49 protein-coding genes and 3 pseudogenes (1 of these 52 cut by a window edge) are annotated in these 56,380 nt (G+C 71.4%); 25 read left to right on the plus strand and 27 right to left on the minus strand.

The window, feature by feature from the left end; all coding sequences use genetic code 11:
* The first annotated feature begins 7 nt into the window (after nucleotides 1–7).
* Together AC5P09_RS06885 and AC5P09_RS06890 are read left to right on the plus strand one after the other, a co-directional pair.
* A complete protein-coding gene (locus tag AC5P09_RS06885) occupies nucleotides 8–1,057 on the plus strand; it encodes an ABC transporter permease (RefSeq protein WP_493873005.1) in 1,050 nt (349 codons plus the stop codon).
* 8 nt (nucleotides 1,058–1,065) lie between these two features.
* Complete coding sequence (locus AC5P09_RS06890; protein WP_493873006.1) at nucleotides 1,066–1,821, plus strand: ABC transporter ATP-binding protein; 756 nt, start codon at nucleotides 1,066–1,068, stop codon at nucleotides 1,819–1,821.
* Here AC5P09_RS06890 and AC5P09_RS06895 read toward each other — a convergent pair.
* Nucleotides 1,814–3,058 (minus strand): endonuclease/exonuclease/phosphatase family protein, encoded by a 1,245-nt coding sequence (locus AC5P09_RS06895; RefSeq protein WP_493872933.1) that lies wholly within the window; start codon nucleotides 3,056–3,058, stop codon nucleotides 1,814–1,816. The two genes, AC5P09_RS06890 and AC5P09_RS06895, sit on opposite strands and share 8 nt — an antisense overlap.
* 168 nt (nucleotides 3,059–3,226) lie before the next feature.
* Here AC5P09_RS06895 and cyc2 point away from each other — a divergent pair, with 168 nt between their 5' ends.
* Entirely contained in the window at nucleotides 3,227–5,383 is a 2,157-nt protein-coding gene (gene cyc2 / locus AC5P09_RS06900) for a germacradienol/geosmin synthase Cyc2 (RefSeq protein WP_493872934.1), read from the plus strand.
* A gap of 10 nt (nucleotides 5,384–5,393) precedes the next feature.
* Here the strand turns inward: cyc2 and AC5P09_RS06905 are convergent, their stop codons facing one another.
* The gene (locus AC5P09_RS06905) at nucleotides 5,394–6,119 is read right to left on the minus strand and encodes a CTP synthase C-terminal region-related (seleno)protein (RefSeq protein WP_493872935.1); all 726 of its coding nucleotides are present in this window, start codon (nucleotides 6,117–6,119) and stop codon (nucleotides 5,394–5,396) included.
* A gap of 94 nt (nucleotides 6,120–6,213) precedes the next feature.
* Here AC5P09_RS06905 and AC5P09_RS06910 point away from each other — a divergent pair, with 94 nt between their 5' ends.
* Nucleotides 6,214–7,080: a LysR family transcriptional regulator gene (locus AC5P09_RS06910; RefSeq protein ID WP_493872936.1), complete on the plus strand. Its 867-nt coding sequence runs from the start codon at nucleotides 6,214–6,216 to the stop codon at nucleotides 7,078–7,080.
* Nucleotides 7,081–7,213: 133 nt separating this feature from the next.
* Nucleotides 7,214–7,831, plus strand: a complete 618-nt coding sequence (locus AC5P09_RS06915; protein ID WP_493872937.1) for a PDZ domain-containing protein — start codon at nucleotides 7,214–7,216, stop codon at nucleotides 7,829–7,831.
* Nucleotides 7,832–7,866: 35 nt separating this feature from the next.
* On the opposite strand, the pseudogene AC5P09_RS06920 reads toward AC5P09_RS06915, so the two are convergent.
* A pseudogene (locus tag AC5P09_RS06920) lies at nucleotides 7,867–8,084 on the minus strand (phosphodiesterase); the annotation flags it as partial.
* A 255-nt stretch (nucleotides 8,085–8,339) separates the two neighbouring features.
* Between AC5P09_RS06920 and AC5P09_RS06925 the strand changes: the two are divergent.
* Nucleotides 8,340–9,466: pseudogene (locus tag AC5P09_RS06925) on the plus strand (aminopeptidase P family protein).
* 61 nt (nucleotides 9,467–9,527) lie between these two features.
* Nucleotides 9,528–10,466, plus strand: coding sequence for an aminoglycoside phosphotransferase family protein (locus tag AC5P09_RS06930; RefSeq protein ID WP_493872938.1), 939 nt, complete (start codon nucleotides 9,528–9,530; stop codon nucleotides 10,464–10,466).
* A 52-nt stretch (nucleotides 10,467–10,518) separates the two neighbouring features.
* On the opposite strand, the gene treZ is transcribed toward AC5P09_RS06930, so the two are convergent.
* Nucleotides 10,519–12,264 carry a malto-oligosyltrehalose trehalohydrolase gene (gene treZ, locus AC5P09_RS06935; RefSeq protein WP_493872939.1) on the minus strand — a complete coding sequence of 582 codons (1,746 nt, stop codon included), beginning with the start codon at nucleotides 12,262–12,264 and terminating at the stop codon, nucleotides 10,519–10,521.
* Nucleotides 12,265–12,437: 173 nt separating this feature from the next.
* On the opposite strand from treZ, the gene AC5P09_RS06940 reads away from it, so the two are divergent.
* From AC5P09_RS06940 to AC5P09_RS06950, 3 genes are all read left to right on the plus strand, one after another.
* Nucleotides 12,438–12,989, plus strand: coding sequence for an FHA domain-containing protein (locus AC5P09_RS06940; protein ID WP_493872940.1), 552 nt, complete (start codon nucleotides 12,438–12,440; stop codon nucleotides 12,987–12,989).
* A gap of 191 nt (nucleotides 12,990–13,180) precedes the next feature.
* Nucleotides 13,181–14,545, plus strand: coding sequence for a M14 family zinc carboxypeptidase (locus tag AC5P09_RS06945; RefSeq protein ID WP_493873007.1), 1,365 nt, complete (start codon nucleotides 13,181–13,183; stop codon nucleotides 14,543–14,545).
* A complete protein-coding gene (locus AC5P09_RS06950) occupies nucleotides 14,542–14,961 on the plus strand; it encodes an SSI family serine proteinase inhibitor (protein WP_493872941.1) in 420 nt (139 codons plus the stop codon). The genes AC5P09_RS06945 and AC5P09_RS06950 overlap by 4 nt, the downstream gene beginning before the upstream one ends.
* 95 nt (nucleotides 14,962–15,056) lie before the next feature.
* Here AC5P09_RS06950 and AC5P09_RS06955 read toward each other — a convergent pair whose 3' ends face one another.
* The 3 genes from AC5P09_RS06955 to glgX form a co-directional block, all read right to left on the minus strand.
* Nucleotides 15,057–16,307: a M14 family zinc carboxypeptidase gene (locus AC5P09_RS06955; protein ID WP_493872942.1), complete on the minus strand. Its 1,251-nt coding sequence runs from the start codon at nucleotides 16,305–16,307 to the stop codon at nucleotides 15,057–15,059.
* A 426-nt stretch (nucleotides 16,308–16,733) separates the two neighbouring features.
* Complete coding sequence (treY, locus tag AC5P09_RS06960; RefSeq protein ID WP_493872943.1) at nucleotides 16,734–19,082, minus strand: malto-oligosyltrehalose synthase; 2,349 nt, start codon at nucleotides 19,080–19,082, stop codon at nucleotides 16,734–16,736.
* Between the two features lie 98 nt (nucleotides 19,083–19,180).
* Nucleotides 19,181–21,298 carry a glycogen debranching protein GlgX gene (gene glgX / locus AC5P09_RS06965; protein WP_493872944.1) on the minus strand — a complete coding sequence of 706 codons (2,118 nt, stop codon included), beginning with the start codon at nucleotides 21,296–21,298 and terminating at the stop codon, nucleotides 19,181–19,183.
* 194 nt (nucleotides 21,299–21,492) lie between these two features.
* On the opposite strand from glgX, the gene AC5P09_RS06970 reads away from it, so the two are divergent.
* From AC5P09_RS06970 to AC5P09_RS06985, 4 genes are all read left to right on the plus strand, one after another.
* On the plus strand, nucleotides 21,493–22,317 hold the full coding sequence (locus tag AC5P09_RS06970) for a Tat pathway signal sequence domain protein (RefSeq protein ID WP_493872945.1): 825 nt from the start codon (nucleotides 21,493–21,495) through the stop codon (nucleotides 22,315–22,317).
* Nucleotides 22,318–22,416: 99 nt separating this feature from the next.
* Entirely contained in the window at nucleotides 22,417–23,730 is a 1,314-nt protein-coding gene (locus AC5P09_RS06975) for a copper amine oxidase (protein ID WP_493872946.1), read from the plus strand.
* A gap of 102 nt (nucleotides 23,731–23,832) precedes the next feature.
* Nucleotides 23,833–25,074, plus strand: a complete 1,242-nt coding sequence (locus tag AC5P09_RS06980) for a DUF5919 domain-containing protein (RefSeq protein WP_493873008.1) — start codon at nucleotides 23,833–23,835, stop codon at nucleotides 25,072–25,074.
* Between the two features lie 110 nt (nucleotides 25,075–25,184).
* Nucleotides 25,185–25,907: a 3'-5' exonuclease gene (locus AC5P09_RS06985; RefSeq protein ID WP_493872947.1), complete on the plus strand. Its 723-nt coding sequence runs from the start codon at nucleotides 25,185–25,187 to the stop codon at nucleotides 25,905–25,907.
* A gap of 126 nt (nucleotides 25,908–26,033) precedes the next feature.
* Here the strand turns inward: AC5P09_RS06985 and AC5P09_RS06990 are convergent, their stop codons facing one another.
* The 3 genes from AC5P09_RS06990 to tnpA form a co-directional block, all read right to left on the minus strand.
* A complete protein-coding gene (locus AC5P09_RS06990) occupies nucleotides 26,034–27,041 on the minus strand; it encodes a DMT family transporter (RefSeq protein ID WP_493872948.1) in 1,008 nt (335 codons plus the stop codon).
* Between the two features lie 147 nt (nucleotides 27,042–27,188).
* On the minus strand, nucleotides 27,189–28,742 hold the full coding sequence (locus AC5P09_RS06995) for an IS1182 family transposase (protein WP_493872949.1): 1,554 nt from the start codon (nucleotides 28,740–28,742) through the stop codon (nucleotides 27,189–27,191).
* 53 nt (nucleotides 28,743–28,795) lie between these two features.
* Nucleotides 28,796–29,224 carry an IS200/IS605 family transposase gene (gene tnpA / locus AC5P09_RS07000; RefSeq protein WP_493872950.1) on the minus strand — a complete coding sequence of 143 codons (429 nt, stop codon included), beginning with the start codon at nucleotides 29,222–29,224 and terminating at the stop codon, nucleotides 28,796–28,798.
* A 23-nt stretch (nucleotides 29,225–29,247) separates the two neighbouring features.
* On the opposite strand from tnpA, the gene AC5P09_RS07005 reads away from it, so the two are divergent.
* Nucleotides 29,248–30,573: an RNA-guided endonuclease InsQ/TnpB family protein gene (locus tag AC5P09_RS07005; RefSeq protein ID WP_493872951.1), complete on the plus strand. Its 1,326-nt coding sequence runs from the start codon at nucleotides 29,248–29,250 to the stop codon at nucleotides 30,571–30,573.
* A 55-nt stretch (nucleotides 30,574–30,628) separates the two neighbouring features.
* The gene (locus AC5P09_RS07010) at nucleotides 30,629–31,537 is read left to right on the plus strand and encodes a LysR family transcriptional regulator (RefSeq protein ID WP_493872952.1); all 909 of its coding nucleotides are present in this window, start codon (nucleotides 30,629–30,631) and stop codon (nucleotides 31,535–31,537) included.
* A 37-nt stretch (nucleotides 31,538–31,574) separates the two neighbouring features.
* Here AC5P09_RS07010 and AC5P09_RS07015 read toward each other — a convergent pair whose 3' ends face one another.
* The 4 genes from AC5P09_RS07015 to AC5P09_RS07030 all read right to left on the minus strand — a co-directional run bounded on the left by AC5P09_RS07015 (nucleotide 31,575) and on the right by AC5P09_RS07030 (nucleotide 35,031).
* Entirely contained in the window at nucleotides 31,575–32,750 is a 1,176-nt protein-coding gene (locus tag AC5P09_RS07015) for an acyltransferase family protein (RefSeq protein WP_493873009.1), read from the minus strand.
* Between the two features lie 100 nt (nucleotides 32,751–32,850).
* On the minus strand, nucleotides 32,851–33,411 hold the full coding sequence (locus AC5P09_RS07020; protein WP_493872953.1) for a hypothetical protein: 561 nt from the start codon (nucleotides 33,409–33,411) through the stop codon (nucleotides 32,851–32,853).
* Complete coding sequence (locus tag AC5P09_RS07025) at nucleotides 33,408–34,055, minus strand: RNA polymerase sigma factor (RefSeq protein ID WP_493872954.1); 648 nt, start codon at nucleotides 34,053–34,055, stop codon at nucleotides 33,408–33,410. The genes AC5P09_RS07020 and AC5P09_RS07025 overlap by 4 nt, the downstream gene beginning before the upstream one ends.
* A gap of 112 nt (nucleotides 34,056–34,167) precedes the next feature.
* On the minus strand, nucleotides 34,168–35,031 hold the full coding sequence (locus AC5P09_RS07030; RefSeq protein WP_493872955.1) for a phosphotransferase enzyme family protein: 864 nt from the start codon (nucleotides 35,029–35,031) through the stop codon (nucleotides 34,168–34,170).
* Between the two features lie 212 nt (nucleotides 35,032–35,243).
* Between AC5P09_RS07030 and AC5P09_RS07035 the strand changes: the two genes are divergently transcribed.
* Genes AC5P09_RS07035 through AC5P09_RS07045 form a run of 3 tightly spaced genes read left to right on the plus strand, consistent with a single transcriptional unit; the run spans nucleotide 35,244 to nucleotide 38,289 of the window.
* The gene (locus AC5P09_RS07035) at nucleotides 35,244–36,179 is read left to right on the plus strand and encodes a carbohydrate ABC transporter permease (RefSeq protein WP_493872956.1); all 936 of its coding nucleotides are present in this window, start codon (nucleotides 35,244–35,246) and stop codon (nucleotides 36,177–36,179) included.
* Nucleotides 36,176–37,009, plus strand: a complete 834-nt coding sequence (locus AC5P09_RS07040) for a carbohydrate ABC transporter permease (protein ID WP_493872957.1) — start codon at nucleotides 36,176–36,178, stop codon at nucleotides 37,007–37,009. Before AC5P09_RS07035 ends, AC5P09_RS07040 begins: the two co-directional genes overlap by 4 nt.
* Nucleotides 37,009–38,289, plus strand: coding sequence for an ABC transporter substrate-binding protein (locus AC5P09_RS07045; protein WP_493872958.1), 1,281 nt, complete (start codon nucleotides 37,009–37,011; stop codon nucleotides 38,287–38,289). The genes AC5P09_RS07040 and AC5P09_RS07045 overlap by 1 nt, the downstream gene beginning before the upstream one ends.
* A 9-nt stretch (nucleotides 38,290–38,298) precedes the next feature.
* Here AC5P09_RS07045 and AC5P09_RS07050 read toward each other — a convergent pair whose 3' ends face one another.
* Complete coding sequence (locus AC5P09_RS07050) at nucleotides 38,299–39,183, minus strand: DUF3152 domain-containing protein (protein WP_493872959.1); 885 nt, start codon at nucleotides 39,181–39,183, stop codon at nucleotides 38,299–38,301.
* 139 nt (nucleotides 39,184–39,322) lie between these two features.
* On the opposite strand from AC5P09_RS07050, the gene AC5P09_RS07055 reads away from it, so the two are divergent.
* The 4 genes and pseudogenes from AC5P09_RS07055 to mgt all read left to right on the plus strand — a co-directional run bounded on the left by AC5P09_RS07055 (nucleotide 39,323) and on the right by mgt (nucleotide 43,336).
* On the plus strand, nucleotides 39,323–40,015 hold the full coding sequence (locus tag AC5P09_RS07055) for a response regulator (protein WP_266449415.1): 693 nt from the start codon (nucleotides 39,323–39,325) through the stop codon (nucleotides 40,013–40,015).
* 50 nt (nucleotides 40,016–40,065) lie between these two features.
* On the plus strand, nucleotides 40,066–41,502 hold the full coding sequence (locus tag AC5P09_RS07060) for a sensor histidine kinase (protein WP_493872960.1): 1,437 nt from the start codon (nucleotides 40,066–40,068) through the stop codon (nucleotides 41,500–41,502).
* Complete coding sequence (locus AC5P09_RS07065; RefSeq protein ID WP_493872961.1) at nucleotides 41,499–42,068, plus strand: hypothetical protein; 570 nt, start codon at nucleotides 41,499–41,501, stop codon at nucleotides 42,066–42,068. The genes AC5P09_RS07060 and AC5P09_RS07065 overlap by 4 nt, the downstream gene beginning before the upstream one ends.
* Nucleotides 42,069–42,093: 25 nt before the next feature.
* Nucleotides 42,094–43,336, plus strand: a pseudogene (gene mgt, locus AC5P09_RS07070) (macrolide-inactivating glycosyltransferase).
* Between the two features lie 113 nt (nucleotides 43,337–43,449).
* Here the strand turns inward: mgt and AC5P09_RS07075 are convergent.
* Nucleotides 43,450–45,699: an MMPL family transporter gene (locus tag AC5P09_RS07075; RefSeq protein ID WP_493872962.1), complete on the minus strand. Its 2,250-nt coding sequence runs from the start codon at nucleotides 45,697–45,699 to the stop codon at nucleotides 43,450–43,452.
* A gap of 248 nt (nucleotides 45,700–45,947) precedes the next feature.
* Between AC5P09_RS07075 and AC5P09_RS07080 the strand changes: the two genes are divergently transcribed.
* Nucleotides 45,948–46,505, plus strand: coding sequence for a DUF1697 domain-containing protein (locus AC5P09_RS07080; protein ID WP_493872963.1), 558 nt, complete (start codon nucleotides 45,948–45,950; stop codon nucleotides 46,503–46,505).
* Here the strand turns inward: AC5P09_RS07080 and AC5P09_RS07085 are convergent.
* Nucleotides 46,468–47,349 (minus strand): transglutaminase-like domain-containing protein, encoded by an 882-nt coding sequence (locus AC5P09_RS07085; RefSeq protein ID WP_493872964.1) that lies wholly within the window; start codon nucleotides 47,347–47,349, stop codon nucleotides 46,468–46,470. The genes AC5P09_RS07080 and AC5P09_RS07085 overlap by 38 nt on opposite strands.
* Before the next feature lie 103 nt (nucleotides 47,350–47,452).
* Here AC5P09_RS07085 and AC5P09_RS07090 point away from each other — a divergent pair, with 103 nt between their 5' ends.
* The gene (locus AC5P09_RS07090) at nucleotides 47,453–48,085 is read left to right on the plus strand and encodes a TIGR03086 family metal-binding protein (RefSeq protein WP_493872965.1); all 633 of its coding nucleotides are present in this window, start codon (nucleotides 47,453–47,455) and stop codon (nucleotides 48,083–48,085) included.
* A gap of 167 nt (nucleotides 48,086–48,252) precedes the next feature.
* On the opposite strand, the gene AC5P09_RS07095 is transcribed toward AC5P09_RS07090, so the two are convergent.
* From AC5P09_RS07095 to AC5P09_RS07140, 10 genes are all read right to left on the minus strand, one after another.
* On the minus strand, nucleotides 48,253–49,005 hold the full coding sequence (locus tag AC5P09_RS07095) for a sirohydrochlorin chelatase (RefSeq protein ID WP_493873010.1): 753 nt from the start codon (nucleotides 49,003–49,005) through the stop codon (nucleotides 48,253–48,255).
* Nucleotides 49,006–49,019: 14 nt separating this feature from the next.
* On the minus strand, nucleotides 49,020–49,925 hold the full coding sequence (locus AC5P09_RS07100) for an ABC transporter permease (protein ID WP_307678039.1): 906 nt from the start codon (nucleotides 49,923–49,925) through the stop codon (nucleotides 49,020–49,022).
* On the minus strand, nucleotides 49,912–50,715 hold the full coding sequence (locus tag AC5P09_RS07105) for an ABC transporter ATP-binding protein (RefSeq protein WP_468647836.1): 804 nt from the start codon (nucleotides 50,713–50,715) through the stop codon (nucleotides 49,912–49,914). The genes AC5P09_RS07100 and AC5P09_RS07105 overlap by 14 nt, the downstream gene beginning before the upstream one ends.
* Nucleotides 50,716–50,726: 11 nt before the next feature.
* On the minus strand, nucleotides 50,727–51,836 hold the full coding sequence (locus AC5P09_RS07110; RefSeq protein WP_493872966.1) for an aliphatic sulfonate ABC transporter substrate-binding protein: 1,110 nt from the start codon (nucleotides 51,834–51,836) through the stop codon (nucleotides 50,727–50,729).
* Nucleotides 51,837–52,058: 222 nt separating this feature from the next.
* Nucleotides 52,059–53,393, minus strand: a complete 1,335-nt coding sequence (locus AC5P09_RS07115; RefSeq protein WP_266449447.1) for a sulfate adenylyltransferase subunit 1 — start codon at nucleotides 53,391–53,393, stop codon at nucleotides 52,059–52,061.
* A 2-nt stretch (nucleotides 53,394–53,395) separates the two neighbouring features.
* Nucleotides 53,396–54,340, minus strand: a complete 945-nt coding sequence (cysD, locus tag AC5P09_RS07120; protein ID WP_493872967.1) for a sulfate adenylyltransferase subunit CysD — start codon at nucleotides 54,338–54,340, stop codon at nucleotides 53,396–53,398.
* Complete coding sequence (gene cysC / locus AC5P09_RS07125) at nucleotides 54,337–54,909, minus strand: adenylyl-sulfate kinase (protein ID WP_493872968.1); 573 nt, start codon at nucleotides 54,907–54,909, stop codon at nucleotides 54,337–54,339. Before cysC ends, cysD begins: the two co-directional genes overlap by 4 nt.
* Nucleotides 54,909–55,616, minus strand: coding sequence for a phosphoadenylyl-sulfate reductase (locus AC5P09_RS07130; RefSeq protein ID WP_307678045.1), 708 nt, complete (start codon nucleotides 55,614–55,616; stop codon nucleotides 54,909–54,911). The genes cysC and AC5P09_RS07130 overlap by 1 nt, the downstream gene beginning before the upstream one ends.
* A complete protein-coding gene (locus AC5P09_RS07135) occupies nucleotides 55,613–55,801 on the minus strand; it encodes a hypothetical protein (protein WP_493872969.1) in 189 nt (62 codons plus the stop codon). Before AC5P09_RS07135 ends, AC5P09_RS07130 begins: the two co-directional genes overlap by 4 nt.
* Nucleotides 55,798–56,380: the 3' end of a nitrite/sulfite reductase gene (locus AC5P09_RS07140; RefSeq protein WP_493872970.1), read on the minus strand. 1,115 nt of this gene lie beyond the right edge of the window; 583 of the gene's 1,698 nt are visible here — the last part of the coding sequence; its start codon lies beyond the right edge, outside the window — the gene reads right to left on this strand; its stop codon occupies nucleotides 55,798–55,800. The genes AC5P09_RS07135 and AC5P09_RS07140 overlap by 4 nt, the downstream gene beginning before the upstream one ends.

The following is a 56,380-nucleotide window of genomic DNA, read 5'->3' on the forward strand; positions in this document are numbered from 1 at the left end:
GGGCGCCGTGTTGGACGGGACTGCCGTGTCGGAGGGCGCCGTGTTGGACGGGACTGCCGTGTCGGAGGGCGCCGTGTCGGACGGGACTGCCGTGTCGGAGGGCGCCGTGTTGGACGGGACTGCCGTGTTGGACGGGACCGTCGTGTCCGATGGCGCCGTGTCCGATGGCGCCGCCGTATCGGACGGGAGCGCCGCGTCAGACGGGATCTCCCCGACCTCCCCGCCTCGTATTGGGAGCTCCCCGCCTCTTACCGGCACCTCCCCGCCCCGTGCCCGCGTCGCGGCGCACCCCGCTCTCCTCCGTTGGTTCGTCCTCGTCCTCGCCGTGGGTGCCTGGGAGGTGGCCGCTCGAGCCCATGGCAGCGTCTACTTCCCGCCCCCGGCCCGTATCGCGCGCCATGCCCACGACCTGTGGTTCTCCGGGCCCGTCCGGCACGCGTTCCTCACCTCCGCCGCCGTGGACGACATCCTGCCCAGCCTCGGCCGGCTGACCGCGGGCTTCCTGCTCGCCGCCGTCGCCGGGATCGCGCTCGGCATCGCGATCGGCCGCTCGCGCCGGGCGTACGCGCTGTGCAACCCCGTCCTGCAGTTCGCGCGGGCCGTCCCGCCACCCGCCCTGGTGCCCGTCTTCGTCGTCGTCTTCGCGTTCGGTACGCCGATGCAGATCGCGTCGATCGCCTTCAGCGCCGTCTGGCCGGTGCTCATCAACACGGCGGCCGGGGCGCTCAACACCGACCCGCTGCGCCTCGACGTCGCCGCCGTCCTGCGGCTGAACGGTGCCGAACGCCTGTGGTTCCTCGTACTGCCCTCCGCGCTGCCCCGCATCTTCGCGGGCCTGAGGCTCAGCCTGTCGCTCTCCCTCATCCTCATGGTGTTCTCCGAACTGCTGCCGGGCACCGCGAACGGCATCGGCTTCGCCCTCACCGACGCCCAGTCCCGCTCCGACCTGCTCACCGTGTGGGCGGCCCTGGTCCTGCTCGGCGTCCTCGGGTATCTGCTCAACACCGCCCTCCTGGCGGTCGAGGGACGGCTGCTCAGCAGCGGGAAGGCCAGGTGACCGACCACATGCTCGACCTCTCGGCGGTGGGCCAGTACTACGGTGACCACCAGGTCCTGCACGACATCACCCTCACCGTCCCCGACAGCCAACTCCTGTGTGTCGTCGGCCCGTCGGGCTGCGGCAAGTCCACACTGCTGCGCACGATCGCCGGCCTGCTCCCCGCGCGCGAGGGCACCGTCACGATCGACGACACCCCCGTCACGGGCGTCCCCGACCGCCTGGCCGTCGTCTTCCAGGACTACGGCCGCTCCCTCCTGCCCTGGCTCACGGTCCGCGACAACGTCGCGCTCCCGCTGCGCCGGCGGGGCCTCGGCCGGGCCGAGCGGCGCGCGGAGGCCGACCGCATCCTCGACCGCGTCGGCCTCTCCGGCACCGCCCGACGCCACCCCTGGCAGCTCTCCGGCGGCATGCAGCAACGCGTCGCCATCGCCCGCGCCCTGGTCTGCCGCCCCACCCTCCTCCTCATGGACGAACCCTTCGGCTCCCTGGACGCCCAGACCCGCGAGGACCTGGAGGACCTCCTCCTGGAGGTCCACCGCACCGACGGCACGACCATCGTGTTCGTGACCCACGACATCGACGAGAGCGTCTACGTCGGCGACCGCGTCGTCGTCCTCACCCCGGGCCCCGCCTCGAAGATCGCCCTGGACCTGCCGGTCCGGCTCCCCGGTGACCGGGACCAGATCGCCACCAGGGGCCTGCCGGAGTTCGTGGCGCTGCGCGCTCAGGTGGGGCGGGCGGTACGCGGGCAGGTCAGGTGAGGCGGATGTCCTGCCACACCAGCCGGTGGTCCGACGTCGGCACAGTCGTGCCGTTCCCGACCAGCCGGTACAGCGGGTCGTCCGGCGTCGGCCAGAAGACGCCGTTCGCCGCCGGTATCAGCCCCCTGGACGGGATGACGTGGTCGACGCGCAGATTCCCGGGCGCGGTGTCCCCGAAGTCGGCCGTGTCGTACGCCGGATCACCGACGTGCGAGGCATTCGCCCCGCCCTGGAGCCTCGCCGCCTCGACACCCCCGGCACTCGCCGGCGGCGTCGACGGCAGGCGCACCGCCGGGTGGTCGAGGAGCAGCCGTACGGCATGGTCGTAACTGTCGCCGTCGTACGGATCCGCGTTCAGGTCGCCCGCGAGCACGAACCGGGCCCCGGGCCGCAGCCCGCCCCGGCCGCCCTTGTCGTCGTACAGATACGCGCTGCTCCGACGCCCGCCGATGTAGTCGGCCCACAGCCGGATCTCGTCGTGGTTGCGCCGGCCGTTGCGGTCCTCGGGCCCGTCGAAGGTGGGCGGCGTCGGATGCGACACCAGGAAGTGCACGGTGTCCGCCGCCGAGCGCCCGAGGCGCACCGGCACGTCCCAGTGGCTCTTGGAGGAGAGCCGCAGGACCGCCCGCGCGGCGTCGCTGTAGTAGCCCTCGGGCATGACGTTGTCCGGCATGTCCTTCCACAAGAAGCGCTGGAAGGTGCGCACCGCGCGCGTGTCGATCGGGAACTTGGAGAGCACGAGCATGCCGTACTGCCCGGGGAACCAGCCGTAGCCGAAGGCGTCCTGGCCGTACGCGTCCGAACCGGGCGTCGTCACCGCCCCGTTGCGCCCGTCGAGGTCCACCCCGGAGGCCACGCCCGTGTTCACCGGGCCGGTGAAGTGGTACGGGAAGCGGATCGGCCGCGCCCCGCTCTGGCCCACGGCGAGGTAGTTGCGCAGGAACAGCCGGGCCGCGGTGCCGTCCTTGTCGTAGTCGAACTCGTTGACCAGCAGGACGTCGGGGTCGACGCGCTGGATGGTCTCCGCCACGTTGCGCGCCTGGGTGTTGTCCGGCGTGGACAGGTCGGTGACCAGCGCGCCCTGGGTGCCGCGGTTCAGGGACGCGTTGAACGTGGCGAACCGGACGGTCCGCCGGCCGGTCGCCGACGCGGGGACCGCGGTGGTGCCGGCCAGGGTCGCACCGGCGAGTGCGGCGAGCGTGGCGCGGCGGGAGATGGTTCTGGGGTCGTGGTTCATCGGGGCTCCGGTGAGACGGCGGACACGTGAACTGTTGAAGTCTGCGCGCGTAGAGGTGAACGCCACAAGTGCCGCTCAGAACTCCCGGGTTCACCCCCGATTCACACGATGGTGTGATCATTCCCCGGCCTGTGGATGCCCCCACAGGGCCCCGGGTAGGGCCCGGCCATGACGCAGCAGCCCTTCGAACTCCCGCACTTCTACATGCCGTATCCCGCACGGCTCAATCCACATGTCGACGAGGCCCGCGCCCACTCGACCCAGTGGGCGCGCGACATGGGCATGTTGGAGGGATCCGGGATCTGGGAGCAGTCCGACCTCGACGCGCACGACTACGGCCTGCTCTGCGCCTACACCCACCCCGACTGCGACGGCCCGGCCCTGTCGCTGATCACCGACTGGTACGTGTGGGTCTTCTTCTTCGACGACCACTTCCTGGAGATCTTCAAGCGCACCCAGGACCGCGCCGGCGGCAAGGCCTATCTGGACCGGCTGCCGCTGTTCATGCCGATGGACCTCTCGACGCCGATGCCCGAACCGCAGAACCCGGTCGAGGCGGGCCTCGCCGACCTGTGGACGCGTACCGTGCCGTCGATGTCGGCGGACTGGCGCCGCCGTTTCGCCGTGGCCACGGAGCACTTGCTCAACGAGTCCCTGTGGGAGTTGTCCAACATCAACGAGGGGCGGATCGCCAACCCCGTCGAGTACATCGAGATGCGCCGCAAGGTGGGCGGCGCCCCCTGGTCGGCCGGTCTCGTGGAGTACGCGACCGCCGAAGTCCCCCCGTCCGTGGCCGGGTCCAGGCCGCTCAGGGTGCTGATGGAGACCTTCTCCGACGGCGTCCACCTGCGCAACGACCTGTTCTCCTACCAGCGGGAGGTCGAGGAGGAGGGCGAGCTCAGCAACGGCGTGCTCGTCCTGGAGACCTTCTTCGACTGCACCACCCAGGAAGCCGCCGACACCGTCAACGACGTCCTCACCTCCCGCCTCCACCAGTTCGAGCACACCGCGCTCACCGAGGTCCCCGCCCTGGCGCTGGAACAGGGGCTCGCCCCGGACGAGGTGACCGCGGTCGCCAAGTACACGCAGGGACTGCAGGACTGGCAGTCCGGCGGCCACGAATGGCACCTGCGCTCCAGCCGGTACATGAACGCGCGGGCCGAGACCACCAAGCCGTGGCAGGGACTCACTGGCCCCGGCACCTCCGCCGCCGACGTCGGCGCACTGCTCGCCGCGGCCGGCGCCGAACGCCTGCGCGCCTACACCCACGTGCCGTACCAGAAGGTCGGCCCCTCCCTGCTGCCCGACTTCCACATGCCCTTCGAGCTCGAACTCAGCCCGCACCTGGAGGGCGCCCGCAGCCGCCTCACCGACTGGGTGAACGCCATGGGCATCCTCCAGGAAGGCGTCTGGGACGAGGACAAACTCGCCGCGTACGACCTCCCGCTGTGCGCGGCCGGCCTCGACCCGGACGCGACCCCCGAGGCCCTCGACCTCAGCTCGCAGTGGCTCGCCTGGGGCACCTACGGCGACGACTACTACCCCCTCGTCTTCGGCCACCGCCGCGACCTGGCCGCCGCCCGCCTGACCACCGCCCGCCTCTCGGCCTGCATGCCTGTCGACGGCGAGGAGGCCGTCATCCCGCTCAACGCCATGGAGCGCGCCCTCACCGACCTGTGGGCGCGTACGACCGCCGAGATGACGCCCGACCAACGGCGCACCCTGAAGGCCGCGATCGACGTGATGACCGAGAGCTGGGTGTGGGAGCTGTCCAACCAGCTCCAGAACCGCATCCCCGACCCGGTCGACTACCTGGAGATGCGCCGCGCCACCTTCGGCGCCGACCTCACCATGAGCCTGTGCCGGATGGGCCACGGCGCGGCCGTCCCGCCGGAGGTGTACCGCAGCGGCCCGGTCCGCTCCCTGGAGAACGCCGCCGTCGACTACGCCTGCCTGCTCAACGACGTGTTCTCGTACCAGAAGGAGATCGAGTACGAGGGCGAGATCCACAACGCGATCCTCGTCGTGCAGAACTTCTTCGGCATCGACTACCCGACCGCGCTCGGCGTCGTCCACGACCTGATGACCCAGCGCATGCAGCAGTTCGAACACGTCGCCGCACACGAACTGCCTGTCGTGTACGACGACTTCGCGCTGTCGGGCGAGGCGCGCGAGGTCATGCATGGCTATGTGGTCGACCTGCAGAACTGGATGGCGGGCATCCTGAACTGGCATCGCGAGGTCGACCGCTACAAGGCCGACTGGCTGTCCGGCCGTGCCCACGGGTTCCTGCCGGACCGGGCCCCTGTCGTGCCGGTCGGCTGAGGTCCGGGCGTCAGACGGGCTGTCCCGCGGCCCGCGTAGCGTGCTCCACCGCGGCTCGCGCCAGCGCCCGGACGATCGGGTGCGGGCGCGAGCCGTCGCCGGACAGTTCCGGCTGGAAGAGCGAGGCCAGGAAGAAGGGATGGCCGGGGAGTTCGGCGATCCGGACGTGGCCGTCCTCGTCGTACCCGGAGAAGCGCATGCCGTGCGCGCGCAGCGTGTCGAGGTGGCGGGTCGGGCCGTACGCGCAGAAGTAGCGCTCGACCGTGCGCTCCGAGCCGATCACGGACTGGGCGAGCGAGCCCGGCTCGACGCTCACCACGGCCTCGTGGCCAACGAGCGAACAGGCCAGCGGCTCGATGAGGAAGTCGTCGGCGTCCGGGTCGTTCTCGGCGTGCGCCACCCGCGTCAGACCGCACACGGCACGGGCGTACTCCAGGAGCGCGTGCTGGAATCCGCCGCACGTGCCCAGGAACGGAATCCCCGCCTCGCGCGCGGTACGGATCGCGGCCAGCACGCCGGTCTCGCTGCGGTACGGGCTGCCGGGTACGACCCACACCGCGTCGAACCCGCGCACGGCGCCCTCCTCCGCCGCCTCCTCGGAGGGGATCCAGTAGGCGTCCAGGACGAGCCGGTCGCGCTCGGCGAGGGCGTCGAGCAGGAGCGGGATGCGGGTGTGGGACACGACGTTGGGGGAGCGGTCGCCGACAAGGGCGAGCCGGGCTGTGGTGGTGGTCATGGGCTCATCCTGTGCGCGGCCCGGAGTTCACGTCCAACGATGATTTCTGCACCCTCGATAAGCGGAGCTGATGGGGTGCGGGATCCTGGCCGACATGGACCCGCATCTGCTGCGCACCTACGTCACCGTCGCCCGTCTCTCCTCCTTCTCGGAGGCCGCCCGCACGCTGGGCTACACCCAGTCGGCGGTGTCCCAGCACATCGCGGCCCTCGAACAGGACCTCGGCGCACCGCTGCTCACCCGCCGCCCCGTCGTGCCCACCGCGGCCGGCGAGCGGCTCCTCGAACACGCGGGCCCGCTGCTGCTGCGCCTGGACGCGGCCCGCGCGGACGTCGTACGGATGGCGGCGGCCTCGGAGCACGGCCTGACGCTCGCCGCCACACCGACCGCCCTCGGCCCGCGTGCCGTCGCCGCGCTGCCCGCCGCCGGGGTGACGGTGCGGGTGCTGGCCCGCGAAGGGATCCCGGCGGCCGTCGCCACCGGCACCGCCGACCTGGGCCTGGTCGACGGCCTGGCCGCGCCCAGCGATCCGCTGCGGCTGCCCGACGTGGCCCCGCTGACCACGCACGGCGTCGGCGAGGAACCCGTGTGCGTCCTGCTGCCCGCCGCCCATCCGCTGGCCCGGCGCACCGGACTGCGCCTCGCGGACCTCTCCGCCGCCCGCTGGCTGGACGCCCCCGACGCGGGCCTGCCGCTCGCCCAGCTCCGTGCGGCGGGCGGCGGCCACGGCTTCCGGCCCGCCCTGCGCTACGAGGGCACCGACGTGCGCGTCCTGACCGCCCTGTCCGCCGCGGGCCACGGCCTGACCCTGCTGCCCCGGTCGGTGGCCGCCGGGGTGCCCGGCGCGGTCGCCGTCCCGGTCACCGAGCCGCGGGTCGTGCACCGGACGGAACTGGTGTGCACGGGGGCGCCGCGGGGAGCGGCGGCCCGGTTGATGGAGGTGCTGGTGGGGCGGAAGTGAGTACCTTCCCGCCCTTGACCGAGGGTCAGTCTCACTCGTTCGTGGCTCGTGGTGCGCCGGTGCGCCGGGTAGATCAACAGGCGGGATCGATCCGCAACCGCCGGAGGCGATCCGCACCAGCCGGAGGCGATCCATGGAACAGACTGCGTTGCGTCCCAAGCCGATGCCCGGCCGGGAACCCGGCGGCGGCACCAAGCCCGGCACGGCCCGGCGCCCGCACGCCGCGCGCCGGCGTGGCCGGCGGCTGAGGGCCCTGCTGTTCGCCCTGTCCGTCGGCACGGTCCTGGTCCTGTCCGGCGTCGGCCTCGGCACGGTCGGTGCCACGGTGATCGGCCTGAGCAAGCTCGCCGAACTCCAGCGGCAGGCGGGGGAGCAGGGGCGGCCGGGGCAGGCGGTGCCGGGAGCGTCGGACGGCCGGGGGAGCGCGTCGGCTTCGGCGCGCCCCGGACCTTCCGTCTCGACCGCGACCGCCTCCCCGGCGCCCGTCGGTGTGACCCTCGGCCTGGAGGCCGTGGACGCCGAGAAGGCGGGCGCCCAGGTCGTCGGCGTTCACGTCCCCGGCCCGGCGTTCTCGGCGGGCCTGGTCCGCGGCGACGTACTCCTCGTGTTCGGCCGCACCCGGGTCGACTCGGCGGCCGACCTCGCCCGAGCGGTCGCCGCCGCCCGCCCCGGCAAGGAGGTCGTGCTGACGGTCCGCCACCGTAGCGGCGGCTACCAGCAGTTGACGGTCGTGCCGGGTGTCGTCACGTGACTACCCGGAGCAGTTGACGGTCGTCCCCGGCACCGTCACGTGACCACCCGGAAGTGACTCGTCAGCCGCCCCTCGTCGTCCAGCACATGAAAGGCCAGCCCGACCGGAGCGTCCCGGTCCGCGATCCGCTCGCCCTCCCAGGGCAGCCGCAGCGTCCAGGTCACCCCGGCCCGACGACCAGCGGCAGCCCGGCGAACACCGTCGCGGCGGGCGTGTGCGCGTGACCGGTGATCAGTCCGGCGGTCTCGGGACGCGTTCGGTCGCCCGGGTGCTTCCGTCCAGATGCAGATCGCTGATGTGCGCGAGTACGGGCACGGCAGGTGCCTCCCCGTGGGTGCGTCTAATGGATTATGGCGATCAAACATTAGGATTAATGGTTGTGCAACGCTCGGACGTCAGGAGAAAAGGCCGTCGGCGCGTCCGAAAGACCTGACAACCGGCTCGCGCCGCCCCCGCTGTCCGGGCAGGATGCTGCCCGTAGTCCCTTCACCCGCCCCGGGAGGCCCGGATGACCGGCAGTACGGCCGCGCCCTTCACCGCCGACGACTACAGGGCCCGTATGGAACGCGCGGCGCGGGCGGCCGCCGAGACCGGGCTGGCCGGGCTGCTGGTGGCACCGGGACCGGACCTGGTCTGGCTCACCGGCTACGCGCCCACCGCGACCACCGAACGGCTCACCCTGCTGGTCCTCGCCCCCGGACAGGATCCCGTCCTCGTCGTCCCCACCCTGGAGGCCCCGGACGCCGCGAAGGCGCCCGGGGCGTCCGCCCTGACCCTGCGCGACTGGACCGACGGCAAGGACCCCTACGCCGCCACCGCCGCCCTCCTCGACGCCTCCGGCAGCTTCGGCATCAGCGACAACGCCTGGGCGATGCACCTCCTGGGACTGCAGAAGGCGCTGCCCGGCACCTCCTACGCCTCCCTCACCGAGGCCCTGCCGATGCTGCGCGCCGTCAAGGACGCGGCGGAGCTGGAGCTGTTGGCGGCCGCGGCCGCGGCCGCGGACGCAACGTTCGAGGGCATCCGGAACGTTCCCTTCGCCGGCCGCAGGGAGTCCGAGATCGCCGCGGACCTCAACCGCTGCTGCGGGAACACGGCCACGCACAGGTCGACTTCACGATCGTCGCCTCCGGCCCGAACGGCGCCAACCCGCACCACGAGGTGGGCGACCGGGTCGTCGAGCGCGGCGACATGGTCGTCCTGGACTTCGGCGGCCTCAAGGACGGCTACGGCTCCGACACCTCCCGCACGGTCCACGTCGGTGAACCCACCGACGAGGAACGCCGCATCCACGACCTGGTGCGCGCGGCCCAGGAGGCGGGCTTCCGTGCGGTACGGCCCGGCGTCGCCTGCCAGGAGGTCGACCGGGCCGCCCGCGCGGTCATCGCCGACGCCGGGTACGGCGAGTACTTCATCCACCGCACCGGCCACGGCATCGGCGTCACCACGCACGAGCCGCCGTACATGATCGAGGGCGAGGAGCGGCCCCTGGTGCCCGGCATGTGCTTCTCCGTGGAACCCGGCATCTATCTGCCGGGCCGGTTCGGGGTACGCATCGAGGACATCGTCACCGTCACCGAGGACGGCGGCCGCCGCCTCAACGACACGACCCGCGAGATGGTGATAGTGGACTGACGCAGCAGCGACAGTACGAGCAGGAAGCCCCTACGTCCTCAGGAACGACAACGGCGCGACCATGACCCAGGCACCGACACCCACCGCGGACACCGTCCGCCGGCTGGTCCGCACCCTGCTCAAGGAGGGCGCGGCCGACACCGGCGGCCCCGACGTGCGGCCCGCCGCCGAGGGCGGCGAGCCCGCCACCTGGTGGGTCGGCACGCGCCATGTGCTGCGCCTCGCCCCCGACCGCGAGGCAGCCGCCCGCCGACGCCGCGAGCTGCGCCTGCGCGACCTCGTCCGCCCCCACCTGCCGGTCGCGGTGCCGACGAGCGTGGCGCACGGCGAGTGGGCGCCCGGGCTGACGTACACGCTGGACACGAAGCTGCCCGGCGGCTCCGGGGAGGACCACGACGTGTCCGCCGTCGGCGAGGCCGACCTGGCCGGGCTGCTCACGGGCCTGCGCGAGGTGCCGGTCCGGCAGGCGGAGGCCCTCGGGGTGCCGCGCGCCGGACCGCGCTCCCTGGAGGCCCTGCGCCGGGAGGCCGAGCGCGCGGCCGAACGCCTCGCCAAGGCCGACGAGTTCGACCCCGCCCGCCTCCAGCAGCTCACGGCCCCGGCCGCGGTCCAGCTCGCCGCCCAGTCCGGCAGCGCGGTCCTCGTCCACCACGGCCTCACCGGCGACCACCTCGTGGTCAGCGCCGACGGCCGGGTGCGCGGGGTCCTGGACTGGACCGACGCCGTCGTCGGCGACCCCGCCGAGGACATCGCCGGCCTCGCCTGCGCCGTCGGCTCCCCGGCCGCCGTCCGCGCCGCCACCCTCGCCGGCTACGGCGCCCGCCCCTGCCTGCGCGGCCTGTGGCTGGCCCGCTGCGACACGGTCGTCCAGCTCGCCGCCCGCCTTCAGGGCCGCGACGACACCCCTCTCCCGCTCCTCAGGACCCGGCTACGACGCGCCTGGGAGGCGATCCTGCTGGAACGGGTGACGGAACTGCGGGACGAGGAGACGGACGAGTAGCGGTACGGAGACCTCGGCCGGGCGCCGGTGCCGGCCAGTTCTCTCAGCCCTGTCAGTCCTGCAGCAGCACCACGCACGACTCCCCGGGAACGCGCAGCATCCCGTCCGGCGCCGACGCCTCGACGGGCTCCCAGGCGGCGAGCACGCGCGCGGGGCGGGAGCCGAGGGGGATCGCCGCCGGCTCCTTGGCGAGGTTCACGACCACACGGACGTCACCGCGGCGGAAGGCGAGCCACCGGCTGTCCTCGTCGTAGGCCACCTTGGTGTCGGCGAGGTCCGGATCCGTGAGGTCCGCCTGCTCGTGCCGCAGGGCGATGAGCCGGCGGTACCAGGCCAGCACGCGCGCGTGGGGCTCCCTCTCCGGCTCCGACCAGTCGAGGCAGGAGCGGTCACGGGTGGCGGGGTCCTGCGGGTCCGGGACGTCCTCCTCGGCCCAGCCGTGCGGGGCGAACTCCCGCCGCCTGCCGCGCCGTACCGCATCGGCGAGCTCGGGGTCGGTGTGGTCGGTGAAGAACTGCCAGGGGGTGCCCGCCGCCCACTCCTCGCCCATGAACAGCATCGGTGTGAAGGGCGAGGTGAGCGTCAGCGTCGCCGCGCAGGCCAGCAGGCCGGGGGAGAGGGAGGCGGACAGGCGGTCGCCCTGGGCGCGGTTGCCCACCTGGTCGTGGGTCTGGGTGTAGCCGAGGAGACGGTGCGCCGCGACGCGGTTGCGGTCCAGGGGGCGCCCGTGGTGTCTGTCCCTGAAGCTGGAGTACGTGCCGTCGTGGAAGTACCCGCCGGTGAGCGTCTTGGCGACCGCCGCGAGCGGGGCGCGCGCGAAGTCGGCGTAGTAGCCCTGGGACTCGCCGGTCAGCGCGGCGTGCAGGGCGTGATGGAAGTCGTCGTTCCACTGCGCGTGCAGCCCGAGGCCGCCCTCCGCGCGCGGGGTGACCAGTCGCGGGTCGTTCAGGTCCGACTCGGCGACGAGGAAGAGGGGACGGCCCTGGTCGGCGGCGAGGCCGTCCACGGCGGTCGACAGTTCCTCCAGGAAGTGACACGCGCGCGTGTCCGCCAGCGCGTGCACCGCGTCCAGGCGCAGCCCGTCGATCCGGTAGTCGCGCAGCCACGCCAGCGCACTGCCCAGCAGATACGCCCGCACCTCGTCCGAACCGGGCGCGTCCAGGTTCATCGCGGAACCCCAGGGCGTGTGGTGGGTGTCCGTGAAGTACGGGCCGAACGCGGGGAGGTAGTTGCCGGACGGGCCCAGGTGGTTGTGCACCACGTCCAGGACCACGCCCAGACCGAGCTCGTGCGCCCGGTCGACGAAGCGTTTCAGCGCCTCGGGGCCGCCGTACGGCTCGTGCACCGCCCACAGCGACACCCCCTCGTACCCCCAGCCGTGCCGCCCGGGGAAGGGGCACAGCGGCATCAACTCGACGTGGGTGACGCCCAGTTCCACGAGATGCCCGAGCCGCTCGGCCGCCGCGTCCAGGGTGCCCTCGCGCGTGTACGTGCCCACGTGCAGCTCGTACAGCACGGCACCCGGCAGGGGACGGCCCGCCCACTCGGCGCGCCACGCGTACCGCTCGTGCTCGACGACCGCACTGAGCCCGTCCGGCCCGTCCGGCTGCCGGCGCGACCGCGGGTCGGGCAGCACGGGACCGTCGTCCACCGCGAAGCCGTACCGTGATCCCTCCCGCGCGTCCGCCTCTCCCCACCACCAGCCCACGCGCCCCGGATCGCGCTCCAACGCGCGCGTGACGCCGTCGCACTGGAGCGTCACACGATCGGCCTGCGGTGCCCACACCTCGAACTGCACGGACGGTTCCCCTTCGTCTGCTCACCGTGATGTAGCCCGTCCATCGTGCTTCAAACGCGATCAATACGCCGGTGAATCCGCCCCATCGCGGCAGGTGTCGCCAGGTACGCGCGCGTGGCGGCCGTTTCCGCGTTTTCTGGACACCCGGCGTCCCCTGTCCGACAATCACGAACGTGACGTCGTCCTTCGAGTTCAACACGTACCCCGCGCGGCTGTCCGACGCGGAGCGCGACAAGGCGCTGCAGGTGCTCCGTGACGGCGTCGCGATGGGCCGGCTCTCGCACGACACGTTCGTGCGGCGGATGGAACTGGCGCTCCTGGCCCGCCGCTCCGACGAGCTCGCGGTGCTCACTGCCGACCTGCCCACGGAGAACCGTCTCTCGCGCCTGGTGTTCGGCACCGTCGAGGCGGTCTCCGGCTTCACCGTACGGCTGCGCAGGGCCTGGCAGGCCGAGCGGCTGCCCAAGCTGCTGCTGCCGCACCCCGGCGCCGGCCACGCCCTGCGTATCGGCCGCGACCCCGCCAACGGGCTGCGGCTGACCCACGAGACGGTGTCCCGGGTGCACGCCGAACTCAGCCGCCAGGGCGGCATGTGGGTGCTGCGCGACCTCGGCTCGACCAACGGCACGACGGTGAACGGGCGGCGGGTCATCGGCGCGGCCGTCGTCCGCGAGGGCGACCAGGTCGGGTTCGGACGCATGGCCTTCCGGCTCGCGACCGACTGAGTCCGCCGAGTCCGCGGAGTCCGCGGAGTCCGCGGAGTCCGTCGAGTTCACTGAGTCAACGCTTAGCTCTGGCCCATGGTTGACGCACTGCTGTGCCTCAAGTCCCTTTGCTCTTCATGGTGTTGACGTACCCGTCAAGTCGTGACTGACTGTGCGTACACCATGCACATCAGGTGAACCGACGGCACCACATGTGGAGGTGTGCCCTGCCGCCACTCCTCCGCTACCCGACCGTCGACGAGCTCGGCGCCCGGGCGGCTGCCCTCGTCGCCCGCCACCCCGAGGACGCCCGACTGCGCCGGGCGGGCACCTCCCGCGCGGGTACCCCCATGTGGCTCCTCTCCGTCGGTCACGGCAGCCGCCAGGCCCTCGTCGTGGCGGGACCGCACGCCAACGAGCCCGTGGGCGGCGCCACCGTCCTCAGGCTGGCCGAGCGGGCCCTCGCCGACCCCAGCCTCACCGCGGGCGCCGACGCCACCTGGAACCTGCTGCTCTGCCTCGACCCCGACGGCCTGCGCCGCAACGAACGCTGGCTGAGCGGTCCGTACACCCTCGGCCACTACTTCCGGAACTTCTTCCGCCCCGGCTTCCTGGAACAGCCCGAATGGCTGCCCGACGGCGCGGCCGACGCGGTACTGCCCGAGACCCGGGCCCTGCTCGACCTCCAGGACGAACTGCGGCCCTTCTTCCAGTGCTCGCTGCACGGCGTGGACGTCGGCGGCGGCTTCGTCGAGCTCACCCGCGACCTGCCCGGCCTCGCGCAGCGCGTCGCGCACACCGCGGCCCGCCTCGGCATACCGCGCGAACTCGGCCCGTACGACACCCTGTACTGGCCGAATCTCGGTCCCGCCGTCTACCGAATACCCCCGCCCAGGCCGACCGACCTGGCCGCCGCGATCACCGAGGCCGCCGTCGAGTCCACCTGGTTCCACCCGCACCGGCACGGCACGGTGACCGCCGTCGTCGAGGCGCCGATGTGGGGCGTGGCCGCCGTGGAGGACGGCACACCGCCCGCCGACGCCGCCGCGGTGCTGCGCACCGTCAGCCACACCCTGCGCCACGACACACACCTCCTGGAGCGGATCCTCGCCCGGATCCGGCCCCACCTCGCCGCCAACCCCGACGCGGCCCGCCTGCTCGCCCCGGTCGAGGACTATTTACTGGTCTGCCCGGGCCTCGCCGACGCGTGGGACCCCGACATCGCAGCGGGCGAGCGCCCGCTGCCGCCCCTCAGCACCGCCCACCTGACCGCCCTGCGCATCGCCGGACGACGCCTCGCCCTGCGGACGGCGGGGCTGCTGCACCAGCTCGTGACCCGCTCCGGCACCGACCCGGCGGGCGCCCTGCCGGAGCTGGACCGGCTGGTCGACGGGTGGTGTGCCGACTACCGCGACGGCTGCGGGGCGCGCTGGATCCCGGTCGCGCGCCAGGTGGAGTACCAGTCGCGGGTCGTACTCGCCGCGTTCGAGCTCGCCGGTCGGCACGCGCCCGCCCGCTCCCGTTCGGGTGAGTCGGGGTGGGGTTCCGAGCCCGCCGTGCCGATGCATCGGGAATGACGTACACGACCACGACGACAGCGGTACGGGGCGGCCTGCTCGCGGCGGCCGCCCTCCTCCTCGCCACCGCCGCCCCGGCGCAGGCGACCTCCCAGGAGTCCGCCCGGGGCGACTGGCTCTTCGTCACCCTCACCACGGGCGACACCCGCTCCAGCGACACCCGCGGCACCCTGCTGCTGTGCGACCCGCCCCAGGGCCACGGGCGCGCCGCCGAGGCCTGCGCACAACTCGAGACGGCCGGCGGCGACATCGGTGCCGTCCCGACCCGGGAGGTGTACTGCCCGATGATCTACGCGCCGGTGACCGCCCACGCGCGCGGAGAGTGGCGAGGGCGGCCTGTCGAGTACAAGGAGACCTTCTCCAACATGTGCGTCCTGGGGGCACGGACGGGGGCGGTCTTCGCGCTGGACGGCTGACGCCGCACGGGGTGAGGCGCTGCACGCAGAGCGTGGCGGCGCACCCCGTACGGCCGCTCCTCACGCGCGCGTGGCCACGGATCCCGTACGGCTGCTCACGCCGTCAGGTCGCGTGCGTACAGCGCCGCCGCGACGACCGTGCGGGACTGGTGCTCGACCTGGTGCTCCAAGGGCACCCAGCGGGCCCGGAAGCGTTCCGCGAAGGCGTGGCTCCAGGTCGCGACGAGCCTCTCAAGACGTGGTGCCGCAGGGTCGTCGGTCTCCTGGAGCACCCGCAGCAGCATGGCCGCCGCCCGCAGCGGCACCCGGCGCGCGAAGGCGTCCACACTGCCGACGTACGCCCTGGTGTTGTCGGCGGGCGGGGTGTGGATCCAGTCCGCGGCCAGCCCCGGCACCAGCTCGAGCCCCCACTTGGCCGCCCTCGTCAGGGGCCCGTCGTCCCCCTGCAGACGGGGCAGCGCGTCGGCGAGCGCCTCTTCCACCGCCCGCGAGTCCCGCAGCAGCCGGCCCGCCAGCTGCCGCAGCGCCGCGCCCGGTGCCGGATGCGGCGCCGGGTCGTCCACCAGGTCGCTCGCCCACATCGGCACCTCGACGACCGCGGTCAGACCGCCGTACCGGTGGGCGTGGTACCAGGTGCTGTGCCGTGCGTCGTCCGGCATGCTCGGGTACGCCGCACCCGCGCCCGGCGACGGCATGACGTGCACGCCGGGTCCGGTGGCGGGCCAGCCCGCGGCGTCCGAGGCGCCCGTCTCCACCGGGATGTTCAGCTCCGCCGCGGACTTGGCGAACGGCTCGGCGAGACCCGGCACGTTCTTCGTCAACTGCACCCAGCTGCCGCCCAGGTCGGTCCCGTGCAGAGTCACCTGGAGGTAGGGGCGCAGTTCGTCGATGACGCCGGTCAGGGCGCGCGTCTCGGGCGGCAGCCGGTCGGGCGGCAGCACGGAGGGAGACCACTCCGGCTGCTCCGGTCCAGCGGGCCGGAAGAACCCGAGGTGGTAGTCGAACAGGCTGCGGGGCGCCGGGGTGACATGCAGGCTCGCCCCGTCGGGATCGGCGCACAGCAGGAAGTGCCAGGACGTGTCGGTGCGTAACTCCCCTTCGTACAGCACCCGTTCGGCGACCGCGAGGAGCGTGGCGCCGCCGGTCGGCTCGTTGGAGTGGGCCCCCGCGACCACCAGCACGGCACGGCGGGCATGGCCCACGGACAGCAGGTGCAGGGGCCTGCCCGCCCGGGAGGCGCCCACCTGTCTCAGCGCGCACACGCCGGGCCGGTGGGCGGCCAACGCCCGTGCGGACGCGACCAGTTCGGTCACCGTGGGGTAACGCAGCTCCGGCAGGAGACTCACCCCCGTCACATCCGCCCGGCTTCGCCATCGCAGTACCCCACGCTCCCGTTGACGTGTCAAGGACGGCAAGGGGGAGGCTCCAGGGGGCGCCCAGATGCATTTACCGGCAGCAAGTAGAGCCGTGCGTGACGGCGGGGTCGCGAGCGCCCGGTCCGCCGTGCCAGCGGGCCCGGACCCACCCCTGCCGCGGCCCACACCCGGCCGGAACCGGGCACCCCGCACCGACCGCCGTGCGTCCACGCGCGTATACGCCGTCGCCGAGCCCCTCGGCGGCCGGCGCCCCGCCAATCGCCACTACTCGCCACCACACGCCGTCCCTCCGACACGAGCCCCGGGAGCGCGCGCGGGCGCACGCCGGTCGCGAGGACAGGGCCGCAGTGTGGGGCGAGTGACGCACGCCCCCTCCGTCGGCCCCTCTCGCCCAACTCAGCCCACCCGCTCCAGCAACGCCACCGGCAGCCCCTCGAAAAGCTCCGCCACGCGCGCGTGCCCCGTGAACTCCCGTTCCGGAGCCAGGACGTCCGCCCACCGGCCCGGCGGCAGCGGCAGCAGGGTGTCCCGCCAGCCGCCCGCCTCCGCCAGCCGCAGCGACAACCGGGTCACCGCCGTGAGGACCGCTCCGGAGCGCGTGAACGCCACGCAGTGGGCCGCCGCCGGGCCCTCGGCGGCCAGGGGCGCGTAGCTCGCCGAGTCGCCGAAGACGTCGGGGCGGCGGGCGCGCAGGCCCAGTGCCGCCCGCGTCAGCGCCTCCTTGGCGCCGGGATGCTCCGGGGGGAATGGCACGGGCCGGCGGTTGTCCGGGTCGACCAGGGCGCGGTACTCGCTCTCCGTGCCCTGGTAGAGGTCCGGCACCCCCGGCATCGTCAGATGGACCAGGGCCGTGCCGAGCAGGTTGGCGCGGATGCGGGGCTCCAGCCGGCTCCGGAAGGCGGTCACCTGCTCCCCCGGTGCCCCGCACGGCCCCGCCGCGACGAACGCCGCCACCGCCTCCTCGTACGCGGGCTCCTGCTCCGTCCAGCTCGTGTACAGGCCGGCCTCGCGCACATGCTTGAGCAGGGCCTCCTGGACGCGTTCGGCGTCCGCCCGCCCCAGTCCGAACACCGTCTGCCAGGCCGCCCACGCGAGCTGTGCGTCCGGCACGCCCTCGCCGGTGCGTGTGACCTCGGCCAGGACGTCGGCCCAGCGCTGCGGACACTCGGTGAGCACCGCCAGGGCCGCCCGTACGTCGGCGCTGCGCTTGGTGTCGTGGGTCGACACCACCGTCCCGGAGACCGGCCAGTCGCGCTGCACGCGCGCGCAGTAGGCGTGGAAGTCCTCCGGGGAGACGGCGGGCCTGCCCGGGTTCCCGCCCACCTCGGTCGCCGACAGCAGCGGCACATAGCGGTAGAACGCCGTGTCCTCCACGGACTTGGCGCGCAGCGCCGACGAGGTCTGCGCGAACCGGGCCTGGAACTCCACGAACGCGGGCCCGTCGCCGTACCGCCCGAGCACCAGGTCGCGCACGACGTCGACCGCGCCGGCCTCCTCGGGGACGACGAAGGCGAGCCGGGCCTCGGCCGCGGCCTCCTCGGTGACGATCCGGGCCGCGTCCCCGGAGGCGTACGGCCGGTAGACCTCCAGGCGGACGAGGAGCTCCTGGAGCGCGGTGCGCAGCGCCCAGGGCGCGCGGTCGCGCAGCGCCGGCTCCGGCGACAGGGCGCACAGGCGGCTCGCCACCCGGGTCAGCCGGTCGGTCTCCGTCGCCAGCTCGTGCGTGAGCACCTTGTACGCCGCCCGCCGCACGGTCGCCTCCCAGTCCCCGCCCCGGTCCGTCTGCGGGGCCGCGAACCGCCGGTACTGGCCGAGGAGTTCCCCGGCCCCCGCCGGATCCGCGAAGAGGCCGTCGACGTGCCGCAGGGCGTCGTAGCCGGTGGTGCCCGCGACGGGCCAGGAGGCCGGCAGCGGCTCCCCGTCCGAGAGGATCTTCTCCACGACCGTCCAGCGGCCGCCGGTCGCCTCGTGCAGCCGCAGCAGATAGGCGTCGGGGTCGGCGAGGCCGTCGGGGTGGTCGATGCGCAGGCCCTCGATCACGCCCTCGTGGAGCAGCGCCAGGATCTTGGCGTGGGTGGCCTCGAACACCTCCGGGTCCTCGACCCGGACCCCGATGAGCTCCGAGATGCTGAAGAAACGCCGGTAGTTGAGCTCCGTACGCGCCAGCCGCCACCACACCGGCCGGTACCACTGCGCGTCCAGCAGCTGCGGCAGCGGCAGTTCCTCGGTGCCCTCGCGCAGCGGGAACACGTGGTCGTAGTAGCGCAGCAGCTTCCCGTCGACCTCCAGGTGCTCGATCTCCGAGCCGAGCGGGTGCCCGAGCACCGGCAGCAGCACCTGGCCGCCCTGCGCCTCCCAGTCGATGTCGAACCAGCGCGCGTACGACGACTTGGGGCCCTCCCGGAGAACCTCCCACAGGGCGCGGTTGTGCCGCGGGGCCATGGCCATGTGGTTGGGCACGATGTCCACGACCAGGCCGAGCCCGTGCTCCCGCGCGGTGCGCGCCAGCGCCCGCAGCCCCTCCTCGCCGCCGAGTTCCTCGCGCACGCGCGCGTGGTCCACGACGTCGTAGCCGTGCGCCGAGCCCGGGACGGCCTCCAGGACGGGCGACAGGTGCAGATGCGAGACGCCGAGCGAGGCCAGGTACGGCACGGCCGCCGCCGCGGCCGCGAACGGGAACTCGGGCTGCAGCTGCAGCCGGTAGGTGGCCGTCGGCACCGCCGGGTCAGATCGCTCAGGTGTCATGCAGACCTACGTACCCGCCCGGCCGCCTTTCGTGTCATCGACACTCCGTGTGCGCACGCGCGCGTGCCCGACAACAGGCACGCGCGCGTGACGCCCTCCTAGACCGGCCGCTGCAACACGACCATGCTCCGGTCCACCAGCGTCAGCCGGTCCCCGGCCTGCACCTTCGCCACCGTGCCCGGCGGCACCCCGTCCGTGCGGGCGGTGTCGACCAGGACCTGCCACTGCCGGCCGTGGTTGACCGGCACCACGAACTCCAGGGTCTTCGGCGAGGCGTTGAACATCAGCAGGAACGAGTCGTCGGTGATCCGCTCCCCGCGCGCGCCCGGCTCGGAGATCGCGTTGCCGTTCAGGAACACCGTCAGCGCGGACGCCTGCGAGCGGTCCCAGTCCCGCTGGGTCATCTCCTTGCCCTCGGGAGTGAACCAGGCGATGTCCGACAGCTCGTCGTGCGTGCCCTCCACGGGCCGGCCGTGGAAGAAGCGCCGCCGGCGGAAGACCGGATGCTCCTTGCGCAGCCGCACGATCGCGCGCGTGAAGTCCAGCAGCTCACGGTCGGGCCCGTCGGCCTCCGGCCACCGCACCCAGGCCAGCTCGCTGTCCTGGCAGTAGGCGTTGTTGTTGCCGCGCTGGGTGCGCGCGACCTCGTCGCCGTGGCTGATCATCGGGACGCCCTGGGAGAGCATCAGCGTGGCGATGAAGTTCCGCATCTGCCTCGACCGCAGCTCCAGCACGGCCGGGTCGTCGGTCTCACCCTCGGCCCCGCAGTTCCAGGACCGGTTGTGGCTCTCGCCGTCCCGGTTGTCCTCGCCGTTGGCGTGGTTGCGTTTCTCGTTGTACGAGACCAGGTCGTGCAGGGTGAAGCCGTCGTGGCAGGTCACGAAGTTGATCGAGGCGAGCGGGCGCCGCCCGTCGTCCTGGTACAGGTCGGACGAGCCGGTCAGCCGGGACGCGAACTCCGCCAGCGTGCGCGGCTCGCCGCGCCACAGGTCCCGTACGGTGTCGCGGTACTTGCCGTTCCACTCGGTCCACAGCGGCGGGAAGTTGCCCACCTGGTAGCCGCCCTCGCCGACGTCCCAGGGCTCGGCGATCAGCTTCACCTGGGAGACCACCGGGTCCTGCTGCACCAGGTCGAAGAACGACGACAGCCGGTCCACCTCGTGGAACTGCCGGGCCAGGGTGGCCGCGAGGTCGAAGCGGAACCCGTCGACGTGCATCTCGGTGACCCAGTACCGCAGCGAGTCCATGATCAGCTGCAGGACGTGCGGGGACCGCATGAGCAGCGAGTTCCCGGTACCCGTGGTGTCCATGTAGTAGCGGGGATCGTCCGCCAGGCGGTAGTACTGCGGGTTGTCGAGGCCCTTGAAGGACAGCGTCGGGCCCAGATGGTTGCCCTCGGCGGTGTGGTTGTAGACCACGTCCAGGATGACCTCGATACCGGCCTCGTGCAGCGCCCGCACCGCCGACTTGAACTCCAGGACCTGCTGGCCGCGGTCGCCCCAGGAGGCGTACGCGTTGTGCGGGGCGAAGAAGCCGATGGTGTTGTAGCCCCAGTAGTTGTTCAGCCCCATGTCGACCAGCCGGTGGTCGTTCACGAACTGGTGGACGGGCATCAGCTCCAGCGCCGTGACGCCCAGCTCGGTGAGGTGCTCGATGATCGCCGGGTGCGCGAGCGCGGCATAGGTGCCGCGAAGCTCCTCCGGGAGCCCCGGATGCCGCATCGTGAGGCCCTTGACGTGCGCCTCGTAGATCACCGTGTGGTGGTACTCGGTGCGCGGCCGCCGGTCGTCGCCCCAGTCGAAGTACGGGTTGACCACGACCGACGCCATCATGTGCGGCGCCGAGTCCAGATCGTTGCGCCGGTCGGGCGCGTCGAAGTGGTAGCCGTACACCTCCTCGCCCCAGTGGATCGAACCGCTGATCGCGCGCGCGTACGGGTCGAGCAGCAGCTTCGCCGAGTTGCAGCGCAGACCGCGCTCGGGGGCGTACGGGCCGTGCGCCCGGAAGCCGTACCGCTGTCCCGGCATGACGCCGGGCAGATACGCGTGCCGTACGAACGCGTCGCTCTCCCGCAGTTCCACCGCCGTCTCCGAGCCGTCGTCGTGCAGCAGACACAGCTCTACTCGGTCCGCGGCCTCCGAGAAGACCGCGAAGTTGGTGCCGGCGCCGTCGTACGTGGCGCCGAGCGGATACGCCTCTCCAGGCCAGACCTGCATGGATACGACTCTTCCAGGTGTCCCGCGCCGCTGGGGGCGCCTTGGCCCCGAGTGTCCACGAAAGTGATGGAACCACCTATGACTTGGGTCCCTCTTACCGGGCGACCAGTGCATACCCCGTCACACGTGGCCGGTATGCCGAACCAGTGGGGCAAATTCATACTCCCGGGATCGTGGGGGAGCAGGGGGAAGACGTGCGCGACACAGTGCGCCGCCATCTCGGCAAGGTGGTGGCCGGTACGGCCATCGCGGTGGCCTCGACCGCCGTGATGGTCGGCATCACGCTACCGGGGTCGGCGGGGGCCGACGACACGGACGGCGGACGGGCGGACAGCCGGTCCGCGCAGGAGACAGGACAGGGCCAGGGCCAGGAGCAGGGCGCGGCCGTGGCGCCCGGTGTCGTCGAGCAGGCCCCGGCCGAGGGCGACAAGGGGCAGGGCAGCGACCCGCTGACCGACGACGAGATCGCGCGGGTCGAGCGGATCGCGGTGAACCAGCAGTTGTTCAACGCCACCGAGGACGTCGAGGGCGAGCGCGGCCCGCAGCGCCTCACCGTCGACGTCGCCGAACCGGAAGCGGACGAGGCCGACGCCACCGACGCGCCCCGGCGCGCCGACGTGACGTTCTACGACTACCGGGACGACACCCTCGTCACCAAGACGGTCGACCTCGACTCCGGGAAGGTCGTGGGGACCAGCGAGCAGCGGGGGGTCCAGCCGCCGCCGAGCCGTGCCGAGACCATCGAGGCGGCGAGGCTCCTGATCGCCGACCCGCTGGGCGCGGGCCTCAAGGCGGACTACAAGGACGCCACCGGCCGGGAACTCACCTCCCCGGACCAGCTGCGGCTGAGCGGCGGCGTCTACCGGGCCGCGCCGGGTGCCCAGTCCGCCGCACTGGACAAGTGCGGCGAGCACCGCTGCGTGCGGCTGTTCCCGAAGGTCAAGAACGGGCCGTGGATCGACACCAGGTCCCTGGTGATCGACCTGAGCGCCCGCAAGGTCGCCGAGCTCGACCGCTGAGCCGGCCTTCTTCCGGCTTTCTGCCGACGTGCCTCCGGCCTTCGTCCGGCTTTCGTCCACCTTTCGAACCTGCACCTCCTGCGAGGGAGTCACTTCTTCATGCGTGTGAACACCATCAGCCGTGCCCGCAAGCGGCCCGCCGCCCTCGGCCTCGCCGTGGCCGCGCTGGCCGCCGGTCTGACGACCGGCACGGGACCGGCCGCCGCCCAGCCGAGAGCCGCCGCGGCGGCGGCCGCCGACTGCAGCGCCGCCTACCGCATCGAGCAGAAGCTCTCCACCGGCACGACCTGGCGGATGTGCTGGCGCTACGACGGCATGGCCGGCCTCGTCCTGGACGACGTCTCCTACCAGCCCAAGGGCGAGACCAAGCCGATCAAGGTCCTCAACAGCGCCCGGCTCGGCCAGATCCACGTCCCGTACGACGACGGGAAGGAGGAGTACGACGACCTGACGGGCCAGGACTTCGCCAAGGACCTGATGCCACTGGCGCCGGCCGAGTGCCCCGGCGGCACCATCAAGACCGTCAAGATCCCGGACCAATACCCGGGTGAGAACCCGAACGTCAAGGGCCTGTGCACCACCACGCGCTCCCGCGGCCACGCCTACCGCATGCAGAGCGACACCGGGAACAAGGTCTACCAGGCCCAGGGCAAGGACCTGCTCGTCTACACGGTCAACCAGGTCGGCTGGTACGAGTACATGACCGAGTGGCGCTTCCAGGACGACGGCACGATCAACATGAACGTCGGCGCGACCGGCAGCCTCTCCCCGTTCGACTACGACGCGGGCGACGGGCGCGGCTGGCCCATCGGCAAGGGTGCCAAGGGCAAGGCCACCAGCCACAGCCACAACGCCTTCTGGCGGCTCGACTTCGCCCTCGACGGCTCCACCAAGAACCGGGTCGAGCAGTACGACTCGGCCGTCACCACCCGCGGCCGGCTGACCCCGACCACCAAGACCACCCGCACCAAGGTCACCAAGGAACGCGCCGGCGACGCCAAGGCCTACCGCTGGTGGCGCATGGTCAGCGCGACCGGCAAGAACAAGGACGGGCACGCGCGCTCGTACGAGATCGTCCCCGGCCCCACCACCCGCTACCCGGGCCGCAGTTTCACCCAGCACGACGTCTACTTCACCCAGTACAACAAGTGCGAGCTGTTCGCCAGCAACAACCCGCGCTGCGCCCGGACCCATCCCAAGTCCGTCGACAAGTGGGTGAACGGACAGACCCTCACCCACCCCGTGGCCTGGGTGAACGTCGGCTTCCACCACATAGCCCGGGACGAGGACCAGCAGCCCATGCCGGTCCACTGGCAGGGCTTCTCCATCGCCCCGCGTGACGTCACCGCTATGAATCCGCTCACTCCGCCCGCCCTCGCCGGTGAGAACGGACGTCCGGCGAACGGTAGTTGAGAAACGACCTGTCCATCCGGCTGCACCGCCCACCGCTCCCGGAGTACCCTTCCTTGATCGTTGAGACGGGTAGTGCTCGGGGGAGCGGAAGGCGGTGCGCGGGTGGGCTCGGGAGGGCGGGAGCTGCCCCCTGGTGACGAGGGTCACGAGGGGCACTCCACAGACGTCCCGCCCGGCACGGTGTCCCTGGCCCGGCCGATGGATGTAGGTGCCATCGGGCCGGAGCTGGACTGGGACGCCGACGCCTGGCGCGAGGTCCGTACGCGCGCCCAGCGGGCCGGACGGGCCTACATCTGGCTGAACCTCGTCGAACAGCGGCTGCGCGCGGTCGTGGCCGCCGTTCTGCGCCCGATCTACGAACCCGTCCACGGCGACGACTGGGTGGTCGCCGCCGCCGGTCCCGCCGGGCAGGAGTGGGTCCAGCGCGCGGTCGCCGTGCGCGAAGTCAGCCGCCGCAAGGGCTACTTGCTCGACCCGGCGGACGACAACGTCCTCAGCTTCCTCACCCTGCCCCAGCTGCGTGAGCTGATGGTGCAGCACTGGCCGTGCTTCGAGCCCTACTTCGACGAGCGCCGGGACGTCGAACTCGCTCTGGACGAGCTGGAGGTCACCCGCAACGTCGTCTCGCGCAACCGGGCCCTGTCCGAGGCCGTCCTGGGCCAGGCCGAGCGGGCCTCGTCCCGGCTGCTGGAGATCCTCGGCACGGCCGGCGACGTGCCCTCCGCGCGCCGACTGCGCGTCGACGCGGTCGAGGACCTCGTGGGCGACCGGTACGGGGACGTGGTCGCCGTGCACTCCGACCGGGTGCGGCTGATGCGCCAGTTCCCCGCCGAGGACATCTTCGGCGGCGCCCGCCGGCTCGACGCCGTCGGCATCGGCCTCAACCTGCTCGTGCAGAACTTCTCCGGCCGCCGCCTGGTCCGCCTGGCCGAGTCCGGCTGCCGGGTACGGCTGCTGTTCCTGAACCCGGCCTCCAGCGCGGTCAAGCGGCGCGAGCGTGAACTCGGCATCAAACGGGGCGAGATGAGCCGCGCGGTCGAGATGAACATCCTGCACATGCGCCGGGTGCGCTCCAAGCTGCGCGACCCCGGGGCCTTCGAGATCCAGGTCTACGACGAGACGCCCCGCTTCACGGCATACCTCGTCGACGGCGACGGCTCGGACGGCATCGCCGTGGTGCAGTCCTATCTGAGGCGCTCGCGGGGCATGGAGGCACCGGTCCTGGTCCTGCGCGGCGGGAGCAAGCTGGTCAAGTCGGACGAGGTCGACGACGAGGCCGGTCTCTTCCCCACCTACCGCGAGGAGTTCGAGGTGGCCTGGGCGGATTCGCGCCCGGTGTCCTGAACTGTCCCCCCGCGCACGTCCGTAAGCGGAATGCGGTCCTCGGATTGTCAGTGGCACATGGGATCGTGGAGACCACTGGGGGAAAGCACCACCACGAAGGGGGACCACCCATGGGTTGGCACCGGGAGCTGCTGATCGGCTTCGACCTGGAGACGACCGGGACCGATCCGCGCGAGGCGCGCATCGTCACGGCTGCCGTGATCGAGGTCAAGGACGGGCAGCCCGTCGGGCGCCGGGAATGGCTGGCGGATCCGGGCGTGGAGATCCCGGCGGACGCGGTGGCGGTGCACGGCATCAGCAACGAGCGCGCGGCCACCGAGGGCCGCCCGGCCGACCAGGTCGCGGACGCGATCGCCGAGGTCCTCGTGGCGTACTGGAAGACGGGCGTGCCGGTCGTCGCCTACAACGCGGCCTTCGACCTGACCCTGCTCGCCGCGGAACTGCGCAGGTACGACCTGCCGTCCCTGCGTGACCGCCTGGGCGGCGTCGATCCCGCCCCGGTCGTCGACCCGTACACGATCGACCGATGGGCCGACCGCTACCGCCGCGGCAAGCGCAACCTCGAAGCGGTCTGCACGGAGTACGGCGTCCCGCTCGACGACGCCCACGACGCCTCGGCGGACGCCCTCGCCGCGGCCCGGCTGGCCGGCGCGATAGCCGGCCGCCACACCAAGATCGCCGCCCTCGGCCCGGCGGAACTGCACCGCCGCCAGATCGAGTGGTACGCCGAGTGGGCGGCGGACTTCCAGAGCTTCCTGCGCCGCAAGGGCGAGACGAGCGCGCTGGTGGACGGCACCTGGCCACTGCGGGAACCGGCGGACGAGCCGGTCTGATGCCGGGCGTCACTTCGCGGCTTCGGAAGCGGGGTGTCCGCGCAGCGCGCAGACCTTGTCGGTGGGGCCCTCGGGCTCGTGGTCGATGAGGCGGTAGTCGACGCGGGGAGGTGTCGAGCAGGGAGATCAGACGGTCGTAGGTGTCGTGGCTGGCGGTGAGGTCGGCCATGGGGTGTCGTCTTCGGTGGGTTGGACTTCGGTCTTGTGCAGGGGAGGCAGGCCGGGCAGGTCGGCGGCCCGGTGGGCGCGTTCCACCGCCTGCCCCCAGTAGGTACCGGCGACCATCAGGGCCGCGCCGAGGCCGGTGAGCGGGGTGAGGTGCTCGCCGCCGAGGGCGATGCCCACCGCCGCGGCCCAGATCGGCTCGGTCCCCAGCAGCAGGCTGGCCCGGCTGGCGGAGGTGCGCTGCACGGCCCAGGTCTGGGCGAGGAAGGCGAACACGCTGCAGAACAGGGCGAGATAGAGGAGCTGCGTCCAGGTGGCGGCGTCGGTGCGGGCCAGGGTCGGCAGCTCCCGGGCGGCCGGTGCCAGGAAGAGGGCCGAGCCGACGAGGGTCTGCACCGTCGTCAGGTGCAGGGGGCGTATCGCCCGGCCCGCGGTGAGCCGGCCGACGAGTGCCACGTGGGCGGCCCGGACGAACGCCGCGGCCAGCATCAGCAGGTCGCCGAGGCGAGGCGCGTGGAAGCCGTTGCCGGACATGAGGAGTCCGACGGCCAGGACGCACACGCCGGCGGCGGCGTAGAAGGCGGGAGGCAGGCCCCCGGGGTGACCGGTGCGGTCGAGGAAGGGGGTGAGGACGATGGTCAGGCTGATGATCAGCCCCGCGTTGGCGGCGGTGGTGTGGGCGACGCCGTACGTCTCCACGACCAGGACGGCGGCCTGCGTGACGCCCAGGGGCACACCGACCCGGAGCTCGTCGCGGGTCCAGCGTCGGGAGCCGCGTCGGGAGCCGTGCCGTGACCCCGCGCGGACAGCCACGAGGCCGAGACAGGCGAGAGCGGAGAGGGCGTACCGGGCGAAGAGGACGACCAGGACGGGGAGGGCGGCGGTGGCGGTCTGGGCGGACAGATAACTGGAGCCCCAGACGAGCGCGACCAGGAGGAGTACCGCATCGGTACGGCGGGCGTCGGACACCCGCCTACCGTGCACCGGCGAGGTCACTGAAGCCCAGAGCCACCTTCTAAAACGATCTTTTAGCGATCCTACAGAGTCCTTCTACCTCTGATCTTGCGCGGTGCTCCGTCGTTTAGGACTCTGCTGGTAAAAGCGTGATTCGGGCTGTCAGGCCGCGAGCATGAGGGCTTCGAGGCGGGAGGTGCGGGTGCCGCCGAGTGGGGTGCCTGCCAGCCACCGGTCAATGCGGATGATGTTGATCGCGGTGGCGGCGAAGACGTGGCCGAGGCGAGTTGCGGACAGGTTGCGGTAGCGGGTGCGGCGGATTCCGGTGACGCGTACCGCCTGGGAGATCGTGCCTTCAACCCCGGCGCGGATCGCATAGCGGTCCTTCCACTCGTCGGTGTCCTGGGCCCGGCGGACGGCTTCGAGGGCTTCGTATCGCTCGCGCGGCAGGAAGGTCAGGCCTCTGCCCCGGCGGCCGGATGGGGGCTTGGTGCACTGCGTCTGTTTTGGGCAGGGGCCGCAGTGCCCGGCGGAGAAGAACACCTTGATCACCGGGGTTCCGTTGCGGTGGTGCTTCTGTTCCCACCACTCGAAACTGCGTTGTCCGCCTGGGCAGTTGGCGGATTTCGTGTCCCAGTTGATGATGAAGTCAGACCGTGAAAATCCCTGGTTCTGCCGACTTTGGAGACTGCTGTCGTGCGGGGCGGGGCCGAGCAGTTCGATGTTGTGGTTCCTGGGTGCGGAGACGAACAGTGCGGCGGTGGTGTATCCGGCGTCGACGACATGCACGTCCGGCAGCAACGCGCGGTCGGCGAGGGTCTGGTGGACGGGCTCGGTCATCTCGGTGTCGGCCACGACGGCGTCGGTGGTGGCCACCTGTGTGATCACGTGAGGTGCGTCCGGTTCGCAGGTCTCGGTCAGGTGTGTCTTGTAGCCGGTCCAGCCTGAGCCGCGCTTGATTCCGTAGCGGGCGTCGGTGTCATAGGGCGAGCACAACCGGTGATGAACCGACGGGAGGTCCTTGCCCTCCCGCCAGCGCACCCCCTTCTCGTCGCGGTGATACTGCTGGATCCAGGCTCGTCGCAGCACCTGCACCGCGTCGATCTCGCGCAGCCAGCCAGGGGCCGCGGGAGCGTGGACCGCTTCCAGCAGGAAGAATCCGTCCCGTCCGACCTGCCCGGCCCATTCCTCCCGGACCTCTTCGCCCTTGGGGAAGCGGTAGTCATCCACGCGCGGCCCGTAGCGTTCTGCCCACTCGGCTGTGACCAGGCCGGACAGCCACGTGGGGGCCGCGACCGCCAGCGCCTCCAGCGCGGCGCGCAGCGTCTCGCCGACGAACTCCATCCGGTTCAGTGTCCGCACCGCCGCCAGGACATGCGTCGAGTCGGTCCGCTGCCGGCCGCCGGCCCGCACCAGCCCCAGCCCACGGAGCCGGTCCAGCACCAGCTCCAGCGTCCTGTGCTCGAGTCCGTGCTCGATCAGACGGGTACGGAACGTGCTCAGCACGGAATGGTCGAACCCGGGGTCGTCCAACTCCAGGCCGAGCAGGAACTTCCAGTCCATGCGGGCCCGCACCTGGTCAGCGGCCTGCCGGTCAGTCAGCCCCTCCGCGTACTGCAGCACCGACACCAGCGCCAGCGCCCCGGGCGACACGGCAGGGCGGCCCCGGGCGGGAAATGCCCCGGCGAACGCTTCGTCCTCAAAGGTGAAGCGCATCCTTGGCCCGGAGGCGCGAAGCGCCGGAGTTCTCTGCGTCTTGGGGGTGACGGTCAGGTGGGTCGCTTCTGGTTCTCGATGTACTGGCGGACGACGGTCAGCGGTGCTCCGCCGCAGCTTCCGGCGAAGTAGGAGCCGGACCAGAAGTGTCCACCCCACAGGTAGCGGCGGATGTGTGCGTCGTACTCCTTGCGCAGGAGCCGGGCGGAGACGCCCTTGAGGCTGTTGACCAGCTTGGAGAGCTGGACCTTGGGCGGGTAGTGCACGAGCAGGTGCACATGGTCCTGCTCGCCGTTGAACTGCTTCAGCTCGGCTTCGAAGTCCGTGCAGACCTCCCGCATGATCTCTTCGCAGCGCGTCAGTATCTCGTCGGTCATGGCGTTGCGCCGGTACTTAGTGACAAAAACCAAGTGGACATGAAGGTTGTGGACGACGTGACGACCACGCCTGACATCAGGATTCGGCTTCCATCGCGGTGACATAAACCTATGCTAGGCTATCGATCATGGGTAGCGAACTCATGCGGGAGAAGCGGCAGTTCGGGCACCGTGCCCGACTGGCGCTGAGCCCTGCGCAGGTTCGGCTCATGGATGACCAGGCCCATGCCGCTCGCACGACGTGGAACCTGGTGCACGATCTGTGGACGATGACGCCGAAGTGCCAGCGGTCCCTGTCCCGCCTGGACCAGGCGATACGCCAGGCCCACAAAGAGATCGAATGGCTCGGTGTCCTGCCCGCGCAGGCCGCGCAAGCGGTCCTCAAGACCTATTTCCAGGCGTGGAAAAACTGCTGGGACGGGCGGGCCGGGGAACCCAGCTTCAAGGCCCGCATCCGCACCGTGATGTCCGTGGACATCCCGCAGGGACGGGACTTGCAGATCAATCGGGTGCACCGCCGGTGGGGCGTGGTCAACATCCCCAAGATCGGCCGCGTCCGCTTCCGTTGGACCAAGGATCTCCCGGTCGGCAAGGCCGCGAACAAGGACAACCGGATCACCGGGGCCAGGCTCGTCAAGGACGCGCTCGGCTGGCATATCGCCTTCCGTGTCCAGACCCTCGAACCGGCCCCCGAGCCACACACCGGCCTTGAGGTCGGCATCGACGCCGGGGTGAACCTGCCCCTCGCCCTGTCGGACGGCAACCACCAGGACCACGGCCGTCCGCCCCGCCTGCCGGACGGCACAGCCGACCGGGACAAGTGGCTGAACCCGGGTGAGAAGGCCAAGCTGCTTCGCCTGGAGCAGCGGGCCGCGCACCGCAAGAGCTTCCGCAAGCCGAAAGAGCGCAGCTCGAACCGGCTGCGGAACACCTACGACCAGATCAAGCAGCTCCGCGCAACAGCCACGCGCCGCGCCGCTGACTGGCAGCACAAGACCACCACGAACCTCGCCCGTACGTATGGCACGGTCGTGGTGGAACAGCTCAACATCACGAACATGGTCAAGTCCGCCAGGGGAACCATCGACGAGCCGGGGAAGAACGTCGCTCAGAAGTCCGGTCTGAACCGCTCCATCAGCCAAGAAGCATGGGGCCGCACCGTGACACTGCTGACGTACAAGGCCGGCCGATACGGCGGCACCCTGGTCAAGGTTCCCGCTCCGAACACCTCCCGCAGGTCTTCCGCGTGCGGCTTCATCACGCCCAAAAGCCGGGAGGACCAGGCCACGTTCGTATGCAAGAACCCGGACTGCGGATGGTCGGGCAACGCCGACCACAACGCGGCCCGGAACATCTTGCACCTGTACCGGATCGGCCACACCGTGGTTATCCCGGCTGCTGGGAGAGCAGTCGTCAGGCGCACTCGTGGCGTCAAGCCCGCTGCTGCAAAGTAAGCGGGAATCTCCCTCCTGAGCTTGCGAAAGGGGGAGAGCACTTCAAACTGAGGGGGTGGACGAACGGCAGTTGCGGATCCTGCGGGAGCTGGGCGAACTGGGCAGCGTCACCGCGGTCGCCGAGGCGCTGCTGGTGACACCGTCGGCGATCTCGCAGCAGCTGCGGCTGTTGCAGCGCTCGATCCCCGTACCGCTGACCGAGCGCGAAGGGCGGCGGCTGGTGCTCACGGACGCCGGGCAGGCGCTGGCGGGCGCGGCGATCGAGGTGGAGACGGCACTCGCGCGCGCCCGGCACACGGTCGAGGAGTTCGTGGGGCGGCCGGACGGCGAGGTGTCGGTGGCGGCGTTCCACAGCGCGGGCGCCGCGTTCTTCCCGGTGTTGCTGCGCGCGTTCGCAGGCCCGGGCCATCCGGTGCTCGCGCTCGCCGACGAGGACGTCGCGCAGGACGACTTCCCCCGGCTGACCCGGGAGTACGACGTGGTGCTGGCCCACCGTCTGGAGCACGCCCCGCCGTGGCCGCGCGCGGTGACCGTGACGACGCTGCTCCGGGAGCCGCTGGACGTGGCCATGCCCGCCGACCATTCGCTCGCCGCCAAGCGGCGGGTGACCCCGGGTGACGTGGCCGACGAGCCGTGGATCGCCGTGCACGAGGGCTTCCCGGTCAGGGCGACCATCGAGGCGATCGCCGCGGCGGCGGGGCGAAGGCTCCACCTGGCCCACACCATCAACGAGTTCTCGGTGGCGGCGGAGGCGGTGGCCGCGGGCGGAGGCCTGGCCCTGATGCCCCGCTGGACCTCCCGCCGACACCCGGCCCTGGTCCTGCGGCCGCTCAGCGGTGTGCAAGCCCGACGCCATATCGACGCCCTGTACCGCCCCGAGCGCACGGCCAGAAAGGCGGTCCGCACAGTCCTGACGGAACTAGGCCGAGCAGCACGAACGATCCAGGAACAGGTGACCGCGTAAAGGGGCGCGGGGAACACGCGGCGGTTTCCAGGGACAGTCACGGTGGCCGCACCCGCCCCGCCAAACCGCGCCCCCACCTCCGGCTCGGCACTTCGACGTACCGATGAGTCACCACGCACAGTGGCAACAGCGCCACGAAGAACGCCACTTCGAGCACGAGACTGTCCTGCCGCCGTCGCCCGACCGTGCTGTCGATCACCGCCAGCAGTACCGGATGGACCAGATAGACCGAGTAACTGATCGTTCCCAGCCCGGTCAGCAGACGCGGAACGCGTCGGCGACGGCACGCCAGCCCGGCGCCGAAGGTGAGCACGGCCAGCAGGAATGCCACGATCCAGCCGCGCCGTGTGAAGTGGTCACCGTCGCCGTACCGGTACGCGCTCCCCACGGCACAGGCGACCACCACGACGGCGGTGCCTGCCGCGTACCGCCAGGTGGTCCGACCGTTCTCGGCACGGTGGACCGCGGTGCCGAGGAACATCACGGCGAGGATCACCAGACCCTCCCACAGCGGGACCGTGCCGTTGCACGCGACCAGGACGAGCCCGAGCAGCCCGCCCACCACACCCCCGCACACCTGGAGCACCCGCGATCCGGCGCTCGCGCAGCAGATGGCGACCATCATGGCGATCGAGGCGAACGTGATCAGCGGACCGGTACCGACCATGCCCGACAGGGCGGAGGCCGGCCGCACGACCCCGGCCGCCACACTCACGGCGGCGAGCACGGTCAGGACGGCGGCGGTCGCCGCGGACCGCTGGTGCAGCCGGACCGTGAAGAGGGCGACGACCAGCAGATAGAAGGCCATCTCGTACGAGAGCGTCCACAGGACGAGCAGGAGATTGGGTGTGCCAAGGAGCTCCTGGAGCATGGTGGCGTGGGCGACAGTCACCGTGGCGGCGCTCTGTCCACCGAAGTCCCGCAGCTCCGCGACGCCCAGGAGATTGAGGGCGAGGAGCACCGTGACGACAGCCGCCCACAGCGGGTAGACCCGGAAGATCCGTCCGATCCAGAACGTCCGGACGCAGCCCCGGCGTTCCAGCGACGCGGGGATGATGTAGCCGCTCACCAGGAAGAACACCATGATGCCGTAGCGGCTGGTGTTGAACTGCGGCATCACCTCCCGTCGGAAGTCCGCCATGAAGGTGTACGACGAGTGGTCGAAGACCACGACGAGTGCCGCGAGGCCGCGCAAGGCGTCCAGCCATCCCAGTCGCGACGGACCGGCCGTCGTGACAGCGAGACGTAATCGTGCGATTGCAGAAAGTGATGACTTCGGGGCGGCGGAAACGAAGGGTAAGGGCTCCATGTGACTAGTCGTCCGGCAGGACGATCTTCGTCGGGACGCAGGGCTCGGCCTCGGCCCTGGTCTTGTAGATCTCGACCGCGCGCGGTCGGGAAACACCCCGGGTGTTCTCGAAGGCCAGCACGTTGCCCGGACGCAGCGCGACGTCCCAGCCGGCCTTGAAGGGGACGATGGGAACACGGTTGCCCTGCTTGTCGATCCCCACGAGAGGGGTGACCTTGCTGCGCTCGCAGACGTAGCCGGGTGCGAGTACGTCGACGGTCACGTGAATGCCCCAGTGGCGCACCTTCCCCGCGAGCTCGCGTTGGGCCTCGGTGCTGATGCTCTGGTCCTTGACGGTGACCATGACGCTGCCGTCGCCGCGGGGCTCCACCGCGAATGCCGTGGAGTCGGCCGGCGACCCGGGCACGGTCACCGTGGCGAGCCAGGCCGCCGCACAGGCCGCCGCGACCACGGCGATCCGGCGCGGGGCGAACAGGGGGCGCACGGGAGCCTTCGGCTCGCGCTGCCCGATCTCCTTCTTCAGCTCGTCCAGCAGCCGGTCCTCGAACGTCGTCCGCGTGCTCATGCTTCCCCCCTCGCGACGTACAGCAGCGATGTGTCCGGCGCCTCCGTTCCCGGAGAACCTGCCTGTACGGCCGCGGGGTTCGGCTCCGCGGTCCCGGAGTCCGTCTCCTCCCGCAGCGCCTTGCGGGCCCGGTGCAGCCGGACCCGGGCCGTGACCTGGCGGATGCCCAGCGCGGCCGCGGCCTCGGTGACCGTGAGCTGGTCCACCGCGATCAGTTCCATGACGGCCCGCTCGCCCTCGGGAAGCCGCGCGAGCGCGGCCAGGACGTGCCGCCCGGGGCTCTCCGCGTCGAGCTTGTCCTCGATACGGGCGATGTCGTCGGGCTCCAGCAACCGCCGCCCGGAGATGCGCAGATCGCGTTCGGTCTCCCTCGCGACCCGGCGGCGCTCCGACGAGACGACGTTGCGCGCTATGCCGTACAGCCAGGCGGTCTCGCTGCCGAGGCGCGGCCGGTAGGAGTGGGCCGAGTCGAGGACGGCGAGGAAGATCTCGGCCGTCAGGTCGGCCGCCGTGTGGGGGTCGTCCACGCGCCGGGCCACGAAGCGCATCACCGCGTCCACATGGCGCCGGTAGAACTCCTCGAAGAGCCGCGGGTCACGTACCGCCGCGGCGGGCCCACCCCGTAACCGTTCCGCGTCATCCACAGATGTCCCCTTCTCGTCGGCGGCTCCCTGCCTTCACTTGTTCTTGGGGCGGGACGCGAAAAGCGTTACAGAGGAGCCCGGGGACCTAGACCATCCGTCCGTGGCGCTCAGTTCAGAAGGGATACCACCGCACCGTCTCGTCCCCGTCCCGCAGCGAAGCCACCCGCCGCTCGAACTCCTCCCGCGCCTTCGGATTGCTCGGCGCATGCTGGGCCACCCACGCACAGCTCGCCGTCTCCCGAGCACCCCGCAGCACCGAGCACCCCTCCCACTCCCGCACATCCCAGCCGTACACCTCGGTGAAGGACTCGTACGCTTCGGTCGGCAGGCCGTAGCGGTCGTGGGACAGCGCCATGACCACCAGGTCGTGCTCCCGGAGATCCCCGGAGAACGTCTCCAGGTCCACCAGCACCGGCCCGTCCGGCCCGACATGGACGTTACGGGGGAGCGCGTCACCATGGATCGGCCCCGGTCGCAGATGCGGCACCAGCGCAGCCGCCGCCGTGGCGAATCCGTCGCGCCGCTCACGCAGATACGCCGCGTCGGCCGGGTCGATCGCGTCGCCCGCGAGGCGCAGCCAGCGTTCCACGCCGTCCAGCAGTTCGCGGGGCGGCAGGGTGAAGCCGGGGGAGGGCAGGGCGTGGACGGACCGGAGCAATTCGGCCAAATCCCGGGGTTCGGCGGGCCGTACGGGGTCGGACAGCCGGTGCCACACGGTCACCGGGTGTCCCTCGACCAGGAGCGCCGTGGGCTCGGCGGCCCGTACCGCGGGCACGCCCGCCTCCTCGAGCCACGCCGCGATGTCCAGTTCGCGGCGCGCACGGTCGAGGAGTTCGGCGTCCCGGCCCACCTTCACGGCCAGGTCACCGGCGGCGAACACCGCGTTCTCGCCGAGGGCGAGCAGCTGTGCGTCCCGCGCCGGGCCGGGCAGCACATCCGCCGCGGCCAGCACCTCCCGCGCCCGTGCCTCGTCCATCCGTCCGCCTCCCTGTCCGTCTTCGACCGCATGCTCCCGCACCCGGCGTCGCGATCCGGCCATCCTCCGGCCAGTCTCGCATTCGCACAGGTAGGACCGTGTGCGCGCTGCCTTGACGGTGCATACCGCCTTCACGACCATGACGGAGGCCCACCGGGCCCAGGGCCTGTCCGACAGATTCCCGTCGTGAGCCGCGCGAAGGAGCCGATCACGTGACCTTGGTGACCGCGACGAAGCGGTCGGCGCCGGGGGCGCCACGCGCCGACGGGGTCCGGCGGCCGCCGGACCACGGGGCCTGGTTCCTGGTGCTGCCCGCGCTGATCCCGATCCTGGTGCTGAGCGTCGGACCGCTGCTCTACGGGATCCTGCTGGCCTTCACCGACGCGCAGTCGGGCCGTACTCAGCCCACGCAGTGGATCGGCGGTCTCAACTTCCGGGACCTGCTGCACGACACGCTGTTCTGGGAGTCGTTCCGGATCGGCCTGGTCTGGGCGGTGGGGGTGACGGTCCCGCAGTTCCTGCTCGCGCTCGGCCTCGCCCTTCTCCTCAACCAGGAGCTGAGGCTGCGCTGGCTGGCCCGCGCCCTCGCGATCATCCCGTGGGCCATGCCGGAGGTCGTGGTCGGCGTGATGTGGCGGCTCGTCTACAACCCGGACGCGGGCGTCCTCAACGAGACCCTGCGCGACCTGGGCCTCGGCGACGGCCGGGACTGGCTCAGCGGCCTCGGCACCGCCCTGCCCGCGGTGATCGTCGTCGGCGTCTGGGCCGGCATGCCGCAGACGACCGTCGCGCTGCTCGCCGGTCTGCAGAACACCCCGCGCGAGCTCCACGAGGCGGCCGCGATGGACGGCGCGGGCGCCTGGCGCCGCTTCCGGACGGTCACCTGGCCGGCCCTGAGGCCGGTCGCGCTCGCGATCACCGCTCTCAACTTCATCTGGAACTTCAACTCCTTCGCCCTGGTGTACGTCCTCACCAGCGGCGGCCCCGGCGGCCGCACCCGCCTGCCCATGCTCTTCGCCTACGAAGAGGCCTTCCGCTACGGCCAGTTCGGCTACGCGGCGGCGATGGGCTGCGTGATGGTCGCCGTGATCTCGGTGCTCCTCGCCCTCTTCCTGGTGGGCCGGCTCAGGGGAGGTGACGACACATGAGGACCAGCACCGGCGGCCGGGTCGGCCAGTACGTCGCCCTGCTCGCCTATCTCGTCTTCCTCGCCTTCCCCTTCCTCTGGCTGGTCTCCACGGCCTTCAAGTCGCCGCGCGAGTTGGGCAGTCTGCACCCCTCCTGGATCCCCGAGGACCCCACCCTCGACAACTTCCGGCAGGCCTTCGACGAACAGCCGCTGCTGCGCGCCGCGGGCAACTCCCTCCTCGCCGCGCTCGGCGCCGCCCTGGTCGCCGTACTGATCGCGACCCCGCTGGCCTACGTCATGGCCCGCCGCCGCACCCGCCTCGCGAAGGCCGCGACGGGCTGGGTCGTGGTCAGCCAGGCCTTCCCGCTCGTGCTGGTGATCATCCCGTTGTTCCTGGTGCTGAAGAACCTGGGGATGATCAACTCCCTGGCGGGACTGGTCCTGGTGTACGTCGTGTGGGCGCTGCCGTTCGCGCTGTGGATGCTCGTCGGATACGTCCGTGCCGTGCCCGCCGAGTTGGAGGAGGCGGCGGCGGTCGACGGGGCCGGGCGGGTGCGGACGCTGGTGTCGGTGACCGCGCCGCTGCTCGCGCCGGGGATCGTGGCGACGGGGCTGTTCGCCTTCATCACCGCGTGGAACGAGTTCTTCTTCGCGCTGGTGCTGCTGAAGACACCCGAGAAACAGACCCTGCCGGTCGTCCTCACCCACTTCATCGGCGCGGAGGGCGTCGCCGACCTCGGCCCGCTGGCCGCCGCCGCCTTCCTCGCCACCCTTCCCTCACTCGTGGTCTTCGCGATCATCCAACGGCGGATCACGGGCGGCATGCTCGCCGGGGCGGTGAAGAGCTGATGCGCATCAAACTCGCAGGTGTCCTCGCCCTGGCCCTGCTGCTGGCAGGCTGCACCGGCGGCGGCAGTACGTCCTCGGACGGTCGTGTCACCCTCCGTTTCCAGTCCCTCGCCTGGCAGCAGGAGTCGATCGAGGTCAACCAGGAACTGGTGAAGGAGTGGAACGCGGCCCATCCCGACGTCAAGGTCGAGTACGTCCAGGGCAGTTGGGACAGCGTCCACGACCAGCTCCTCACCTCCTTCGAGGGCGGCGAGGCACCCGACATCATCCACGACGCCTCCGACGACCTCGCGGACTTCGCGTACGGCGGCTATCTCGCCGATCTGACCGACCTGCTGCCCGAGCGTCTCAAGTCGGACATCCCGCAGCGCAGTTGGGACACGGCGACCTTCGGCGACGGCGTCTACGGCGTGCCCTTCCTCCAGGAGCCGCGCGTGCTCATCGCCAACGCGAAGTGGCTGAAGGAGTCCGGCGTCCGGATTCCGACGCCCGAACAGCCGTGGAGCTGGGCGGAGTTCCGGCGGATCACCGAGCAGCTCAGCGGGGACGGCACGTACGGCGTGGCCTGGCCGCTCAAGGAGCCCGTCTCCGCGACCCTCAACCTGTCGCTGTCGGCGGGCGGACAGCTCTTCCACCGGGATTCGGACGGCAAGGTGACGATCCGGTTCGAGCCGGCGGACCACACCGTGCCACGCACCATCCACGACCAGGCGAACACCGACCACAGCGCCTCGCCCACCACCCTGGGCAGCGGCGGCTCGGACACCCTGCCCGGCTTCTTCGGCGGCAAGTACGCGATGGTCCCGCTCGGGTTCTCCTACCGCCAGCAGATCGTCCAGCAGGCACCGAAGGGCTTCGACTGGCAGGTACTGCCCGCCCCGGCCGGTGCCGACGGACTCACCCAGGGCGTCAGCCCGCAGACCCTGTCCGTCGCCGAGGACAGCCCGCACAAGAAGGAGGCCGTCGCGTTCCTCGACTTCCTGCTCCGGCCGCGGAACATGGTCCGGCTGGCCCTGGGCGACTGGATGCTGCCCACCGGCACCCAGGCCCTGAAGGACCCCGCCCTGCACACCGCGAAGGACGGCTGGGCCACCGGCACGGCCCTCGCGGCGCACCTGCGCCCGGCGCCCGCGCAGTCCGTGCGCGGCTACCCGGAGTGGAAGGACAAGGTCGCCACGCCCGCCTTCCAGGAGTACTACAGCGGCGCGATCGGGCTCGGCGAACTGCGCGAACGCCTGGAGGAGGACGGGAACCTGGTGCTGGCCCGGTACCAGCGCTGAGCCCCCCGCTCAGGGAACGGCGGGGCCGGTGACGTACCGCCCCTCGGCGTCGTACGGCCAGACGTTGGGCACGCAGCCGTGCATGCCCTTGATCTGCTGCATCATCGCGGGAGCAGGTTTGCCCGGGCCGGGACAGGTGACATGACCGTGCCCGAGGAAATGGCCGACCTCGTGGTTGATGATCAGAGCCCGGTAGGACGTCACGTCCTTGGCGTAGACGGGCGTTGCCAGTTCCCACCGCTTGAGGTTGACCATCACGTTCTTGTCCACGCTGCAGTTGACCTCGCCGCCGGTGTCCAGCCCGTACTGACCGCAGATCGTGTCCACGGTCCCGGGTGTCGCGACGCGTACGACGAAGTCGGTGCTGCCGCCCGACACCCGCTGGAACGCCGAGCGGCCGTCCGCCGTCCAGCCGCGCCGGTCGGCCAGGATGCCCTCCACCTGTTCGGCGACCGCCGCGGCGGACAGCTTCAGGCCGTCCTCGACCTCGACCCGGTAGCGCAGGGCCGTCCCCTTCCCCACCTTGGCGCTCCCGCCGGGAGCGGTCGTGAAGGTGCCCGGTCCCGTGGCCGGGATGACCGGCTCGGAAGGGCCGGCGGAGGGACTCGACGGCCTGACGGACGGGCTCGCGGACGGGCTGATGGAAGGACTGGGCTGGGCGGGGCTGGACGTCGCGCGCCCGGTGGGCTCGTCCCGCGCGGCGGAGTCGCCCCCGGTCCCGGCCCCTCCCCGGTCCGCGGACGTCCATCCCACGGCCGCGAATCCGGTGGCTCCGAGGAGGGTCAGCGCGGCCAGTCCTCCCCACAGTGGTCCCTTCCGCCCGCGCGCGGAGGCGTGCGCGCGGCCGCTCCTACGGCGGCGGGTGCGGGACGGGGTTGCTCGGTACGCGGTCATGGTCGTTCAGGCTGTGACCGCGATGTGATGGGATCTGGCCCGGACGGTAACGAAGCGATAACGGGCTCCCGTTGGAGTCTCATGTGATCATCCGGTAACAGAGTCCCGGGCATGTGGAGGGCCTGCGGATACTGGGTGCATGCCACGTGTTCTGCTGATCGAAGACGACCGTGCCGTGCGGGAGGGCGTCGCGCTCGCCCTGCGCCGCCAGGGCCACGACGTCGCCGCCGCCGAGACGGGCGAGGAGGGGCTGGAGCGGCTGCGGTCCTTCCGGCCGGACGTCGTGGTGCTGGATCTGATGCTGCCCGGCATGCCCGGCCTGGACGTGTGCCGGGGGATGCGGGCCCTGGACCAGACGCTGCCGATCATCATGGCGACCGCGCGGGGCGACGACGAGGACATCGTCGTAGGCCTTGAAGCCGGAGCCGACGACTACGTGGTCAAGCCCGTGCAGGCGCGGGTGTTGGCGGCGCGTATCCGTGCCGTCCTGCGCCGGGCGGCCGGGGCGCCCGCCGACGGTGGCATACCGAAGATCGACACGTACGGGGACCTGGCCGTCGACCGGGCCGGCCTCTCGGTCACCTGGCAGGGCGCGCCGGTCTCGCTCGCCCCGTCCGAACTGCGGCTGCTGCTCACCCTGTCCGCCTCGCCCGGCCAGGTGTTCAGCCGGCAGCAACTCCTGGAGGCGGTCTGGGAACACAGCTACCACGGCGACGCGCGCCTGGTGGACGCCTGCGTCAAACGGCTGCGCGCCAAGATGGGCGAACCCTCGCGCGAGCCCCGCTACATCCAGACCGTGCGCGGCTTCGGCTACCGGTTCGCGTCCCGGTGAGGCGGCTGCCGGGAACCCGGGTCAGAGCGCCCCAACTACGCGGTCTGCGCATGCGGTTGGTGGTGGCGTTCGCGCTGGTCGCCGCGCTCACCGCCGGGACCACGGGTGCCCTGACCTTCCGGGAGGCCCGCACGGGAGTGCTCCAGCAGAGCCAGGACACCGTGATCAAGCTGCTGCGGACCCAGGTCGACCGGCTCGCCCCCGAACTCGGCGTTCCGCCGGGCGAGTTCGAACTGCGCCGGTTCGCCGCCTCCGTGGCCGGCGCCGAACCCGCCGGAACCTGGCGGGTGCTGGTCGCCTACGGCGGGCTGAGCGCCACCTCGGCTCCAAACGATCCGTTCGAGGAGCTGACTCCGGCCCTGCGAGCGGCCGTCAACTCCAGCACGGCCACCGTCTTCCAGCGGGTGGACAGCGGCGACCACACCTCCCTCGTCGTCGGCATGTCGGTCACCTTCACCGCCGGCACCGCCGCGACCGGGCCCGCGTCCGGCGTCCAGGTGTTCCTGGCCGTGCCGCAGACCACGGAACAGGCGTACGTCGACGCCCTGGTCACCGCTGTCGAACGGGCCACCGTGCCCGCCCTCGGCCTCGCCGTGCTGCTCGCGCTGCTCGCCGCCCGCGGGGTGCTGCGGCCGGTGCGCGCACTGCGCCGCGCCACCCGCAGCATCGCCGAGGGCCGGCTGGACACCCGGCTCGACGTCAACGGCTCCGACGAACTCGCCGACCTGTCGCACACGTTCAACGAGACGGCCGCCGCCCTGGAGGAGTCGGTGGCCGAACTGCGCGGCATGGAGGCCCGGGCCCGCCGGTTCGCCGCGGACGTCTCACACGAACTGCGCACCCCGCTGGCCGCCATGTCCGCGGTCACCGACGTCCTCGACGAGGATGCCGCCCACCTCGACACCGACACCGCCACCGCGGTCCGGCTGATCAGCGAGGAGACCGTGAAACTGGCCCGGCTGGTGGACGACCTGATGGAGATCTCCCGCTTCGACGCGGGAGCGGCGGTGCTGCACCTGGACGAGATCGACCTCGCCGAGTCACTGCGGCGCACGCTCGCCGCCCGCGCCTGGACGGACCTGGTGGAGGTCCGCCTGCCCCCGCCCGACGCGCTGCGCGGACGGGTCGACCCGCGCCGCCTCGACGTCGTCGTCGCGAACCTGGTCGGCAACGCCCTGCGGCACGGTGCCCGGCCCGTCCACCTGCGCCTGTACGAGGGCGAGGGCCGGATCGCCGTCGTCGAGGTGCTGGACAGCGGGCCCGGCATCCCCGACAGCGTGCTGCCCCACGTCTTCGAACGCTTCTACAAGTCGGACACCGCCCGCACCCGGACCGAGGGCAGCGGCCTGGGCCTCGCCATCGCGGCGGAGAACGTCCGGATGCACGGCGGCACCGTCCGGGCGGCGAACCGTCCGGAGGGCGGCGCGGTCTTCACCGTGGAACTCCCGCTGCGGCGGGACGAGCCGACCCGAGGGAGCGGACAGTGAGGACCCTGCGCCGAGCCGTGCTGCTGGCCGTTCCCGCGCTGTGCGCGCTCGCCTCCTGCGGCATCCCCACGACCGGCGTGGTGCAGGCGGGCGGGCCCGCCGGCGGGGTGGTGCCGACGATCCGCGTCTACTTCGTGGCGGGCGGCACTCTGGTCGCGGTCCCCCGCAGGACCGTCGCGCCGGTCGACGTCGAGTCGGCGGTGGAGGTACTGCTCCAGGGCCCGACCGAGGCGGAACGCGTCAAGCGCCTGAGCACGCTGCTGCCGCTGCCGGGGCTCCTGCCGACGGCCGTCCCGGCCGCCCCGGCCACGGACGGCCCCGTGGCGGTGCCGCAGGAGGTTCGTACGGCCGACCTGGTGAAGGTGACGGCGACGGACGACCGCGTGTCGATCGAACTGACCGCCGCGATGGGGGACGTGACCGGCCTCGCGGCGGACCAGCTGATCTGCACGGCCCTCGGGGCCCAGCGCGTGGCCGACCCAGGGGCCGAACCGCTGCCGGTGACCGTCACGGGCCCACGCGGCCGACAGATCAAGGGGACCGGCACGAGCTGTTCCGACGGATGACCGCAGCGCCTCCCCGGAAAACACGTTGTACGAGACGTCTCGTCTTACGTACGGTCCACGACATGACCAGTCGCCCCGCTCACATCGCCATGTTCTCCATCGCCGCCCACGGCCACGTGAACCCGAGCCTGGAGGTGATCCGCGAGCTCGTCGCCCGCGGGCACCGGGTGACGTACGCCATCCCGCCCGTGTTCGCCGACAAGGTCGCCGGGACCGGTGCCGAGGTGAAGCCCTGGAACTCGACGCTGCCCGGGCCCGACGACGACCCGGAGGCCTGGGGCACCACCCTCCTGGACAACGTGGAACCCTTCCTGGCCGACGCGATCCAGGCGCTGCCGCAGCTCATCGAGGCGTACGAGGGCGACGAACCGGACCTCGTGCTGCACGACATCGCCTCCTATCCGGCCCGCGTCCTCGCCCACCGCTGGGGCGTCCCCGCGGTCTCCCTGTCGCCGAACCTCGTCGCCTGGGAGGGCTACAAGGAGGAGGTGGCCGAGCCGATGTGGGCGGAGCCCAGGAAGACCGAGCGCGGACAGGTCTACTACGCCCGCTTCCACGCCTGGCTGGAGGAGAACGGGATCACCCAGCACCCGGACGACTTCGGGGGCCACCCCGCCCGCTCCCTCGTCCTGATCCCGAAGGCGCTGCAGCCGAACGCCGACCGGGTCGACGAGAGCGTGTACACCTTCGTCGGCGCCTGCCAGGGCGACCGCGGCGCGGAGGGCGACTGGCAGCGGCCGGCCGGCGCCGAGAAGGTGGTCCTGGTGTCGCTGGGGTCCGCCTTCACCAAGCAGCCGGGCTTCTACCGGGAGTGCGTCAAGGCGTTCGGCGAGCTGCCGGGCTGGCACCTGGTGCTCCAGATCGGCAAGCGCGTGGACCCGGCCGAGCTGGGGGACGTACCCGCGAACGTCGAAGTGCGCTCGTGGGTCCCGCAGTTGGCGATCCTCAAGCAGGCCGACCTGTTCGTCACGCACGCCGGCGCGGGCGGCAGCCAGGAGGGCCTGGCCACGGCCACCCCGATGATCGCCGTACCGCAGGCCGTGGACCAGTTCGGCAACGCCGACATGCTCCAGGGTCTCGGCGTCGCCCGCCGCCTCGACACCGAGGAGGCGACGGCCGAGGCGCTGCGGGAGGCCGCCCTCGCCCTCGTCGACGACCCCGAGGCCGCCCGCCGGCTGAAGGACATCCAGGCGCGGATGGCGGGGGAGGGCGGCACACACCGGGCGGCCGACCTCATCGAGGCCGAACTGCCGGTGCGGCAGGCATAGAACAAGCGGAGAACACAGAGCGAGCAGAGAACAGCGGGCACAGCAGAGGGCCCGTTGGCACCCCGGTAGCCAACGGGCCCTCAGTCATGGGTGGTTCACCTTCGTGTGAAGCCTCAGACCCCCAGCCGCTCACCCTCGTCGTCCCGGGCCACGGGCCGCGCCACCGGCTCGGGCGACTCGTCGTGGGTGAGGTCGGGCAGTCGGTGCAGCCACTTCGGCAGGTACCAGTTGCGCTCGCCGAGCAGGGCCATCACCGCCGGGAGCAGCACGCCCCGGATGATCGTCGCGTCGATCAGCACCGCGGCCGCGAGGCCGACGCCCATCTGCTTCATGGACTGCATGGACAGCGTCCCGAAGATCGCGAACACGGCGACCATGATGACCGCGGCGCTGGTGACGACCCCGGCCGTGGTGACCACGCCGTGCTGGATCGCGTCCTTCGTCGTACGGCCGCGCAGTCGCGCCTCGCGGATCCGCGAGACCACGAACACGTGGTAGTCCATCGACAGGCCGAACAGGATCACGAAGAGGAACAGCGGCAGCCAGGTGATGATGGCGCCGACCCCCTCCGCGCCCACCAGCGACGCACCCCAGCCGTGCTGGAAGACGCCCACGAGGATGCCGTACGCCGCGCCGACCGACAGCAGGTTCAGCACGATCGAGGTGATCGCGATGGTCAGCGAGCGGAACGACAGCAGCATCAGCGCGAAGGCGAAGACCACGACGAAGGCGAAGACCGGGACGACGGCTCCGGCCAGCTGGTCGTTGAAGTCCTTCGACCCGGCGACCTGCCCGGTGATCGGCGCGTCCACCCCGTCGACCTTGCCGAGGGTGGCCGGACGCACCTCGTCGCGCAGCTTGTCCAGGCTCTCGCCCGCCTTGTCGAGGTCGGAGCCGCCCACCAGCGGGACGTACACGAAGGCCATGTTCTGCTGGTCGTGCAGCTTGATCTCGACCGGGCCGCGCGAGGCGCCCGAAGCGACCGCCTCCGCCTTGAAGGCGGCGAGCGCGTCCCGCACCGCGGGAGCGTTGATGTCATCGGCCTTGACGACGACCTCGGCCGGCTCGGAGCCGCCCGGGAAGGCGTCGTTGACCCGGTTGTAGGTCTGCACGATGGGCAGCGAGTCGCCGAACTCCTGGTCCAGTGTGAGGTTCTGGGTCTTCATACCGAGCGCGGGCGCCGCGATCGCCAGCAGGGCGCCGGCCGCCACGACGACGGAGATCACGGGCCTGGCGAGCACACCCTTCAGGACGGCCGTCCAGAACCGGCTGTCGCTGCTGCCACCCGTGCGACGGCGGCGCAGGAACGGAATGCGGCCCTTCTCGACCCGCTCGCCCAGCAGCGACAGCAGCGCGGGCAGCACGGTCACGGAACCGATCATGGCCACGGCCACCACCATCAGTGAGGCCAGGCCCATCGCCTCGAACTCGGCGAGCCCGGTGAACAGCATGCCCGCCATCGCCACGCACACCGTGACACCCGAGACGACGATCGCGCGGCCGCTGGTCGCGGCGGCGATCCGCAGGGCCGTCTGGGCGTCGTGTCCGGCCTCGCGCTCCTCGCGCTCGCGGCGCAGGTAGAACAGGCAGTAGTCGACACCGACGGCCAGCCCGACCAGCAGCATCACGGAGTTGGCGGTCTCGCTCATCGGCATCACATGGCTGACGACGCCCATCAGGCCCATCGTCGCCATGATCGCGGTGACCGCCAGCGCCACCGGCAGCAGCGCTGCCACCAGCGCGCCGAAGGCGATGAGCAGAATGCCGAGTGCCACCGGCACCGCGGAGTACTCGGCCTTCTTGAAGTCGTCCCCGAACGCGTCGTCGAACGTCTTCATCATGCTGGCGCCGCCGATCTCCTCGATCCGCAGCGACCCGTGCTCCTTCTGCACCCCCTCGACGGCCTTCAGCACGGGCTCGACCCGCTCGCCCGCGGTCTCCGCGTCGCCGCGTATGTCGAACTGCACCAGCGCGCTGCGGCCGTCCTTCGAGATCGTGTCCGTGTCGTACGGCGACGTCACGTCCGCGACCTCGCCGGTCCCCTCGACAGCCCGGACGACCGCGGTGACAGCGGCCCTGAACTCGGCGTCCGTGGCCGTGACGCCGCCGTCCTTCGCCTGGATCAGTACGGTCTCGCCGGCCGGTTCGTCGATGCCGGCGTCCTCGATGATCTTCGCGGCGGTGTGCGTCTCCCCCTTCAGCTGGTCGCTGTCCTTGACGTCGACCCGGCCCGCCGCCGAGCCGAGCCCCATCGCCAGGACCACGAACAGCACCCAGATGCCGACGGCAGCCCATCGGTGTCGGGCGCTCCAGCCGCCGGCCCGGGCGGCCAGTCCCCGTACCCGTGTATCTCCGTTCGCCATGGTGGGCTTGCCCCCTCGTGAGCGGTGACAGCCCCCTGCCGTCACCTTTCATTTCGAAGGTATGGGCCGGATAAAGCCATCTCGTCGTGCTGCCCGGTGAGGTGCGGCGGGCAGGAATCATCCCCTTGGCCCCCGCGCCCTCCCCACTGGGTAGGACAGCGGTCCCTTACATCTACCGGGATGTCCCCTCCCTCGGCGCAGAGCCCCGTCGCACAGGAGGGGCCCGACGGCCGCCTTATGGTGTGCGGATGACGACGACGTATGCGGCGCTGCTGCGGGGGATCAACGTGGGCGGCGCCAAGAAGGTCCCGATGGCCGACCTGCGCACGCTGATGGAGGACCTCGGCTACGACGGCGTACGCACGTACCTCCAGAGCGGCCAGGCCGTCTTCGCGAGCGACCACGGCGACGAGGAGTCCCTCGCCGCGGAGCTGGCCGGCGCGATCGAGAAGCGGTTCGGCTTCGCCGTCGACGTGATCGTGCGCGACCACGCCTATCTGAAGGCGATCGCCGACGCCTGCCCCTTCCCGGCCGCCGAACTGGAGGCCAAGCAGCTCCACGTCACCTACTTCTCCGCGCCCGTGGACGCCGAGCGCTTCGCGGAGATCGACCAAGCCGCCTACCTGCCCGAGGAGTTCAGGCTCGGCGACCGCGCCCTGTACCTGTACGCCCCGAACGGCCTCGGCCGCTCCAAGCTCGCCGAGCACCTGTCCAAGCCCCGGCTGAACAAGGGCGTGATCGCCACCAGCCGCAACTGGAACACCGTCGTCAAGCTCGTGGAGATGACGGCACCCTCGGGAGGCTGACCTTCCGGAGTTCGCGGTAGCCGCTGCGTGCGGTGTACGACATGACCTCGTCCGGCACCGCGAGGCGCGGGTCCTCGTACAGCCGTCGGAGGTCGTCGTCGGTACGAGCCGCGGCGACCACGTCCACCAGAGCGAACTCGTCCTCGGTGAGGCCGGCGTCGTCGCGGACCACCCGGCCCCAGACGTCCCAGGGCAGCAGCTCCACCCCGTTCACCGCGGCGAGGTCCAGGAGCACGTTGGTGCGGATGTACCACAGGCCGTCGAGGTCGCCGTGGAACCAGACCCCGAACGTCCCCGGATCGGCCCCGCCCTCCCGGCACGCCCGCCACGCGTCCCCGGCCACCAGGAACCGGTCCCTCGGCACGTCCAGCGGGTCGAAGGCGAGCTCGTAGGCGGGGTGCAGCACCTGCGCGTCGACCAGACGCCACCTCCCGTCCGGCAGCCGGTACTCGGTGACCCAGTGGTCGTCGTGATAGCCCTCCACGAAGTACGCGGCGAAGCCGCAGCGGATCCGGGCCGGCGTGCCGGTGGCCCGCAGCAGCGCGCACAGCAGCAGTGAGAAGTCCCGGCACGTGCCGGCGAACCGCTCGTCGTACGGCCGCTTCGCGGTGAGCGGCCCGTCCCCGCGCTCGCGCAGGACCCGCAGGATCTCGCGGACGTAGCGCGACTCGGGGTCGTCGAGCTGCCGGTCCTCGGGGACGGGATGCCCCAGGCGTTCGCCTTCTCCCCGATGGATGATCAAATCCCTTACCAGATGGGCGAGTTCGGCCGGATCGCTGGGCAGGTCGTCGAGATCCAGCCCGCCGGGGTCGCTGTACGGCGTCTGCTTCAGGTAGAAGTCCATGACCAGGGACCCTCGGCCTTGCCCCAGGGACAAGGTCAATCCGCCCGCCCCGCTGTCGCGTTTGTTCAAGAGACCTCGCCGCGCGCTCCCTACCGTGAGACGCATGAACAAGGACGACCTCTACCCGTACATGACGGAATGCGCCGCCGAGGCGGCCCGCGTGGCGCGCGGAGTGCCGGCGGCGCGGCTCGCCGACCCCACCCTCCCCCACTCTCGGCTTCGCTCGAGCGGGGGGACCCCCACCCCGGACTGGGACGTCCGCGCCCTGGTCAACCACTGGGTCCTCTACACCTCCCACGGCCTGGAGCACCGCGCCCTGCGCAAACAGCTCCCCGAGGAACTGACCGCCCGCGACTTCACCGCCGACCCGGACTGGGCCGAGGCGTACGCCGCTCAACTGGACCGTGCGGTCGCCGCCTGGGCGGACCCCGCGGTGTGGGAGGGCGAGGTGGACCTGGGCATGGGGACGATGCCCGCCCCCGAACTCGCCTCGATGATCATCAAGGAGACGGCGGTGCACGGCTGGGACGTCGCCGCGGCCACCGGCCAGGAGTTCCGCGTCTCCGAGGGCGCGGCCCGCCTCGTCCTCGACGTGGTCGTCACCCACGGCGACCTCTACCGGCAGTACGACGGCTTCGCCGACCCGGTGCCGGTGCCGGACGACGCGCCGGTCTTCGAGCGAGCGCTGGCGGCGAGCGGACGGGACCCGCGCCTGGCCAGGTGGGTACGCGACTAAGCGGATCAGGCGAAGTCTGCGGCTCGGCAGCGCCCTAAAGGGGCGCGGGGCGATATCGATATGCGGCTCCGCCGCGTGGGCGCGACCAGCCACGATGGCGCCGCAGTCGGCCGACCACCCATCGCGGCACGTCCCGCGGAGCGCTCAGGGCCCCGTACGGGCGGAGATCAGGCCCCGACCGCAGCCAGCGCCGGCATCCGCGCCGCCTCGTACCGCGCCAACAGCACCCGCGCCACCTCCGGCGCCGGGCCGAGCACGTCGGCCAGCACGTCCGCCTCGGCCGCGCCCCGCGCGATGCGGTCCGGCAGGAAGCCGGGGGCCAGGACGTAGGGGGCGACGGCGACCTTCGCGCAGCCCAGGGCCCTGAGTTCCCGTACCGCGTCCTCGGTGCGGGGGAACCCCGCGGGAGAACCAGCGGAGGCGAACGCAGGCCGCACGGCGCACCAACCGGTGTGCCGCCACTCCCGCGCGATTTCTGCGATCACTGCGATCGCCTCCGGGTCGGTGGACCCCGCCGAGGCCAGGACGACCCCGGTCGAGGACTTGTCGGCGGGCGTCAGCCCCGCCTCGTACAGGCGCCGTTCCAGCGCGGCGAGCAGCACCGGGGAGGGGCCGAGCACCTCCGCCTGCCGGATCCGCAGCCGCGGCGGCGCGTCCTTCAGGACCGCCGGGATGTCCGCCTTCGCGTGGAACGCGCGGGTGAGCAGCAACGGCAGCGCTACGACGTCACGGACACCCTCCGCCGCCAGGGACTCCAGCACCCCTTGCGCGGACGGGACGTTGAAGTCCAGGAAGCCGGTCTCCACCCGCACGTCGGGGCGCAGGGAGCGCACCCGCCGTACGAGAGCGTGCACCGTCGCGGCGTGCCGCGGGTCGCGGCTGCCGTGGGCGATGACCAGAAGGACCGGCTTCTTGAACATGGTGTGCATGGGACTCAGCTCTTCACCAGCAGGCCGCGGCTGCGCAGCACCCACCGCTCCAGCGGACTGAAGATCAGCAGGTCGATCGCGATGCCGACGAACAGGATGAGCAGGATGGCGAGGAAGACCGTGGCCATGCTGCTGTTGGTGCGGCCCACCTCCAGCAGCTGGCCGAGGCCCACGCCGAGGTCCGGCGCCTGCGCGATGATCTCCGCGGCCATCAGCGACCGCCAGGAGAACGCCCAGCCCTGCTTCAGTCCCGCCACATAGCCGGGCAGCGCCGCGGGCATCACGATGTGCCACGTGCCGCGCAGTCCGGTCGCCCCCAGCGTCCGTCCCGCGCGCAGGAACAGCGGCGGCACCTGGTCGACGCCGGACACCAGACCGTTGGCGATCGACGGCACCGCGCCGAGCAGGATCACCGCGTACATCATCTCGGGCTTCAGGCCCAGCCAGATCACGGCGGCCGGCACCCAGGCCACCGACGGCAGCGACTGCAGTCCGGACAGGATCGGCCCGATCGCCGCGCGCACGAACTTCACCCGCGCCACGACCAGGCCGAGCGGCGTGCCGATGATCAGAGCGAGCACGAAGCCGAACAGGCCCCGCGAGACGCTCGTCCAGATGTAGTCGAGCAGGGTGCCCTTGAGCCACGCGTCCTCGGCCTCGGCCCAGACGGCACCGGGGGAGGGCAGCTTCGACGCGTCGTCGACGATCTTCAGGGAGATCAGGCCCTGCCAGATCGCGAGCACCACGACGGTGGCGACGATCGGCGGGAAGATCTTCTCGCGGAAGGTCTGCCGGAAGGGCGGACGGCCGGTGACCGAGGTCTCCAGCGCGTCGAGGCCCGCCTCGATGCCGCCCAGCGCGGAGCCGTCCTTGGCGCCCGCGCCGGTCGTCTTCGTGTCAGTGCTGGCCATGGCGGCGGATCTCCCCACGCAGTACTTCGGTGATCTCGACGGACAGTTCCGCCACGGGCGCGTCCTCGATACGGCGCGGCTGCGGGATGTCGACCGTCCACTCCCGCGCGATCCGGCCCGGACGGGAGGACAACAGGATCACGCGCTGCGCGAGCCGCACCGCCTCGCGCACGTTGTGCGTGACGAAGAGGACGGACACGCCGGTCTCGGCCCAGATGCGGGTCAGCTCGTCGTGCAGCACGTCCCGCGTGATGGCGTCGAGGGCCGCGAACGGCTCGTCCATCAGCAGCAGGTTGCTCTCCTGGGCGAGCGCCCGGGCCAGCGCCACACGCTGGCGCATACCGCCCGACAGCTCGTGCACCCGCTTGCCGTACGCGCCCTTCAGCCGGACGAGTTCGAGCAGTTCCTCGGTCCGCTCGCGCCGTTCGTTCTTCGGAACCCCCCGCAGCCGCAGGGCGAGCTCGATGTTCTTGCCCGCGGTCAGCCACGGGAACAGGGCGTGCTCCTGGAACATCAGGGCCGGGCGGCCCTCCGTCGTGATGGACCCGACAGTGGGCTCGTCCAGCCCCGCCACCAGGTTCAGCAGCGTGGACTTGCCGCAGCCCGAGGCACCCAGGAGGGTGACGAACTCGCCGGGTGCGACATCGATGCTGATGTCGTCCAGTACGAGCTGTTGCCCGGCGGGGCCCGCGAAGGACTTCGAGACATGCTCAATGCGCGCCGCGTGCTCCACCGACTCGGCGGCCTTGGCGAAGGTCGTGGCCATGGTCGTCACCTCCTGGGAACTCATCGGATCCTGACTCAGCCGACGCCGAGACCGGCGTCGCTGACCGTGCTCTCGCCCTCGGCCTTGAGGACCTTGTTCAACGGCGTGAGGTCGTAGATGCCCTTCAGGTCGGGCTTCTCCAGCAGGCCGGCCTTGACCGCGTGCTCCGCCTCGGTGTTGAGGGTGGCGGCCAGCGGGTCGTTGGTGAACTGGATCGACTTCCACGCCGGGTCGAGGACGGCGGCCGGCAGCGGCTTGCCCGAGTCGGCCTCCAGCTGCTTGTTCGCCGCGGCCTTCGCCTCGTCCGGGTTGGCGTTGATCCACTTGTTGGCCTCGACCGAGGCCTTCAGCACGGCCTCGACGGCCTTCGGGTGCTCCTTGAGGAAGGCCTGCCGCACGATGATGTTCGTGATCACGAACTTCTTGTCGGGCCACAGGTCGGCCTCGTCCAGCAGCACCTTGCCGCCCTCGGCGACCAGCTTGGACGCGGTCGGCTCGGGCACCCACGCGCCGTCGATGGAGCCCGACTTGTAGGCGTCCGGGGTGACCTTGTTGTCGGTGCGGACGACCGAGACATCGCCCTTGCCGCTCTCCGCGTCGACCTTCCAGCCCTGCTCCGAGATCCAGTTGAGGAAAGCCACGTCCTGCGTGTTGCCCAGCTGGGGAGTCGCGATCTTCTTGCCCTTGACGTCCTTCAGGGACTTGATCTTCGCCGGGTTGACCACGAGCTTGACCCCGCCGGACGCCGCACCGCCGATGATCCGCAGGTTCTTGCCGCCCGACTTGGTGTAGCCGTTGATCGCCGGGGACGGGCCGATGAAACCGATGTCGATCGACGAGGAGTTGAGGGCCTCGATCTCGGACGGACCGGCGTTGAAGATCTGGTAGGCGGCCTTGGTGGCGCCGAGCTCCTTCTGGAAGTAGCCCTTCTGCACGCCCACCAGCGCGGTCGCGTGGGTCAGGTTGCCGAAGTAGCCGATCTTGACGGAGTCGAGCCCGTCGATCTTCTCGGCCCCGACGGCGACCTTGGCGGTCTCGTTGTCCGTGGCCTCTGAGCCGTAACCGCAGGCGGCGAGGGTGAGGAGGGGAAGAGCGGTCGCGGCGGCCAGGCCGCGGCGAAGGAGGGCTGAGCGGTTGACAGGCACGGGAGGTGTTCCCCTCGTTGGCCCGGCGGTCACGGTCTCTCAGGTCGTGGCCGGGAGGTCGGCAGGTTTTCGTCTACGGCGGTGGGGGGTGCGGGCGCGCAGGCAGTGCGCGTACGTCAGCGCACACATCGCGTCACCCCGCCCTGCCCGCTGCCGAGCGCACCGCTGCCGACGCGGCCGCCCTCCTTCGCGAACGAGGAGTAGAAATCGGTGGAGTTCATGTCAGAAGTCCCACCCGTCGTCGTCCGTCTCGTCCTTGACGGGTTCCGGAGAGGCGAACGACTCGCCGACCATGCCGGCGGTGAGCGTGGTGCCGTCGTTCGGGTCGATCAGGATGAACGAACCGGTGCGCCGCGAGTCGGCGTAGGAGTCGACGGGCAGCGGCTCGGCGGTACGGATCTTGACCCGCCCGATGTCGTTGGCGACGAGCTGTCCCGGGTGCGGGTGCAGGGACAGGTCGTCGAGCGTGAGCCGGGACGGGATGTCCTTGACGATCGCCTTGACCGTGCGGGTGCCGTGCTTGAGCAGCACCCGGTGGCCGACGGTCAGCGGCGCGTCGGCCACGTGGCAGACGGTCGCCTCGATGTCCTGCGTGGTCGGCGGCGCGTCCTTGCTCGGCACGATCAGGTCGCCGCGCGAGATGTCGATGTCGTCCTCCAGCAGGACGGTCACCGACTGGGTCGTCCAGGCGATGTCGACCGGCTTGCCCAGCAGGTCGATGCCGGCGATCTTCGTCGAGCGGCCGGACGGCAGCACCGAGACCTGCTCGCCGACGCGGAAGGAACCGGCGGCGATCTGGCCCGCGTAGCCCCGGTAGTCCGGGTGCTCGGCGGTCTGCGGCCGGATCACGTACTGCACGGGAAGCCGGGCGTGGCAGTGGCTCAGGTCGTGGGCGACCGGGACCGACTCCAGGTGTTCGAGGAAGGTCGGTCCGCCGTACCAGTCCATGTTCGCGGACGGGTCCACCACGTTGTCGCCGGCGAGCGCCGAGATCGGGATCGCGGTGACCTCCGGGACGCCCAGTTCGAGCGCGTACGCCGTGAACTCCTCGGCGATCGCGGCGAACACCGACTCCTGGTACTCGACCAGGTCCATCTTGTTCACGGCGAGCACCACGTGCGGCACGCGCAGCAGCGCGGCGATCGCGGCGTGCCGGCGGGTCTGCTCGACGACGCCGTTGCGGGCGTCGACGAGGATCACCGTCAGCTCGGCGGTGGAGGCGCCGGTGACCATGTTGCGGGTGTACTGCACATGGCCCGGGGTGTCGGCGAGGATGAACCGGCGCCGGGGCGTGGCGAAGTAGCGGTAGGCCACGTCGATGGTGATGCCCTGCTCGCGTTCGGCGCGCAGGCCGTCGGTGAGGAGCGCGAGGTCCGGGGCGCCCTGCCCACGGCCGGCCGAGGCGCGCTCCACGGCCTCCAGCTGGTCCGTGAGGATCGACTTGGAGTCGTGCAGCAGGCGGCCCACGAGCGTGGACTTGCCGTCGTCGACGGAGCCGGCGGTGGCGAAGCGCAGCAGGGTGGTGGCCGAGAGTTCCTCGGTCGTGATGGTGGTCATGGTTAGAAGTACCCCTCGCGCTTGCGGTCTTCCATCGCGGCCTCGGACATCTTGTCGTCGGCGCGGGTGGCGCCCCGCTCGGTGAGCCGGGAGGCGGCGATCTCGGTGATGACCTGCTCCAGCGTCACCGCGTCCGAGTCGACGGCACCGGTGCAGGACATGTCGCCGACCGTGCGGTAGCGCACCAGGCGCTTCTCGACAGTCTCCGTGTCCTTCGGGCCGCCCCACTCGCCCGGGGTCAGCCACATGCCGGCCCGCTGGAACACCTCGCGCTCGTGGGCGAAGTAGATCTCGGGCAGCTCGATGCCCTCGCGGGCGATGTACTGCCACACGTCCAGCTCGGTCCAGTTGGAGAGCGGGAAGACGCGCACGTGCTCGCCGGGGGCGTGCCGTCCGTTGTACAGGTTCCACAGCTCGGGCCGCTGGCGGCGCGGGTCCCACTGGGAGAACTCGTCCCGCAGCGAGAACACCCGCTCCTTGGCCCGGGCCTTCTCCTCGTCGCGGCGGCCACCGCCGAACACCGCGTCGAACTTCTCGGCCTGGATCTTCTCCGTCAGCGGAAGCGTCTGCAGCGGGTTGCGGGTCCCGTCCGGGCGCTCCTTGAGGACACCGCGGTCGATGTAGTCCTGCACGGACGCGACATGCAGCCGCAGGCCGTGCTTCTCGACCGTACGGTCCCGGTACTCGAGGACCTCGGGGAAGTTGTGCCCGGTGTCCACGTGCAGCAGCGAGAAGGGGACCGCCGCGGGGGCGAACGCCTTCAGGGCCAGATGCAGCATGACGATGGAGTCCTTGCCGCCGGAGAACAGGATCACCGGCCGCTCGAACTCGCCCGCCACCTCGCGGAAGATGTGCACCGCCTCGGACTCCAGCGCGTCCAGGTGCGACAGGGCGTACGGGGTGTCCGTGCCTTCGCCGCCCTTGACCTCTGATGCGGTCGTCGTCATGCCAGTCCCCTCTCGGTGAGCAGCGCGTGGACAGCCGCCGCGGACTCCTGCACGGTCTGGTCCTGCGACTCGATGCGCAGGTCGGGCGACTCGGGCTCCTCGTACGGGTCGTCGACCCCGGTGAGTCCCGACAGCTCGCCCGCCGCCTGCTTGGCGTACAGACCCTTCACATCGCGTACGGAGCACACCTCGACCGGAGTCGCCACGTGCACCTCGATGTACGCCGTCCCGCTCTCCTGGTGGCGCTTGCGGACGGCCTCGCGGCTGTCGGCGTAGGGCGCGATCACCGGGACGAGCGTCTTGACGCCGTTACGGGCCAGGAGTTCGGCGAGGAAGCCGATGCGCTGCACGTTCGTGTGCCGGTCCTCGCGGCTGAAGCCGAGGCCCGCCGAGATGAACTCGCGGATCTCGTCGCCGTCGAGCACCTCGACGAGATGGCCCTCCTCGCGCAGCCGGCCGGCCAGCTCGTACGCGATGGTGGTCTTGCCGGCACTCGGCAGACCCGTGAGCCAGACGGTGGCTCCGGTCGTCACGTGCTTCTCCTCGGGTAGGTCGGAGGTGGTCGTCATCAGTGCAGTCCGCACTCGGTCTTGTTGCGGCCCGCCCAGCGGCCGGCGCGCGCGTCCTCGCCCTCCAGGACGCGGCGGGTGCAGGGGGCGCAGCCGACGGAGGTGTAGCCGTCCATCAGCAGGGGGTTGGTCAGTACGCCGTGTTCGGTGACGTACGCGTCCACGTCGTCCTGGGTCCAGCGGGCGATCGGGGAGATCTTGACCTTCTGGCGCTTCTCGTCCCAGCCGACGACCGGGGTGTTGGCCCGGGTAGGGGACTCGTCGCGGCGCAGACCGGTCGCCCAGGCCTGGTAGTTCGTCAGGCCTTCCTCCAGAGGCTGGACCTTGCGCATCTTGCAGCACAGGTCCGGGTCCCGGTCGTGGAGCTTCGGGCCGAACTCGGCGTCCTGTTCGGCGACCGTGCGGCGCGGGGTGAGCGTGATGACGTTCACGTCCATCACGGCCTCGACCGCGTCCCGGGTGCCGATGGTCTCGGGGAAGTGGTAGCCGGTGTCGAGGAAGACGACATCGACGCCCTTGCGCACGCGGGACGCGAGGTGGGCGACCACCGCGTCCTCCATGGAGGAGGTCACGCAGAAGCGCGGGCCGAAGGTGTCGACCGCCCACTGGAGGATCTCCAGCGCGGTGGCGTCCTCCAGCTCGCGGCCCGCCCGCTCGGCGAGCTCCTTGAGGTCCGCTGTCGTGCGCTCTTCCTGAGTCGTCGTCATATCTGCTGTCCCCCTGCGTCGGTGGGTCGAAGGCCCCGGGCGAGCAGCCCGAGGAACTTCAACTGAAATGCGCGATTGCAGGCGGCGCATTCCCAGGCGCCGTGGCCGGCTTCCGAGGCCTCGCTCGGACGGAGGTCCTCGTCACCGCAGTAGGGGCAGTAGAAGGGGGCGGCCCGCTCGCTCATGAGAGGGCCTCCTCGGAAGCACGCGCGGCCCAGGCGGCGAAGCGCTCGCCGTCCTCGCGCTCCTCCTGGAAGCGCTTGAGGACGCGCTCGACGTAGTCGGGCAGCTCCTCGGAGGTGACCTTCAGACCGCGCACCTTGCGGCCGAAACCGGCCTCCAGACCGAGCGCGCCGCCCAGGTGCACCTGGAAGCCCTCGACCTGCTCGCCCCGGTCGTTCAGCATGAGCTGGCCCTTGAGACCGATGTCCGCCACCTGGATACGGGCGCAGGCGTTCGGGCAGCCGTTGAGGTTGATGGTGATCGGCTCGTCGAAGTCCGGGATCCGGCGCTCCAGTTCGTCGATCAACTGGGAGCCGCGCGCCTTGGTCTCGACGATGGCGAGCTTGCAGTACTCGATGCCCGTGCAGGCCATGGTGCCGCGCCGGAACGGGGACGGCCTGGCGGTCAGGCCCAGCGACTCCAGGGCCTCGACCAGTGACTCGACCTGCGGCTCCTCGACATCGAGGACGATCATCTTCTGCTCGACGGTGGTACGGACCCGGCCGGAGCCGTGCGCCTCGGCGAGCTCTGCGATCTTCGTC

The organism is Streptomyces sp. a15, assembly GCF_059026085.1.

Bases quoted from the DNA above. Each gene is read 5' to 3' on its own strand.
- AC5P09_RS06890 (WP_493873006.1), top strand. From the start codon at position 1,066: ATGCTCGACCTCTCGGCGGTGGGCCAGTACTACGGTGACCACCAGGTC.
- AC5P09_RS06895 (WP_493872933.1), bottom strand. From the start codon at position 3,058: ATGAACCACGACCCCAGAACCATCTCCCGCCGCGCCACGCTCGCCGCA.
- cyc2 (WP_493872934.1), top strand. From the start codon at position 3,227: ATGACGCAGCAGCCCTTCGAACTCCCGCACTTCTACATGCCGTATCCC.
- AC5P09_RS06905 (WP_493872935.1), bottom strand. From the start codon at position 6,119: ATGACCACCACCACAGCCCGGCTCGCCCTTGTCGGCGACCGCTCCCCC.
- AC5P09_RS06910 (WP_493872936.1), top strand. From the start codon at position 6,214: ATGGACCCGCATCTGCTGCGCACCTACGTCACCGTCGCCCGTCTCTCC.
- AC5P09_RS06915 (WP_493872937.1), top strand. From the start codon at position 7,214: ATGGAACAGACTGCGTTGCGTCCCAAGCCGATGCCCGGCCGGGAACCC.
- AC5P09_RS06930 (WP_493872938.1), top strand. From the start codon at position 9,528: ATGACCCAGGCACCGACACCCACCGCGGACACCGTCCGCCGGCTGGTC.
- AC5P09_RS06945 (WP_493873007.1), top strand. From the start codon at position 13,181: ATGTGGAGGTGTGCCCTGCCGCCACTCCTCCGCTACCCGACCGTCGAC.
- AC5P09_RS06950 (WP_493872941.1), top strand. From the start codon at position 14,542: ATGACGTACACGACCACGACGACAGCGGTACGGGGCGGCCTGCTCGCG.
- treY (WP_493872943.1), bottom strand. From the start codon at position 19,082: ATGACACCTGAGCGATCTGACCCGGCGGTGCCGACGGCCACCTACCGG.
- glgX (WP_493872944.1), bottom strand. From the start codon at position 21,298: ATGCAGGTCTGGCCTGGAGAGGCGTATCCGCTCGGCGCCACGTACGAC.
- AC5P09_RS06975 (WP_493872946.1), top strand. From the start codon at position 22,417: ATGCGTGTGAACACCATCAGCCGTGCCCGCAAGCGGCCCGCCGCCCTC.
- AC5P09_RS06985 (WP_493872947.1), top strand. From the start codon at position 25,185: ATGGGTTGGCACCGGGAGCTGCTGATCGGCTTCGACCTGGAGACGACC.
- AC5P09_RS06995 (WP_493872949.1), bottom strand. From the start codon at position 28,742: ATGCGCTTCACCTTTGAGGACGAAGCGTTCGCCGGGGCATTTCCCGCC.
- tnpA (WP_493872950.1), bottom strand. From the start codon at position 29,224: ATGTCACCGCGATGGAAGCCGAATCCTGATGTCAGGCGTGGTCGTCAC.
- AC5P09_RS07005 (WP_493872951.1), top strand. From the start codon at position 29,248: ATGGGTAGCGAACTCATGCGGGAGAAGCGGCAGTTCGGGCACCGTGCC.
- AC5P09_RS07020 (WP_493872953.1), bottom strand. From the start codon at position 33,411: ATGAGCACGCGGACGACGTTCGAGGACCGGCTGCTGGACGAGCTGAAG.
- AC5P09_RS07030 (WP_493872955.1), bottom strand. From the start codon at position 35,031: ATGGACGAGGCACGGGCGCGGGAGGTGCTGGCCGCGGCGGATGTGCTG.
- AC5P09_RS07040 (WP_493872957.1), top strand. From the start codon at position 36,176: ATGAGGACCAGCACCGGCGGCCGGGTCGGCCAGTACGTCGCCCTGCTC.
- AC5P09_RS07045 (WP_493872958.1), top strand. From the start codon at position 37,009: ATGCGCATCAAACTCGCAGGTGTCCTCGCCCTGGCCCTGCTGCTGGCA.
- AC5P09_RS07050 (WP_493872959.1), bottom strand. From the start codon at position 39,183: ATGACCGCGTACCGAGCAACCCCGTCCCGCACCCGCCGCCGTAGGAGC.
- AC5P09_RS07055 (WP_266449415.1), top strand. From the start codon at position 39,323: ATGCCACGTGTTCTGCTGATCGAAGACGACCGTGCCGTGCGGGAGGGC.
- AC5P09_RS07060 (WP_493872960.1), top strand. From the start codon at position 40,066: ATGCGGTTGGTGGTGGCGTTCGCGCTGGTCGCCGCGCTCACCGCCGGG.
- AC5P09_RS07075 (WP_493872962.1), bottom strand. From the start codon at position 45,699: ATGGCGAACGGAGATACACGGGTACGGGGACTGGCCGCCCGGGCCGGC.
- AC5P09_RS07080 (WP_493872963.1), top strand. From the start codon at position 45,948: ATGACGACGACGTATGCGGCGCTGCTGCGGGGGATCAACGTGGGCGGC.
- AC5P09_RS07085 (WP_493872964.1), bottom strand. From the start codon at position 47,349: ATGGACTTCTACCTGAAGCAGACGCCGTACAGCGACCCCGGCGGGCTG.
- AC5P09_RS07090 (WP_493872965.1), top strand. From the start codon at position 47,453: ATGAACAAGGACGACCTCTACCCGTACATGACGGAATGCGCCGCCGAG.
- AC5P09_RS07095 (WP_493873010.1), bottom strand. From the start codon at position 49,005: ATGTTCAAGAAGCCGGTCCTTCTGGTCATCGCCCACGGCAGCCGCGAC.
- AC5P09_RS07100 (WP_307678039.1), bottom strand. From the start codon at position 49,925: ATGGCCAGCACTGACACGAAGACGACCGGCGCGGGCGCCAAGGACGGC.
- AC5P09_RS07105 (WP_468647836.1), bottom strand. From the start codon at position 50,715: ATGAGTTCCCAGGAGGTGACGACCATGGCCACGACCTTCGCCAAGGCC.
- AC5P09_RS07115 (WP_266449447.1), bottom strand. From the start codon at position 53,393: ATGACCACCATCACGACCGAGGAACTCTCGGCCACCACCCTGCTGCGC.
- cysD (WP_493872967.1), bottom strand. From the start codon at position 54,340: ATGACGACGACCGCATCAGAGGTCAAGGGCGGCGAAGGCACGGACACC.
- cysC (WP_493872968.1), bottom strand. From the start codon at position 54,909: ATGACGACCACCTCCGACCTACCCGAGGAGAAGCACGTGACGACCGGA.
- AC5P09_RS07130 (WP_307678045.1), bottom strand. From the start codon at position 55,616: ATGACGACGACTCAGGAAGAGCGCACGACAGCGGACCTCAAGGAGCTC.
- AC5P09_RS07135 (WP_493872969.1), bottom strand. From the start codon at position 55,801: ATGAGCGAGCGGGCCGCCCCCTTCTACTGCCCCTACTGCGGTGACGAG.